This is a genomic window from uncultured Kluyvera sp. (assembly GCF_902485085.1).
Lineage (GTDB): Bacteria > Pseudomonadota > Gammaproteobacteria > Enterobacterales > Enterobacteriaceae > Kluyvera > Kluyvera ascorbata.
The window spans coordinates 1-57382 of record NZ_CABTJS010000072.1; the positions used below are offsets into that span (position 1 = coordinate 1).

General features: G+C 55.6%; 55 protein-coding genes and 1 pseudogene (1 of these 56 cut by a window edge). 25 read left to right on the plus strand and 31 right to left on the minus strand.

Translation table 11 applies throughout. From position 1 onward, the window contains the following. A partial coding sequence (locus RDN66_RS07955; protein ID WP_308537761.1) for a putative PEP-binding protein occupies positions 1–248 on the plus strand: 248 nt, incomplete at its 5' end. 40 nt (positions 249–288) lie between these two features. Next, on the plus strand, positions 289–798 hold the full coding sequence (crr, locus tag RDN66_RS07960; RefSeq protein WP_035896914.1) for a PTS glucose transporter subunit IIA: 510 nt from the start codon (positions 289–291) through the stop codon (positions 796–798). Positions 799–968: 170 nt separating this feature from the next. On the opposite strand, the gene RDN66_RS07965 is transcribed toward crr, so the two are convergent. Beyond that, entirely contained in the window at positions 969–1208 is a 240-nt protein-coding gene (locus RDN66_RS07965) for a cytoplasmic protein (RefSeq protein WP_115073804.1), read from the minus strand. Beyond that, complete coding sequence (pdxK, locus tag RDN66_RS07970; protein ID WP_202217471.1) at positions 1205–2071, minus strand: pyridoxine/pyridoxal/pyridoxamine kinase; 867 nt, start codon at positions 2069–2071, stop codon at positions 1205–1207. Before pdxK ends, RDN66_RS07965 begins: the two co-directional genes overlap by 4 nt. Before the next feature lie 84 nt (positions 2072–2155). On the opposite strand from pdxK, the gene ptsJ reads away from it, so the two are divergent. The 3 genes from ptsJ to RDN66_RS07985 all read left to right on the plus strand — a co-directional run bounded on the left by ptsJ (position 2156) and on the right by RDN66_RS07985 (position 4661). Continuing rightward, a complete protein-coding gene (gene ptsJ / locus RDN66_RS07975) occupies positions 2156–3451 on the plus strand; it encodes a transcriptional regulator PtsJ (RefSeq protein ID WP_202217470.1) in 1296 nt (431 codons plus the stop codon). A gap of 13 nt (positions 3452–3464) precedes the next feature. Then, a complete protein-coding gene (locus tag RDN66_RS07980) occupies positions 3465–4169 on the plus strand; it encodes a type 1 glutamine amidotransferase (RefSeq protein ID WP_202217469.1) in 705 nt (234 codons plus the stop codon). A 90-nt stretch (positions 4170–4259) separates the two neighbouring features. Continuing rightward, on the plus strand, positions 4260–4661 hold the full coding sequence (locus tag RDN66_RS07985; protein WP_202217468.1) for an SgcJ/EcaC family oxidoreductase: 402 nt from the start codon (positions 4260–4262) through the stop codon (positions 4659–4661). Here the strand turns inward: RDN66_RS07985 and cysM are convergent. The 5 genes from cysM to RDN66_RS08010 all read right to left on the minus strand — a co-directional run bounded on the left by cysM (position 4658) and on the right by RDN66_RS08010 (position 9491). Continuing rightward, positions 4658–5569: a cysteine synthase CysM gene (cysM, locus tag RDN66_RS07990; protein ID WP_202217467.1), complete on the minus strand. Its 912-nt coding sequence runs from the start codon at positions 5567–5569 to the stop codon at positions 4658–4660. The two genes, RDN66_RS07985 and cysM, sit on opposite strands and share 4 nt — an antisense overlap. A gap of 113 nt (positions 5570–5682) precedes the next feature. Then, the gene (gene cysA / locus RDN66_RS07995; protein WP_123650232.1) at positions 5683–6777 is read right to left on the minus strand and encodes a sulfate/thiosulfate ABC transporter ATP-binding protein CysA; all 1095 of its coding nucleotides are present in this window, start codon (positions 6775–6777) and stop codon (positions 5683–5685) included. Then, complete coding sequence (gene cysW, locus RDN66_RS08000) at positions 6767–7642, minus strand: sulfate/thiosulfate ABC transporter permease CysW (RefSeq protein WP_123650233.1); 876 nt, start codon at positions 7640–7642, stop codon at positions 6767–6769. Before cysW ends, cysA begins: the two co-directional genes overlap by 11 nt. Continuing rightward, the gene (cysT, locus tag RDN66_RS08005) at positions 7642–8475 is read right to left on the minus strand and encodes a sulfate/thiosulfate ABC transporter permease CysT (RefSeq protein WP_035897290.1); all 834 of its coding nucleotides are present in this window, start codon (positions 8473–8475) and stop codon (positions 7642–7644) included. The genes cysW and cysT overlap by 1 nt, the downstream gene beginning before the upstream one ends. Then, positions 8475–9491 (minus strand): sulfate ABC transporter substrate-binding protein, encoded by a 1017-nt coding sequence (locus tag RDN66_RS08010; RefSeq protein WP_308537762.1) that lies wholly within the window; start codon positions 9489–9491, stop codon positions 8475–8477. Before RDN66_RS08010 ends, cysT begins: the two co-directional genes overlap by 1 nt. A 246-nt stretch (positions 9492–9737) precedes the next feature. On the opposite strand from RDN66_RS08010, the gene yefM reads away from it, so the two are divergent. Continuing rightward, complete coding sequence (gene yefM / locus RDN66_RS08015; protein ID WP_202217465.1) at positions 9738–9989, plus strand: YoeB-YefM toxin-antitoxin system antitoxin YefM; 252 nt, start codon at positions 9738–9740, stop codon at positions 9987–9989. Next, positions 9986–10237, plus strand: a pseudogene (locus RDN66_RS08020) (Txe/YoeB family addiction module toxin); the annotation flags it as partial. The gene yefM and the pseudogene RDN66_RS08020, both read left to right, overlap by 4 nt. A gap of 38 nt (positions 10238–10275) precedes the next feature. On the opposite strand, the gene RDN66_RS08025 reads toward RDN66_RS08020, so the two are convergent. The 4 genes from RDN66_RS08025 to RDN66_RS08040 all read right to left on the minus strand — a co-directional run bounded on the left by RDN66_RS08025 (position 10276) and on the right by RDN66_RS08040 (position 12771). Then, a complete protein-coding gene (locus tag RDN66_RS08025) occupies positions 10276–11175 on the minus strand; it encodes a Dyp-type peroxidase (RefSeq protein ID WP_123650237.1) in 900 nt (299 codons plus the stop codon). Between the two features lie 97 nt (positions 11176–11272). Beyond that, positions 11273–11848, minus strand: a complete 576-nt coding sequence (locus RDN66_RS08030; RefSeq protein ID WP_202217463.1) for an RpoE-regulated lipoprotein — start codon at positions 11846–11848, stop codon at positions 11273–11275. 61 nt (positions 11849–11909) lie between these two features. Further along, positions 11910–12359, minus strand: a complete 450-nt coding sequence (locus RDN66_RS08035) for a DUF2919 domain-containing protein (protein WP_035891510.1) — start codon at positions 12357–12359, stop codon at positions 11910–11912. Beyond that, positions 12346–12771, minus strand: coding sequence for a GNAT family acetyltransferase (locus RDN66_RS08040; protein WP_035891508.1), 426 nt, complete (start codon positions 12769–12771; stop codon positions 12346–12348). Before RDN66_RS08040 ends, RDN66_RS08035 begins: the two co-directional genes overlap by 14 nt. 213 nt (positions 12772–12984) lie before the next feature. On the opposite strand from RDN66_RS08040, the gene amiA reads away from it, so the two are divergent. Continuing rightward, positions 12985–13854, plus strand: coding sequence for an N-acetylmuramoyl-L-alanine amidase AmiA (amiA, locus tag RDN66_RS08045; protein WP_202217462.1), 870 nt, complete (start codon positions 12985–12987; stop codon positions 13852–13854). After that, positions 13854–14756 (plus strand): oxygen-dependent coproporphyrinogen oxidase, encoded by a 903-nt coding sequence (gene hemF / locus RDN66_RS08050; protein ID WP_202217461.1) that lies wholly within the window; start codon positions 13854–13856, stop codon positions 14754–14756. Before amiA ends, hemF begins: the two co-directional genes overlap by 1 nt. Positions 14757–14835: 79 nt before the next feature. Here hemF and maeB read toward each other — a convergent pair whose 3' ends face one another. After that, positions 14836–17115, minus strand: coding sequence for an NADP-dependent oxaloacetate-decarboxylating malate dehydrogenase (gene maeB, locus RDN66_RS08055; protein WP_308537763.1), 2280 nt, complete (start codon positions 17113–17115; stop codon positions 14836–14838). A 245-nt stretch (positions 17116–17360) separates the two neighbouring features. Next, positions 17361–18272: a LysR substrate-binding domain-containing protein gene (locus tag RDN66_RS08060; RefSeq protein ID WP_202217460.1), complete on the minus strand. Its 912-nt coding sequence runs from the start codon at positions 18270–18272 to the stop codon at positions 17361–17363. Between the two features lie 214 nt (positions 18273–18486). On the opposite strand from RDN66_RS08060, the gene RDN66_RS08065 reads away from it, so the two are divergent. Then, entirely contained in the window at positions 18487–18813 is a 327-nt protein-coding gene (locus RDN66_RS08065) for an EthD family reductase (RefSeq protein WP_123650244.1), read from the plus strand. On the opposite strand, the gene RDN66_RS08070 is transcribed toward RDN66_RS08065, so the two are convergent. The 3 genes from RDN66_RS08070 to aegA form a co-directional block, all read right to left on the minus strand. Beyond that, complete coding sequence (locus tag RDN66_RS08070) at positions 18810–19859, minus strand: DUF1176 domain-containing protein (protein ID WP_308537764.1); 1050 nt, start codon at positions 19857–19859, stop codon at positions 18810–18812. The two genes, RDN66_RS08065 and RDN66_RS08070, sit on opposite strands and share 4 nt — an antisense overlap. Before the next feature lie 103 nt (positions 19860–19962). Next, positions 19963–20541 (minus strand): GDP-mannose pyrophosphatase NudK, encoded by a 579-nt coding sequence (nudK, locus tag RDN66_RS08075; protein WP_035891494.1) that lies wholly within the window; start codon positions 20539–20541, stop codon positions 19963–19965. A gap of 57 nt (positions 20542–20598) precedes the next feature. Beyond that, the gene (gene aegA / locus RDN66_RS08080) at positions 20599–22581 is read right to left on the minus strand and encodes a formate-dependent uric acid utilization protein AegA (RefSeq protein WP_035891492.1); all 1983 of its coding nucleotides are present in this window, start codon (positions 22579–22581) and stop codon (positions 20599–20601) included. Positions 22582–22908: 327 nt separating this feature from the next. Here aegA and acrD point away from each other — a divergent pair, with 327 nt between their 5' ends. Continuing rightward, the gene (gene acrD / locus RDN66_RS08085) at positions 22909–26022 is read left to right on the plus strand and encodes a multidrug efflux RND transporter permease AcrD (RefSeq protein ID WP_035891490.1); all 3114 of its coding nucleotides are present in this window, start codon (positions 22909–22911) and stop codon (positions 26020–26022) included. Positions 26023–26198: 176 nt separating this feature from the next. Here the strand turns inward: acrD and ypfM are convergent, their stop codons facing one another. Next, positions 26199–26258, minus strand: coding sequence for a protein YpfM (gene ypfM / locus RDN66_RS08090; RefSeq protein WP_001386977.1), 60 nt, complete (start codon positions 26256–26258; stop codon positions 26199–26201). A gap of 357 nt (positions 26259–26615) precedes the next feature. Here ypfM and RDN66_RS08095 point away from each other — a divergent pair, with 357 nt between their 5' ends. Genes RDN66_RS08095 through RDN66_RS08105 form a run of 3 tightly spaced genes read left to right on the plus strand, consistent with a single transcriptional unit; the run spans position 26616 to position 28384 of the window. Further along, on the plus strand, positions 26616–26975 hold the full coding sequence (locus tag RDN66_RS08095) for an ArsC family reductase (RefSeq protein ID WP_035891488.1): 360 nt from the start codon (positions 26616–26618) through the stop codon (positions 26973–26975). A gap of 55 nt (positions 26976–27030) precedes the next feature. Continuing rightward, the gene (dapE, locus tag RDN66_RS08100; RefSeq protein WP_035891487.1) at positions 27031–28158 is read left to right on the plus strand and encodes a succinyl-diaminopimelate desuccinylase; all 1128 of its coding nucleotides are present in this window, start codon (positions 27031–27033) and stop codon (positions 28156–28158) included. A gap of 25 nt (positions 28159–28183) precedes the next feature. Then, entirely contained in the window at positions 28184–28384 is a 201-nt protein-coding gene (locus RDN66_RS08105; protein WP_035891485.1) for a YpfN family protein, read from the plus strand. Positions 28385–28520: 136 nt separating this feature from the next. Here the strand turns inward: RDN66_RS08105 and ypfH are convergent, their stop codons facing one another. The 6 genes from ypfH to dapA form a co-directional block, all read right to left on the minus strand. Next, positions 28521–29219, minus strand: a complete 699-nt coding sequence (gene ypfH, locus RDN66_RS08110; RefSeq protein ID WP_202217458.1) for an esterase — start codon at positions 29217–29219, stop codon at positions 28521–28523. Between the two features lie 76 nt (positions 29220–29295). Then, positions 29296–31296: a tRNA(Met) cytidine acetyltransferase TmcA gene (locus tag RDN66_RS08115; RefSeq protein WP_202218075.1), complete on the minus strand. Its 2001-nt coding sequence runs from the start codon at positions 31294–31296 to the stop codon at positions 29296–29298. Positions 31297–31312: 16 nt separating this feature from the next. Then, on the minus strand, positions 31313–32185 hold the full coding sequence (locus tag RDN66_RS08120; RefSeq protein WP_123650249.1) for a neutral zinc metallopeptidase: 873 nt from the start codon (positions 32183–32185) through the stop codon (positions 31313–31315). A gap of 212 nt (positions 32186–32397) precedes the next feature. Continuing rightward, complete coding sequence (gene purC / locus RDN66_RS08125; protein WP_035891480.1) at positions 32398–33111, minus strand: phosphoribosylaminoimidazolesuccinocarboxamide synthase; 714 nt, start codon at positions 33109–33111, stop codon at positions 32398–32400. Between the two features lie 109 nt (positions 33112–33220). Next, positions 33221–34255 carry an outer membrane protein assembly factor BamC gene (gene bamC / locus RDN66_RS08130; RefSeq protein ID WP_035891476.1) on the minus strand — a complete coding sequence of 345 codons (1035 nt, stop codon included), beginning with the start codon at positions 34253–34255 and terminating at the stop codon, positions 33221–33223. A gap of 16 nt (positions 34256–34271) precedes the next feature. Beyond that, positions 34272–35150, minus strand: coding sequence for a 4-hydroxy-tetrahydrodipicolinate synthase (gene dapA, locus RDN66_RS08135; protein ID WP_035891474.1), 879 nt, complete (start codon positions 35148–35150; stop codon positions 34272–34274). A gap of 154 nt (positions 35151–35304) precedes the next feature. Between dapA and RDN66_RS08140 the strand changes: the two genes are divergently transcribed. Continuing rightward, positions 35305–35877, plus strand: coding sequence for a glycine cleavage system transcriptional repressor (locus RDN66_RS08140; RefSeq protein WP_035891472.1), 573 nt, complete (start codon positions 35305–35307; stop codon positions 35875–35877). After that, on the plus strand, positions 35877–36347 hold the full coding sequence (gene bcp / locus RDN66_RS08145; RefSeq protein ID WP_185668932.1) for a thioredoxin-dependent thiol peroxidase: 471 nt from the start codon (positions 35877–35879) through the stop codon (positions 36345–36347). Before RDN66_RS08140 ends, bcp begins: the two co-directional genes overlap by 1 nt. A gap of 80 nt (positions 36348–36427) precedes the next feature. Here bcp and RDN66_RS08150 read toward each other — a convergent pair whose 3' ends face one another. Further along, positions 36428–37501, minus strand: a complete 1074-nt coding sequence (locus tag RDN66_RS08150; protein WP_035891470.1) for an AI-2E family transporter — start codon at positions 37499–37501, stop codon at positions 36428–36430. 216 nt (positions 37502–37717) lie between these two features. On the opposite strand from RDN66_RS08150, the gene bepA reads away from it, so the two are divergent. Both bepA and arsC read left to right on the plus strand, forming a co-directional pair. Beyond that, positions 37718–39181 carry a beta-barrel assembly-enhancing protease gene (gene bepA, locus RDN66_RS08155; RefSeq protein WP_035891468.1) on the plus strand — a complete coding sequence of 488 codons (1464 nt, stop codon included), beginning with the start codon at positions 37718–37720 and terminating at the stop codon, positions 39179–39181. 11 nt (positions 39182–39192) lie between these two features. Further along, a complete protein-coding gene (gene arsC / locus RDN66_RS08160) occupies positions 39193–39552 on the plus strand; it encodes an arsenate reductase (glutaredoxin) (RefSeq protein WP_035891466.1) in 360 nt (119 codons plus the stop codon). Between the two features lie 6 nt (positions 39553–39558). Here arsC and RDN66_RS08165 read toward each other — a convergent pair whose 3' ends face one another. After that, the gene (locus RDN66_RS08165) at positions 39559–40416 is read right to left on the minus strand and encodes an XRE family transcriptional regulator (protein WP_202217457.1); all 858 of its coding nucleotides are present in this window, start codon (positions 40414–40416) and stop codon (positions 39559–39561) included. A gap of 167 nt (positions 40417–40583) precedes the next feature. On the opposite strand from RDN66_RS08165, the gene celB reads away from it, so the two are divergent. From celB to RDN66_RS08180, 3 genes are read left to right on the plus strand one after another with little or no spacing between them, the layout of a single operon-like run. After that, positions 40584–41900 (plus strand): PTS cellobiose transporter subunit IIC, encoded by a 1317-nt coding sequence (gene celB, locus RDN66_RS08170; RefSeq protein WP_035891463.1) that lies wholly within the window; start codon positions 40584–40586, stop codon positions 41898–41900. A 7-nt stretch (positions 41901–41907) separates the two neighbouring features. Next, a complete protein-coding gene (locus RDN66_RS08175; RefSeq protein WP_202217456.1) occupies positions 41908–42861 on the plus strand; it encodes a N(4)-(beta-N-acetylglucosaminyl)-L-asparaginase in 954 nt (317 codons plus the stop codon). Positions 42862–42864: 3 nt separating this feature from the next. Then, positions 42865–44322 carry a M17 family metallopeptidase gene (locus RDN66_RS08180; RefSeq protein ID WP_202217455.1) on the plus strand — a complete coding sequence of 486 codons (1458 nt, stop codon included), beginning with the start codon at positions 42865–42867 and terminating at the stop codon, positions 44320–44322. Positions 44323–44396: 74 nt separating this feature from the next. On the opposite strand, the gene RDN66_RS08185 is transcribed toward RDN66_RS08180, so the two are convergent. From RDN66_RS08185 to bglK, 5 genes are all read right to left on the minus strand, one after another. Then, the gene (locus RDN66_RS08185; RefSeq protein WP_185668937.1) at positions 44397–45098 is read right to left on the minus strand and encodes a DnaA inactivator Hda; all 702 of its coding nucleotides are present in this window, start codon (positions 45096–45098) and stop codon (positions 44397–44399) included. Between the two features lie 95 nt (positions 45099–45193). Continuing rightward, positions 45194–46483 carry a uracil permease gene (gene uraA, locus RDN66_RS08190; RefSeq protein ID WP_035891455.1) on the minus strand — a complete coding sequence of 430 codons (1290 nt, stop codon included), beginning with the start codon at positions 46481–46483 and terminating at the stop codon, positions 45194–45196. A gap of 84 nt (positions 46484–46567) precedes the next feature. After that, a complete protein-coding gene (gene upp, locus RDN66_RS08195; protein ID WP_035891452.1) occupies positions 46568–47194 on the minus strand; it encodes a uracil phosphoribosyltransferase in 627 nt (208 codons plus the stop codon). Positions 47195–47380: 186 nt separating this feature from the next. Continuing rightward, on the minus strand, positions 47381–48811 hold the full coding sequence (locus RDN66_RS08200; RefSeq protein WP_202217454.1) for a 6-phospho-beta-glucosidase: 1431 nt from the start codon (positions 48809–48811) through the stop codon (positions 47381–47383). Between the two features lie 12 nt (positions 48812–48823). Beyond that, entirely contained in the window at positions 48824–49714 is an 891-nt protein-coding gene (gene bglK / locus RDN66_RS08205; protein WP_308537765.1) for a beta-glucoside kinase BglK, read from the minus strand. Between the two features lie 287 nt (positions 49715–50001). On the opposite strand from bglK, the gene purM reads away from it, so the two are divergent. The 4 genes from purM (at position 50002) to ppx (ending at position 55521) form a co-directional block, all read left to right on the plus strand. Next, positions 50002–51039, plus strand: coding sequence for a phosphoribosylformylglycinamidine cyclo-ligase (gene purM, locus RDN66_RS08210; RefSeq protein ID WP_035891446.1), 1038 nt, complete (start codon positions 50002–50004; stop codon positions 51037–51039). Beyond that, positions 51040–51678: a phosphoribosylglycinamide formyltransferase gene (gene purN, locus RDN66_RS08215; RefSeq protein ID WP_035891444.1), complete on the plus strand. Its 639-nt coding sequence runs from the start codon at positions 51040–51042 to the stop codon at positions 51676–51678. Between the two features lie 231 nt (positions 51679–51909). Continuing rightward, positions 51910–53970 (plus strand): polyphosphate kinase 1, encoded by a 2061-nt coding sequence (gene ppk1, locus RDN66_RS08220; protein ID WP_035891442.1) that lies wholly within the window; start codon positions 51910–51912, stop codon positions 53968–53970. Positions 53971–53973: 3 nt separating this feature from the next. Further along, entirely contained in the window at positions 53974–55521 is a 1548-nt protein-coding gene (gene ppx / locus RDN66_RS08225) for an exopolyphosphatase (protein WP_035891441.1), read from the plus strand. Here the strand turns inward: ppx and RDN66_RS08230 are convergent. Next, positions 55474–57382, minus strand: partial view of an EAL domain-containing protein gene (locus tag RDN66_RS08230; protein ID WP_202217452.1) — the 3' portion only. It continues 374 nt past the right edge of the window; 1909 of the gene's 2283 nt are visible here — the last part of the coding sequence; its start codon lies beyond the right edge, outside the window; it ends in the stop codon at positions 55474–55476. The two genes, ppx and RDN66_RS08230, sit on opposite strands and share 48 nt — an antisense overlap.

The following is a 57382-nucleotide window of genomic DNA, read 5'->3' on the forward strand; positions in this document are numbered from 1 at the left end:
CTGAAGGCAAATGGACTGGCATGTGTGGTGAGCTTGCAGGCGACGAACGTGCTACACTTCTGTTGCTGGGGATGGGTCTGGACGAATTCTCTATGAGCGCCATTTCTATCCCGCGCATTAAGAAGATTATCCGTAACACGAACTTCGAAGATGCGAAGGTATTAGCAGAGCAAGCGCTTGCTCAACCGACCACAGACGAACTGCTGGCGTTGGTGAACAAGTTCATTGAAGAAAAAACAATCTGCTAATCCACGAGACGCGGCCCAAATTACTGCTTAGGAGAAGATCATGGGTTTGTTCGATAAACTGAAATCTCTGGTTTCTGATGATAAAAAAGACACCGGAACCATTGAGATCATTGCACCGCTCTCTGGCGAAATCGTCAACATCGAAGACGTGCCGGATGTAGTGTTTGCTGAGAAGATTGTTGGCGATGGCATTGCTATCAAACCAACCGGTAACAAAATGGTTGCACCGGTTGACGGCACCATCGGTAAAATTTTTGAAACCAACCACGCTTTCTCTATCGAATCCGATAGCGGCATCGAGCTGTTCGTTCACTTCGGTATCGATACCGTTGAACTGAAAGGCGAAGGTTTCACTCGCATCGCGGAAGAAGGCCAGCGCGTTAAAGTTGGCGACACCGTGATTGAGTTCGATCTGGCCCTGCTGGAAGAAAAAGCCAAGTCTACCCTGACTCCGGTGGTTATCTCCAACATGGACGAGATCAAAGAACTGACCAAACTGTCCGGTAGCGTGACAGTGGGTGAGACCCCGGTTATTCGCATTAAAAAATAATGCTTAACCGCATATAAAAATGGCGCCGAATGGCGCCATTTTTTTGCCTGTAGTATGTAGGCCGGATAAGGCGCTTGCGCCGCCATCCGGCGATGGAGCTGCGCACTGCCTGATGGCGCTACGCTTATCAGGCCTACAATATTGCGAACATTTCAGCGCCAACTTACGGGTTACAGCTGTGACGTCACCGGACGAAAACACGGTTCGCGCATCAGAACTTTCATTCCTTCCGGCCCGCTTTCCAGCATCCGGCGCTCGGAATCGGACACCAGCAGTTCACACTGATAGCCACCGGTAACGCCAAACATTGCCCGCGCGACGCAGGCATCCTCAAGGGCATCCTGCCCGCTGGTATCAAAATGCCCTACCAGACGGCCATTATGCCGAATAACCAGACGATAACACTTCATCGCACCTCCCCTGCCGGCGGCAGTATTAGCTCATCACAACCGCATTTCTGCGTCCAACTCATCACTGCCAGCACCCGTTCTGCCGCCGCATGTGCCGCGGCGGCGAGCGGCTGTTGCTGTACGATGCCGCTAATCAGCTCAGCGCAAAACAGATCGCCGGTGCCTTTTAAGTCCGTTTCCAGACGCGGGTGTTCAATCACCTCTACCGCTTCCGGTGTCACAACGGCGACGGTAATGTTGTTTTCCGTCCGCCCAGGCGCGCTGGTGATCACCACCCACTTCAGCGTATCGCTGAGTAAAGATTTTGCCGCCAGAACCGCTTCATCCAGCGTACGGCACGGCTTGCCGCTCAGCATTTCCAGCTCGAACACGTTCGGCGTTAGCCCCTGCGCCAGCGGCAATAAATGGGTACGATAGGCTTGCGGAATTTCCGCCTTCACGTAGATACCGCTATCGACATCGCCAATGACCGGGTCGACCAGAATGCAGATATCCGGGTGCGATACCTGTACCGTTTTCAGCCACTCGGCCAGTAGCGCAATTTGCTCCGCGCTGCCCATATAGCCGGTGGTGACCGCCTTCAGTTCACGCAGCGCATCACGCTCATTCAGTGCCTTCAGATAGCCGCCGAACCACTCACCGGGAATGACGCCGCCGTAGAACGTCTCGTAGTGCGGCGTGTTGCTGAACAGCACCGTCGGCACGGCAGTCACCCGCAGGCCGTGGGATTTTATCGCGGGTACCGCAATGCTGTTACCTACGCTGCCGTAGACCACCAGCGACTGAACGGCCACGATGTCCGTCTGTAATGCCCGGTGCGTATCGTTGAAGAGCACCGACTGTATTTCACTATCCTGCCCCATCTACTTCTCCTCTGACTCTGGACAGCGGGCTAACGCCTCACTATTATCGTCATATGCTAAAATTCATTTTGTCATAGGTCAATAATGATCGACGGAAAAAGCGCCAACGAAATCTTTGACAGTATTCGTCAGCATATCACCCGCGGGACATTAGCGAAGGGAGAAACGCTGCCGCCGGTGCGTGAACTGGCTACCCAGCTTGGCGTGAACCGCAACACGGTGGCGTCCGCCTATAAGCGGCTGGTGACCTCCGGGCTGGCGCTGAGCCTGGGTCGTAACGGCACCGTGGTTAAAGAGACCGCCGCTCCGGTGGCGCTGGAAGGCGGTAATCCGCATACGCCGCTTACCGATCTCTCCAGCGGTAATCCCGCAACGAAACGACTGCCAAACCTGGCGCAGTACCTCTCACGCATCAGCAGCACGCCGCGTCTGTACGGCGATACGCCGGTATCACCAGCGCTGGCCGATTGGGCGGCGCAGTGGATGCAGGATGTTATGCCCGTAGCTGGAGAAATCGACCTTACCAGCGGGGCGATTGATGCTATTGAGCGCCTGCTGAGCGCCCACCTTCTGCCAGGCGACACCGTTGCCGTCGAAGACCCCTGCTTTCTGAGCAGCATCAGCATGCTACGCTACAGCGGCTTTAACGCCAGCCCGGTCAGCATTGACCGTGAAGGGATGCAGCCAGAACAGTTGGAGCAGGCGTTGAGTAAAGGCGCTCGTGCCGTGATCCTGACGCCACGCGCCCATAACCCCACCGGGTGCAGCCTGAGCGCCGCCCGCGCCGCTGCATTACAGCAGGTGCTGAGCCGCTACCCGCAAACGCTAGTGATAATAGACGACCACTTTGCCCTACTCGCCGAAGCGCCCTGGCACCCGGTGATTGCACCGCAAACACAGCACTGGGCGGTGGTTCGTTCAGTGTCGAAAACGTTAGGCCCGGATCTGCGGCTAGCTTTTGTCGCCAGCGATACCGCTACCTCGGCGAAGCTGAGATTGCGGCTTAACGCCGGTAGTCAATGGGTCAGCCATCTGTTGCAGGATCTGGTCTACGCCTGCTTAAGCGACACAGATTTCCAGCAATCCCTCGAGCAGACCCGACAGTTTTATGCCGGGCAGCAACAAAAAATGGCGCAGGCGCTACGTGCGCAAGGGATAACCCATATTGCCCCCGGCGATGGCCTGAACTTCTGGCTACCGCTTACGGACTCCAGCCAGGACATGGCTTTTACGCTCGCCAAATCCGGCTGGCTGGTACGCGAAGGCGATGCTTTTGGCGTGCAGTCTCCGGCGCAGGGCCTGCGCATTACGCTTTCAACACTCAACGACAACGACATCAACCGGCTGGCTGGCGATATTCGTCAGGCGCTAAGCCGCTAACAGGAGAACTTCCGTGCGCGTCCATTTTGTTATCCACGAATCATTTGAATCTGCGGGAGCCTACCTGCCCTGGGCTGCTACGCGTGGCCATAATGTGAGCGAGACCCACGTTTACGCCGGTAACACGGTGCCGGAGAACGCCGACGGGTTTGATATGCTGGTGGTCTTTGGCGGCCCGCAGTCACCGCGCACCACCCTTGCCGAGTGCCCCTATTTTGATTCGAAAGCCGAGCAGCGGCTGATTCGCCAGGCGATTGACGCTGGGCGTATCGTGGTAGGGATTTGTCTTGGCTCGCAGCTGATTGGTGAAGCGCTGGGCGCAGAGGTACAGCAGAGCCCAAATAAAGAAATCGGCCACTACCCGATTACGCTTACCCCAGCCGGGCTCGAACACCCGCTATTCAGCCATTTTGGCTCACCGTTAACCGTAGGCCACTGGCACAACGATATGCCAGGTCTGACGGCAGACACGGTAATCCTGGCCGAAAGCGCTGGCTGCCCGCGCCAAATCGTTCAGTATCGCGATAAGGTTTATGGTTTCCAGTGCCATATGGAATTTACCGCTGACGCCGTCGAAGGGTTGATTCAGCATTCCGAGCAGGAACTGGCGGAGGCCAAAGGCAAACCGTTTATCCGCTCGGTGGAGGAGATGCGCGCGCACGATTATCGCGAAATGAACCAGAAGTTATGGGCATTCCTTGATAAGCTGACCCAGTAGTTCCCCGGAGTCGGCTTCGCCTCGTCCGGGCTACGATAGCCCGGCCAAGCGCAGCGCCGCCGGGGAAGTCCCCCTAGCCAAGGAGAATCCATGCCAGCATCATCGCTTAAAGCCGTTATCGAAGCCTGCGACCGCGCCATCTCGCAGGAGGACTACGCCACGCTGATGGAATATTATGCCGACGACGCCACCCTGGTGGTCAAACCTGGCATGGTCGTTAGCGGCAAAGAGAATATTCGCAAAGCGTTTATTGCCATCGCCGACTATTTTCAGCATCGACTGGTGGTGACGCAGGGGCGAATGGAGATTATTGAAGGCGGTGATAACGCGCTGGTGATTATGGAAACCCGGTTGGATATTCCGTTAGCGGAGGGAGAGTCAACGCAGGTTACGCGCCGCGCTACCTACGTTTTTCAAAAGTTCGCAGGCCGCTGGCTCTGCACCGTAGATAACTCCTACGGCACAGACCTGCTGGATAATCCGGAAGTTTAAATCCCCGCGCCCTGGCTGAAGTGCTCTTCGCCAAACACGCCGGTTGAAAGGTAGCGATCGCCGCGATCGCAGATGATCGCCACCACCACTGCTCCTGGGTTTTGTTCGGCCACGCGAATGGCCCCGGCTACCGCGCCGCCGGAACTCACGCCACAGAACACACCTTCTTTCACCGCCAGCGCACGCATGGTGTTTTCCGCGTCGTTCTGGTGAATATCCAACACCTGGTCAACCAAACTGGCGTTAAAAATGCCCGGCATATATTCCGCAGGCCAACGGCGAATCCCTGGAATACTACTGCCTTCTTCCGGCTGCAGGCCAACGATAGTCACCGCGTTGTCCTGCTCGCGTAAGAAGCGCGACACGCCGGTAATCGTCCCGGTGGTGCCCATACTGGAGACGAAATGGGTAATGCGCCCCGCCGTCTGCTGCCAGATTTCCGGGCCGGTTGTAGTGTAGTGCGCGTACGGGTTATCCGGATTGTTGAACTGATCCAACAGCTTGCCTTCGCCGCGCTGGGCCATTTCAAGGGCTAAATCACGTGCCCCTTCCATCCCCTGTTCTTTAGTGACCAGAATCAGCTCGGCACCGTAGGCGCGCATTGCCGCACGGCGTTCCTGGCTCATGTTGTCGGGCATCAGCAGCTTCATGCGATAGCCCTTGAGCGCCGCAATCATCGCCAGCGCAATGCCGGTATTACCGCTGGTCGCTTCAATCAGCACATCGCCCGGCTTTATTTCACCGCGTTTTTCGGCTTCGACAATCATCGACAGCGCCGCACGGTCTTTGACCGACCCCGCTGGGTTGTTGCCTTCCAGCTTGATCCAGATTTCACTGCCGTTATCCGGCCCCAGACGTTGTAATTTGACCAGCGGCGTGTTGCCGATCGTTTGTTCTAATGTATTCACTTCTGCTGTCCAATAAAAAGCCCGGCTGCGTTTCGCTTACCGGGCCTGTCAGTATTGTTTTGTAGGCCGGGTAAGCGTAGCGCCACCCGGCAAAACCACGTGCGATTAAGCTATCAGGCCGTTTCTGCCAGAGCAAGCGTCTCATGGGACTCAATACGCTGGTCGCCGTGATAGAGGCGTGCATTCTGCAAGCCCACAAACAGACGATCGCCACGCAGCGGCGCGTCGTCCCCTCGCATCACCACCGTTAACGGCTCGTGATACCACCCCAGAGGCTGGACAACTAATTGGGTGTAGTGACCTTTAGGGCTAGCTTCCAGCACCTGAACCGGCAGCGGGGAATCGAGACTGGTACGGCGGCTCACGTCCACTTCCCACGGACGCAGGAACAGATCCACCGGCCCCTGATAGGACGGCGTATAGCCCAGCGGCCAGCGGTGCGCGCCAACGTGGAACTGCCCGCCGCGAATGGTGCCCTGCAGACGATTCACTTCCCCCATAAACTCCAGTACGAAGCGGGTGGCGGGCTCGCGCCATACCTGATCCGGTTCATCGGCCTGTTCGATATTACCCTGGCTCATCACCACCACGCGGTTAGCGACTTCCATCGCTTCTTCCTGATCGTGGGTGACGAAAACACTGGTGAATTTCAGCTCTTCATGTAGCTGTCTCAGCCAGCGACGCAGCTCTTTACGTACCTGCGCATCCAGCGCGCCGAACGGTTCGTCGAGCAGTAAAATCTGTGGCTCCACCGCCAGCGCACGAGCCAACGCCACGCGCTGTTTTTGTCCGCCAGAAAGCTGTGCCGGGTAGCGGTCTGCCAGATGGGCGAGCTGCACCATCTCCAGCAGTTTGGTGACTTTTGCTTTAATGGTTGCGGCGTTTGGGCGCTCGCGACGAGGCAGCACCGTCAGGCCAAAGGCGATGTTGTCGAACACCGTCATATGGCGGAACAGCGCGTAGTGCTGGAACACAAATCCCACTTTACGTTCACGCGCGTGCAGGCGGCTGACGTCAGTGCCGTGGAAGCGAATATGCCCGCTGGTCTGGTGCTCCAGCCCGGCGATAATACGCAGCAGCGTGGTTTTCCCGGAGCCGGACGGCCCCAGCAGCGCGACCATCTGGCCGGAAGGGATATCCAGAGAGATATCATTCAGCACCTGGGTGCGACCAAAAGACTTCTTAATATTGGCAATCTCAATGCTCATGATTTCCCTCCTGTTGCGCGCGTTTTTCTTGATTATGCAAACGCCACTGCAACGCACTCTTTAAGAACAAGGTCAAAATAGCCATCAGGGTCAGCAACGCGGCGGCGGTAAAGGAACCGACGGTGTTGTAGTCCTGCTCCAGCAGTTCAATCTGTAACGGTAGCGACAGGGTCTCCCCGCGAATCGAGCCGGAGACCACCGACACCGCGCCAAACTCACCGATTGCGCGGGCGTTAGTCAGCACCACGCCGTACAGCAGCGCCCAGCGAATATTTGGCAACGTGACGCGTTTAAACATCTGCCAGCCGGAAGCGCCAAGCAGCACCGCCGCTTCGTCTTCCTGGCTGCCCTGGCTCAGCATTACCGGTACCAATTCACGAACCACGAACGGGCAGGTCACAAAGATGGTGACCAGCACCATACCCGGCCAGGCAAACATAATTTGCAGGTTATGCGCTTCCAGCCAGCCGCCGAGTGGGCCGTTGGAACCGTAAAACAGCAGATAAACCAAACCCGCGACGACCGGCGAGACGGCAAACGGGATATCCAGCAGCGTCAGCAGCAGCTGACGACCCGGGAAGTTAAAGCGCGTCACCAGCCATGCCAGCAGCACGCCGAACACCAGGTTCACCGGCACGGTAATCAGCGCAATCATCACCGTCAGCCAGATGGCGTGCAGCATGTCCGGGTCGGCCAGGTTATGCAGCACCGGCATCAACCCTTTGCTGAAAGCCTGGACGAAGATGTAGATCATCGGTACCAGCAGGATAAAGGCCGAAACCAGCATCCCGGTACCAATCAGAAACCATTTACCCCAGTTGATGCGGGGTGCGTCATAGCGCTTCAATTGAGTAACTTCCGCCATTAGTGACCTACCACACGTCGACCAAAGCGACTTTGCAAGGTATTGATGGAAAACAGCAGCAGCAGAGAGGCCGCGAGGATAACTGATGCAATCGCGCTCGCCGCTGGATAATCAAACTCCTGCAGGCGAATAAAGATCATCAGCGAGGTCACTTCCGTCTTCCAGGCAATGTTCCCGGCGATGAAAATCACCGCGCCAAACTCGCCAAGGCTGCGGGTGAACGACAGCGCGACGCCCGCCACCAGCGCCGGGGAAAGTTCCGGCAGCACCACTTTACGGAAGCTCTGCCAGCGCGTAGCGCCCAGCGTTTCCGCCGCTTCTTCATATTCAGGGCCTAACTCTTCCAGCACCGGCTGAACGGTACGTACCACAAACGGGATGCTGGTGAACGCCATCGCAACCGCGATGCCGAGCCAGGTGTAGGTCACCTTAATATCAAACTTCGCCAGCCACTCACCGTAGAAGCCGTTCACCGAGAACAGCGACGCCAGCGTCAGGCCCGCCACCGCCGTTGGCAGCGCAAACGGCAGATCCATCAACGCGTCCAGCAGCGTACGGCCCGGGAAACGGTAGCGGGTTAACACCCACGCCATCAGCAGGCCAAACACGCCGTTAAAAATCGAAGCCACAAACGCCGACAGCAGCGTCACTTTGTAGGCTGCCACCACCTGCGGGTTGGTAATCACATCCCAGTACTGCGACCAGCTCATCTGCGCCAGTTGCATGACCAACGCGCTCAGCGGCAGCAGCAGAATTAAACAAACAAACAGCAGACTGGTGCCGAGGCTCAGGGTAAAGCCCGGCAGCACACGTCTGGAAGAAACAGCAAACATTACTTACGCCCCGCCGCTAACAGCTTGTCTAACTCACCACCGCTGGCGAAATGCGTTTTCATCACTTCAGGCCAGGCGCCAAATTTGTCTTCCACGCGGAACAGTTCAGTCTGCGGGAATTTGTCTTTCAGCTTGTCCATCACCTGCGGGTTGTTCACGCGGTAGTAGTAGTCGGTGATGATGGTCTGCGCCTGCGGGCTATACAGATAGTTCAGGTAGGCTTTCGCCGCCTTCTCGGTACCGTTAGCCTTGACGTTTTTGTCGACCCACGCGACCGGGAACTCCGCCAGAATGTTGACCTTCGGCACCACAACTTCGAAGCCCTGATCTTCATACTGCTTACGGATATTGTTCACTTCAGACTCGAAGGTGATCAGCACATCGCCCAGACCGCGCTCCACGAAAGTGGTGGTCGCGCCACGGCCGCCGGTATCAAACACTTCGACGTTTTTCAGGAACTGGGTCATAAACTGCTGAGTTTTAGCTTTATCATCGCCGTCAGCCTGGTCCGCGGCGCCCCACGCTGCCAGATAGGTATAGCGCGCGTTGCCGGAGGTTTTCGGATTCGGGAAAATCAGCTTCACGTCCGGACGCACCAGGTCATTCCAGCTCTCGATATGCTTCGGGTTGCCCTTACGCACCAGGAACGCCATGGTCGAGTAGAACGGCGAGCTGTTATTTGGCAAACGAGACTGCCAATTGGCCGGGATCAGGTTGCCTTTGTCGTGCAGAATCTGCACATCGGTCACCTGGTTATAAGTTACAACGTCAGCTTTTAAGCCCTGCAAAATAGCCAGCGCCTGCTTGGAAGAACCGGCGTGAGACTGCTTAATCGTCAGCTTGTCACCCGCGTTGTCCTTCGCCCATTGCTGTTCAAACGGCGTATTCAGGGCGGCGAACAGCTCACGGGAGACGTCATAAGAGCTGTTTAACAGCTCCGTCGCCTGTGCTTGCGCCACCAGCAGCATTGAAGCGGCCAGCGCCAGGTATCTTTTTTTCAGTAACGTCATAGCCATTGCGCACCCTATCGTTTGAAGACTCTCTGAGCACCAGTGTATTTATAACGGAGACGAAAGGAGTAACGGTTTTATATACCGTTTGGTGATTTGGAAGTTGAAAAGAGAATAAGGATTTTTAACATGCCAGGAATATCTGGATAACGCCTCGCAAAAGCATTATCAACGGCTTGTTCGGGCTGTTAATCCAGGGTCAAATATCCGCACACATACAATGGATATGTATGACATCATCTGGAGAGTGCAATGAGAATAATCAGCGATAGCGAAGCCCAGCAAAACCTATCCACAACGTTACGGCAAGCGACGGAAGAGCGCGCCCCTATTATCATCACCCAACAAAACGGTAAGGCATGCGTGCTGATGTCGCTTGAGGAATACAGTTCGCTGGAAGAAACCGCTTATCTGATGCAATCACCCGCAAATGCCGGACGACTCATGGATGCGATTGAGGAGCTAAAGACTGGAAAAGGTATCCAAAGGGATCTGATGGAGTGAAACTTATCTGGTCAGCACAGGCATGGGACGATTATCTGTACTGGCAAGATACGGATAAGAGCATGATAAAAAAGATAAACGAACTTATCAGGGAGATTAAACGCACGCCCTTTGTCGGCAAAGGTAAGCCAGAACCGCTGAAATTTGATCTGGCGGGATTCTGGTCCCGCCGGATCACATTAGAGCATCGACTTGTCTACAAACTTGATAACGATGCTCTACTGATTGCGGCATGCCGGTATCACTATCAGACGACCCGTTTTATGGCATCTGAAGAGAGTGCACCTTACAACGCCACTAACTTATCCAGCGAAGGCGCAAAGTAATACCCACCGGTCACCGGCTTAGTAAAGCGCAGCATCGCATCGCGCTTACCGTCGGTGTCGCCAAACATGCTCAGCAGTTGCTGTTCAATGTTATGCAGACGCGCACAGTACGCGCAGAAGTACAGGCCGTGGGTACCGCTCGCGGTGCCATAAGGCAGACTCTGACGCACAATTTTCAGCCCTTTGCCGTCTTCTTTCAGGTCAACGCGGGTCAGGTGAGAGGTTTCCGGGCGATCGTCGCCGTCGATCTCTTCGTTGGCTTCTTTGGTACGGCCAATCATCATTTCCTGATCCGGTACGCTCATGCGGTTAAGCTGCTTGAGGTTGTGCTCCCAGCGCTGAACAAAGACGTAGCTGCCGCCCGCATCAACACCGTCTTTAATTACGGCAACTTCACGGCGCGTTTCTTCACCCGCCGGGTTCTCGGTGCCATCAACGAAACCACTCAGGTCACGCTCTTCAACCCAGCGGAAACCGTGCACTTCTTCCTGCACGTCCAGGGCATCACCGAACGCCGCCAGTGCAGCCTGAGCAACGGAGAAGTTTACGTCGTGGCGCAGCGACAGAATGTGGATCAACACATCAAACTGCGTGGAGGGTGCAAGTCCTTTACCGTACGGAGGGAAGTCTTTCAGCTCTTCTGCACCTACGCCGCCGCTCAGCTCGCGCCAGGTGTCGTGACCAAACGCCACCACTGCGCCTAAATGCGCATCCGGGAATTTATCCTGAAACGCCGCCAGCTTTTCGGCAAAAATTTTGCTACCGGCACGCAGGGCGTTAACGTCCCCTTTAACATTGGCTTCAATCCAAATCGCCGCGCGGCAATGTTCCGGCAAAATGCCGCTCTGAACCTGAGACATCGCTCCTCCTGAAAATAAAATGCCACGACGTCGTGGCATATAAAAACCTCACACATTGTACCCGCTTTTGACATCTACGGGCTATCTGGCGTCAAATTTAGCGACGCCAGATGATTTTCTTCAGCGTCCAGTTTTTCAAGGTATCGTCCGGCGGCATCAAACCCTGCGGCCCCTGCCAGTCGCCCGAGAACTGGTAGCTGATGTGCTCGCTGCCTTTGGCCTTACACTCGACGACGTTGCTGTCGTCTCCCGTTGTCGCCTGACAATTGCCAAAGGCTTTATCGTAAATTTTATTGAACGGAGTGCCGACCTTCACGTCATCTGCGGCTTCAATACTGTCATCAAGAACATCAATGCGGCTGACGGTGCCGCTATCGCCGTTAATCACCAGCGCCAGCTTATCGCCGCGCAGCGCTTCAAAGTAATGAACGATGTTACCGTCGTGCGCTTTCATCCCGCTACGCAGACGATAGCTGCTACCAAGCGCATCGCTAATCGCCTGTTCGTTCAGCGCGGTGGACCCATTAAGTCCGCCCACGCCCTGCTCCGTCACACCGGCGGAGGAACCAAACCAGTTCCACGGATAGGCGGCAGACCAGTTCACCGACGACAACGTTGAACAGCCGGTCAGCGCCAGAGGGAGGGCACACAAGAGTAAACGCAGCGATTTCATTGATACTTCCTATATATTCAAGTCAGGCCTATTGGAGTCCAGTAAACACAAAAAGTGCCGTCTATTCTGCGACATCCGTAAAACAGGCGTGTAAACGTCGGTTGGTGATAAGCCACCATAAGGCAAAAATATCGAGTAAAAACAGGCTTAATCCCACGCCGGAAAGCGCTTCACCGCCCAGCCACATCCACGGCTGCCAGAGCAGTAAAATCAGTTGGGCGAGGATCAGGACCGGGCGGAGCCATTTCCATAGGCGCGGATAAAGATGCCGCCGCCCGCTTAGCAAAAAGGCCAGAACCGCCGGCACGCCGGGAAGCAGCCCAATCCAGAAAAGGCTATGGTCGGGATAAAACAGATTCAGCAGCGCATCGCCCTGATTGCGCGATGCGCCCGCCATCAGGAAAAGTACCCACGTCCGCGCCTGCAACAGTAGCAGACACCAGAACAGAAAAGGCAGGCGCAGACGGCCCTGCGGGTCGTAATCAGCGGGTGAAAACTCAGTACTCTTCATCTTCTATCAGGCGCTTACCTAAACTTTGTGCGTCGGCATGTTCGTAGCCTAAACGTTCGTACATACCAAGCACCACGTCGTTTTCTTCACGAACCATGATCTGGATTTTCGGGCAACCGCGGGCAATCAACTTTTTCTCCAGGCGATTCAGCAGCGCATTGGCGATGCCGCGACCACGGTATTCCGGGTGCACGCCCAGGTAGTACGCAGAGCCGCGGTGGCCATCGTAGCCGCCCATAATGGTGCCGACCACTTCACCGTTGACTTCCGCGACAAGAAACAGACTCACGTCATGGTTAACCTTGCGCTCGATGTCCATCTCCGGATCGTTCCACGGGCGCAACAGATCGCAGCGCTCCCACAGGGTGATGACTTCTTCAAAGTCCGACTGGCGAAAAACGCGTATCTCCATGGTATTGCCCGCCTTTTCAGGTTTAAAAACAGTGATTATGGCGTGAACGGGCAATTTAGCCAATATCTGACGCGGCACAGTGAAAAAAATGGCATAATACGGTACAGACACGTATTGAAATGAAAAGTAAAACAATTCTCATCACGAACAGTCGTAACGAAATTCGCGATACGATATAACATATGGATTCTTGTTTTTACAACTCAGGCCGGAATGAGCACTTTTAAACCCTTAAAAATACTGACTTCGCGCCGCCAGGTGCTAAAAGCCGGACTGGCTGCACTCACGCTGTCGGGGATCGCCTCTCAGGCAGTCGCTAAAGAGACCAATTTAAAAACCAGCAACGGTCACAGCAAACCGGCGAAGAAATCGTCGGGCAGACGCTTAGTGATGCTGGACCCAGGCCACGGCGGTATTGATACCGGCGCCATTGGGCATAACGGTTCGAAAGAGAAACACGTGGTGCTGGCGATTGCCAAAAACGTCCGCGCAATTTTGCAGAAGAACGGTATCGATGCCAAATTGACCCGCTCGGGCGACACCTTTATTCCGCTTTACGACAGGGTCGAAATTGCCCATCAGCACGGCGCGGATCTGTTTATGTCGATTCACGCGGACGGCTTTACTAACCCTTCAGCGGCGGGCGCATCGGTGTTTGCCCTTTCTAACCGTGGGGCCAGTAGCGCCATGGCAAAATACCTGTCGGACAAAGAGAACGCCGCCGATGAGCTCGCCGGTAAAAAGGCCAAGGATAAAGACCACTTGCTCCAGCAGGTGCTGTTTGACCTTGTCCAGACCGACACCATTAAAAACAGCCTGACGCTCGGCTCGCACGTGCTGAAGAAAATTAAGCCGGTGCACAAGCTGCACAGTCGCAGTACAGAACAGGCCGCATTTGTGGTGCTGAAGTCGCCGTCCATTCCTTCAGTGCTGGTGGAAACCTCGTTTATCACCAACCCAGGAGAAGAGAAGCTGCTGGGTACCGTCGCGTTCAGGCAGAAAATTGCCGATGCGATTGCTTCCGGCATCATCAGCTACTTCCACTGGTTTGATAACCAGAAAGCCCACGCGAAGAGACGTTAATGACCATCAACGTACAGCAGGTGAAAGCCTTTCTGCTCAAGCTGCAGGACGATATCTGCCAGCAGCTTGAGCGCGTAGATGGCAGCACCTTTATTGAAGATAGCTGGCAGCGTGAAGCCGGCGGCGGCGGTCGCAGCCGAGTTCTGCGCGACGGCAGCGTCTTTGAACAGGCCGGGGTGAACTTCTCCCACGTCCATGGCGATGCGATGCCCGCATCAGCAACGGCACATCGCCCAGAACTTGCCGGGCGCAGCTTTGAAGCCATGGGCGTATCGCTGGTGGTACACCCGCGCAACCCATACGTGCCGACAAGCCACGCTAACGTCCGCTTCTTTATCGCCGAAAAACCGGGCGCTGAGCCGGTATGGTGGTTTGGCGGCGGCTTCGATTTAACGCCCTACTACGGTTTTCAGGAAGATGCGGTGCACTGGCACACTGTCGCCCGAGACCTGTGTCTGCCGTTTGGCGAGGATGTCTATCCGCGCTATAAAAAGTGGTGCGATGATTATTTTCATCTCAAGCACCGCAACGAGCAGCGCGGCATTGGCGGCTTGTTCTTTGACGACCTGAATACGCCTGATTTCGACCACTGCTTTGGCTTTATGCAAGCGGTAGGGAAAGGCTTCACCGATGCCTACCTGCCAATTGTTGAACGACGAAAAGCGATGGCGTACGGCGAACGTGAGCGCGATTTCCAACTCTATCGCCGCGGGCGCTACGTGGAGTTTAATCTGGTGTGGGACCGCGGCACGCTGTTCGGCCTACAGACCGGCGGGCGCACGGAGTCGATTTTGATGTCGATGCCGCCGCTGGTGCGCTGGGAGTATAACTACCAGCCGGAAGAAGGCAGCCCGGAAGCCGCCTTAAGCGAATTTATCAAAGTGAAAGACTGGCTCCTGTAGCCCGGCCAAGCGAAGTGCCGCCGGGATTAGCTCGGTGCCATTCCCGGGGTCGGCGTGAATGCCTCCCCGGGCTACATTGTTACAGCGGCTGGGTCTGCGCTTCGACTACCGCCAGCGCCACCATGTTAACGATGCGGCGGACGGAAGCAATCGGCGTCAGGATATGTACCGGCTTCGATACCCCCATCAGCACTGGCCCCACGGTTACCCCTTCAGAACTGGATACGCGCAGCAGGTTGTAGCTGATACGCGCCGCTTCCATATTTGGCATCACCAGGATATTCGCAGAGCCTTTCAGCGGGCTGTCCGGCATACGGTCATTACGAATGCTTTCCACCAGCGCGGCATCGCCGTGCATCTCACCGTCAATCATCAGCTCAGGCGCACGTGCCTTCACCAGTTCCAGCGCATCGCGCATTTTGCTGGCTGATGGGCAATCGGACGAGCCAAAGTTAGAGTGTGACAGCAGCGCCACGCGCGGTTCAATACCAAAACGACGCACGCTTTCCGCCGCCATCAGAGTGATTTCAGCAATCTGCTCCGGCGTTGGGTCATTGTTGACGTAGGTATCGGCAATAAAGGTATTGCCGCTTGGCAGCAGCAGCGCATTCATTGCGCCCGCGGTGTGAACGCCGTCGCGGTAGCCAAACAGCGGCTGTACGGCGCTGAAGTGCTCATGGTAGTCACCGATGGTGCCGCAGATCATGCCGTCAGCTTCGCCGCGCAGCACCATAATGGAGCCAATTGCAGTGGTGTTGCTGCGCATTTCACGCTGCGCCTGCTCCTGGGTAATCCCACGGCGCTTCATCAAGCTATAGTATTCCTGCCAGTACTCTTTAAAGCGCGGGTCGGACTCGTTGTTGACGATTTCAAAGTCCACGCCGGCTTTAATTTGCAGGCCCAGTTTCTGCAAACGCATTTCAATGACGCTTGGGCGGCCAATCAGAATCGGCTTCGCCAGACCGAGCGTAATCAGCTCCTGCGTCGCGTGCAGCACGCGATTGTCTTCCCCTTCCGCCAGTACAATGCGCTTCGGCTCTTTACGGGCCTGTGAGAAAATCGGCTTCATGAACAGGTTGGTTTTGTAGACGAACTCGCTCAGTTTTTCGATATACGCATCGAAATCGGCAATCGGGCGTTTCGCCACGCCGGAATCCATCGCCGCTTTCGCTACCGCAGGAGCGATCTTAACGATCAGACGCGGATCGAACGGCTTAGGAATAATATATTCTGGGCCAAAGCTCAGGTCCTGGTCACCGTAGGCGGAGGCTACCACTTCGCTCTGCTCGGCGTGCGCCAGTTCCGCAATCGCGTGGACTGCCGCCAGCTTCATCTCTTCGTTAATCGCCGTTGCGCCAACGTCCAGCGCGCCGCGGAAGATGAACGGGAAGCACAGCACGTTGTTCACCTGGTTCGGGTAGTCAGAACGGCCGGTACAGATAATGGCATCCGGACGCACTTCTTTCGCCAGCGGCGGCAGAATTTCTGGCTCAGGGTTAGCCAGCGCCAGAATCATCGGCGCGCGTGCCATCTTTTTGACCATCTCCTGGGTCAGCACTTTCGGGCCGGAGCAGCCAAGGAAGATATCCGCATCAGCAATCACGTCGTCGAGACTGCGTTTACCGTCATCCTTCACCGCGTAAGCGGCTTTGGTTTCCGCCATATTGGGCTCGCGGCCTTCGTAAATCACGCCCTTCGAGTCGCAGACCACGATATTGTGTTTCTGCATCCCCAGCGCCACCAGCAGGTTCATACAGGCAATCGCCGCCGCGCCCGCGCCGGAAACCACCATGCGCACGTCGGAGATATTTTTCTCTACCACGCGCAGGCCGTTGAGGATAGCCGCGGTGCTGATGATAGCCGTACCGTGCTGATCGTCATGGAACACAGGAATGTTCATACGCTCGCGCAGTTTCTGCTCAATGTAGAAACATTCCGGTGCTTTGATATCTTCCAGGTTGATGCCGCCGAAAGTCGGCTCCAGCGCAGCAACCACGTCGATAAATTTATCAGGGTTGGTTTCGTCCACCTCGATGTCGAAAACATCAATACCGGCGAACTTCTTGAACAAAATGCCCTTGCCTTCCATCACCGGTTTACCGGCAAGCGCGCCGATATTCCCCAACCCGAGTACCGCGGTGCCGTTTGACACCACCGCGACCAGGTTGCCGCGCGCCGTATATTTGTACGCCGCCAGCGGGTCTTTTTCGATTTCCAGGCACGGGGCCGCTACGCCCGGAGAGTAGGCCAGCGCAAGGTCGCGCTGCGTTGCCAGCGGCTTAGTCGGAGAGACTTGAATTTTTCCTGGGATAGGGAATTCATGGAAATCGAGGGCACTTTGTTTTAATTGGTCGTCCATTTGGGGTTCCTTTCACGTATCGAACTAAAAGGGTGAAGCGCAATTACGTTCCTGATGCACTCCCGAAGGAAGCGCCTAGTATCGCCTTTGACAGCCCGGTAAACTTTGAAGGCCGCCATACTCTTGCGAACACGCCTTGATTTGTTATTGATTTATTGCCTATATGTTACCAATTATCGATAGCAAGATCATGATATCCATCTATGCTTTTTCGTTATGCCAGCTATAACCAAAAAGTTATGGTTTTAATCCAGCCGCCCTTCAAGCCCCGCCTTTATCAGCTCGTCCACCGCATAACGAATTTTTGGCAGCATCTGACGGTTTTTTGGCCAGATGGCGCTGATAGGCATTTCGCCACCGGCGGTTTCGGCCAGGACTTCTACCAGCGCCCCTGACGCCAATGATTCCGCCACCAGCCAGCGTGGAAGCTGCGATAGCCCACAGCCCGCAAGCGTTGCGACAAGCATCGCGTCGCCGTCGGCCATCTCAAAAGTGGGCGGCGGCGTGAAACGCGTTATCTTTCCGTCCGCCGATTTGATAAGCCAGGATAGAGGTTGATTACGCCGAAAACCGACTACGCAGCGATGACGAGCGAGAGCATCGACACACTGTGGCTCCCCGAACGCCTTGAGATACGCGGGAGCCGCACAGATAACCAGCTTCTGCGTCGTGAGTCTTCTGGCCACCAGCCCGCTGCTGTCAGCCAGCTCACCGATCCGCACCACCAAATCGATCCCCTCTTCAATCAGATCGACAAAGCGTTCGCTAAAGGTCACCGTCAGCGACAGTTCAGGGTAGCGCTGGGTAATCGCCAGCAGGATGGGGAGAATACGTTGCCGACCGAAGGCCGACGGCAGGTCAACCCGAAGCCTGCCCGCCGGGTGAATGACGTGGGCGGTGAGCTCCGCTTCTGCCTGTTCAAGGATATCAATGGCCTGCTGGCAGCGGGAGAGGAAGGCTTCCCCGTCCGGCGTCAGGCTCAAACGCCGGGTGGAACGCAGGAACAACGTCAGCCCCAGGCGTGCTTCCAGACGGCTCACGCTCTTGCCTACGGCCGATTTAGTCAGCCCCAGCAGCTCTGCGGCGGCGGTAAAGCTTCCCTGCTGCGCGGTCGTTACAAAAGCAGTAATACCGCCAAGATTATCGGTTTTTCGCATCGTTGTTCATCCATTGGGTTGCCATCGCTATGCTTTAGCGTATTGGAGAATTTATGTCTACAAAGAAGCAACTCAATCCCTATTTATCGCTCAAATAAAATCAATCATAGTATGCAGCGTGATGACGAACCACCATCATGTGGCAAAGCAGGCCTGTTAAGCCATCATCCTAAATAGTTAAATTAATCATTGAGTTGATAGGCTGGAGAACACGATGACAACGGCAAACGGTTTTAAGCACGTCGGTCTGCTGACGAAAAAAACAACGCAGAGTTTTGAAGAGTTTGTGGCCCACTGGCAGGCGGTACACAGCAAAATTGCCCTCGAGCTGCCGGGGCTACGTGGCTATGTGTTGAATCCTATCGACCGCCGGGTCTACCCCGACTCGCCGATCGACGGATTTTCTGAACTGTGGTTTGATTCACTAGAGGATGCGATGGCTGCCTTTGCTTCTCCGGTAGGCCAGAAGGCGTTTGACGACGTACCCAACTTTGCCGCCAACGTGGCCGTTACCTATATTACGGAAATCAGAAAACGTTAACCGGAGACCCACTGCGTCGCCCACGCGTCGGCGCTTTGCCAGTTATCGCATTCTGGCTGCGCGGCGTAGCGCACCAGGCGGAAACGCTGGCCGTCAAAACGCCAGCGCGTCTGCACGCCGCAGTCGCCCAGCCCGCGGGCCTTATCCAACGTCACCAGTTCCCGCGAGTTCTCATTGAAAGTCAGATTGACCAACTCGATATCGCGGCTGTCGCTGCCAGCGGGCAGGAACGGCAGACGAAGACGAATGGGCGTGGTGATAAAGGGTTTCTTGCGCGACACCAGCCAGCCGAGATAGATGGTGTTATAAGCACCTGATTCGCAGCTGGTCATTATCAATGCTTTATCATCGCTTAACGCCGTCACCCAGACTTCACGGCGGCCAGGATCCAGTGAGCACTGATTATTGTTCATACGCCAGGTGCCGAAATCGAGCAGGTCGTTGTACTCGTCGTGGCTGAGCGGCGTCGGAGCAGGAATCGCTTTCACCGCCGACTTCAACGCCGGTGCGGGCGGTACGCTCATCGGCGGCTCATCCCCTTTGCGCACCCATGCCGTTTCGTTGCCTACGCGTTTTTGCTGGGCATCGATAAACAGCAGCGCTGCCTTCAGCCCTTTTAGCGACATCACCTGAACGCCCTTCACCAGCGTGATGGCATCGGCATCCTGAATTTGCTGTAAGAAGGCATCAATGGTGACGCTATCGCCGGTGGTCAGTAGCTTAGGCTGCACCTTCCAGTGCTCGCCGGTCAGCTTAAGCGGTTGACCATCAAGCAGCAGCCGCGGCTCTATCGCCGGTACGGCCGCTACCGGGTTGACCAGGCCACCCAGCTCAATACGGAGCTGGGCATCGGTGTGCGCCCCGGCGCTGCGACTGAGCGTCATGACCAGACCATGGTGTAACCCCACGTTGCGCGTTACGCAGAAATTCTGGTTATTACAGGTGACTAACCAATCAGAGAAAAGCTGCTGCGCCGGGGCCGCCCACGTCAACGACGTCGGGAGCAACCCGATGCAGAAGAAAAAGAGGAGAACGTGGTAACGCATGGACGGTACAACCCCAGAAGAAAAAAACATCAATATACTGGGGGGTATCTTCACTAGCGAAGCGGCGAGTCTCAATCAGAATTATCGGATTGAGCATTGTCTTTTATTGCGCCATAAGGCCTGAGCTTTGCAGATACTGAAGTAAAATCACCGTCTTACCGTCGCAAATTTCGCCACTACGAATCATCTCAATTGCCTGAGCGAACGGCAATTCCAGCACATCAATGTCTTCATCCTCCACCCCGCCACCGTTATTTTGTCGCAGACGCTCATCGTATTCGGCAATGAAGAAGTGAACTATCTCGGTAACGCCTCCCGGTGACATATAAAGCTGGAAGACCTTACGCACGTTGCTCACCTGGTAGCCGGTCTCTTCAATCGCCTCTTTGCGGATGCAGGCTTCCGGCTCATCATCGTCCAGCAGCCCCGCGCAGGTTTCGATTAGCATCCCGTCGAGGTTGCCGTTAACCCAGGTGGCGACACGGAATTGACGCACCAGTACCACGCTCTGTTTCTGGCGGTTATACAGCAACACCGTCGCGCCGTTGCCACGGTCATAGACTTCACGTTTGTGCTGGACCACATCGCCGTTTCGCTGGGTTAAATCGTAGGTGATATTGCGCAGGATAAAGTAGTTATCTGAGAGGATTTTATCTTTGATGACGGTAATATTCAGGGACATGCGGGCTCCACGGCGTAATACGGATAAGACATATTACGCCGCCGAGCCCGGCTATCGTCAATGCGCTGGAGTGATTTTTACCCCAAGCCAGTCGAGAATACCCTGCGCGGCGTGCCGCCCTTCCGCCATCGCCGTCACCACCAAATCCGCGCCACGCACAGCGTCACCGCCGGCGAAAATCTGTGGATTGCTGGTCTGGTAGCGGTAAGGCGAATTGACGTTGGCGCGGATACGCCCCCAGTCATCCACATCGACACCCTTGGCATTGAGCCACGGCATACTGTGCGGATGGAAGCCAAAGGCCATGATCACCGCATCCGCGGGCATCACAAACTCGCTGCCTGGTATTGGCATTGGACGTCGGCGGCCCTGAGCATCCGGCTCGCCAAGCTGGGTACGCAGCAGGCGAATACCACACACGTGGCCTTTCTCATCCAGTTCAAGGGTCACCGGCTGAACGTTAAATTCAAACTCGGCCCCCTCTTCTTTGGCATTTTTGACCTCTTTTTTCGACCCCGGCATGTTGGCTTCGTCACGTCGATAGGCACAGGTCACTTTTTGCGCGCCGTGGCGCAGTGCGGTGCGCACGCAGTCCATCGCCGTGTCGCCGCCACCGAGCACCACCACGTTCAACCCTTTGGTATTGATATAGGGTTCGTCAGGTAGCTCACTGATGCCCATCACGTTTTTGGTGTTGGCTATCAGGAACGGCAAGGCGTCGTAAACGCCCGGCGCGTCTTCATTCGGCAGGTCGGCCTTCATCGAGCGATAGGTCCCAACGCCGACAAACACCGCGTCGTAATCAGCAAGCAGCGTCTCCAGGGCGATATCTTTACCCACCTCGCAGTTCAGCTCAAAGCGAATGCCCATCTCAGTGAAAATTTCACGCCGACGCGCCATCAGCGATTTATCCAGCTTGAAGGAAGGAATGCCGAAGGTCAGCAGGCCGCCAATTTCCGGGTGGCGGTCAAACACTACCGCCTCTACCCCCTGACGCACCAGAATATCGGCGCACGCCAGCCCCGCCGGGCCAGCACCGATAATCGCCACTCGTTTGCCGCTGCTGGCAACGTTACCGACGGTAGGCCGCCAGCCTTTAGCCAGCGCGCGATCAGAGATATAGCGTTCGATATTGCCGATAGTCACCGCACCATGTTCATCACGAATGGTGCAGGCTCCTTCGCAGAGTCGATCCTGCGGGCAGACGCGGCCGGTGATTTCCGGCAGTGGGTTAGTCTGATGCGACAGTTCTACCGCCGCGTCGATATCACCAGCGTTCACCCGTTCAATCCATTGCGGAATATGGTTGTGCAGCGGGCAGGTCCATTCGCAGATGCTGTGCTCGCCGCACGTCAGGCAGCGTGAGGAAGCCTGCTGCGCCTGCGCTTCTTTTAGCGGCAGATAGATTTCCGCAAAGCCGGTTTTGCGGGCCTCAATGTTGAGCTTATCGGCCTCACCACGTGTCGGCGTTTGTGCCATCTGCTCGACTTTACTGCGCTTCACTTCCGGCGCAACGGCGCGGCTGTCGCTATGCCACGGCTGCGCTTCCCGGCACGCGGTCTGTAGGCGACGATTTTTAGCAATATCGGTAAGCTGCTGACTGGTCATCAGTTGAAGTGCATCCGCCGGGCAGTTTTCCACGCACGCCGGACCCGCCGCGCGCTCATGGCACAGATCGCATTTGTGGGCGCTCGCTTTAACGCGCCCCTCTGCAGTTGGCGTCAGCACTATCTGCATGGTGCCAAACGGGCAGGCAACGACGCAGGATTTGCAGCCGATACATTTCGCCTGATCGACCAGAATGGCATCATCACTCTGACGAATCGCGCCGTTCGGGCAGCTACGAGCGCAAGGGGCATCCTCACAGTGATGGCAGGTTGCCGCCCCTCGCTGATTATTCATCTTCACGGTGGTAATACGCGGAATAAACTGAGCAGGGGTTAACACATGCTGTTCATTGTTATGCGACATCACGCAGGCTACTTCACACGCCTTGCATCCAATGCATTTTTGGCTATCTACCCTAATAAAACGGTTCATACATTCTCAGCCTATGGTCCAAATTAACCTTATATTTATAAGTCCTATTTATTAGCCGAGTACTTATCCCCCAGGCAATGTCCATTTGCCCAGAAACGGGGACTATTTATCAGTATGATGTGGCAGATCAAAAAATTTCAGCTTCAATGAAATTACGTTTCAGGTCGTGAGGCCAATAGCGTAAGGATGTGCAAACCGTTTCAGAAAAGCGGAATGATAATTTACATTATCTCCTTTTTTTCTCCACGATTGCTGAGAGCCTTACGGCTACAGTGTTTCACGCAATTCAGTACATAAAAAAATGAACAACATGAGGTTCTGATCCTGATGGCGAATTTCTTTATTGATCGCCCCATTTTTGCTTGGGTGCTGGCAATCCTTTTGTGCCTCACAGGGGCCCTGGCGATATTTTCATTACCCGTTGAGCAATACCCTGACCTGGCACCGCCTAACGTGCGTGTGACCGCTAACTATCCTGGTGCCTCCGCGCAAACGCTGGAGAACACCGTCACGCAGGTTATCGAGCAGAATATGACCGGTATCGATAACCTGATGTACATGTCTTCCCAAAGCAGCGCCACCGGGCAGGCGACGATTACCTTAAGCTTCGTCGCCGGGACCGATCCTGATGAAGCGGTGCAGCAGGTGCAAAACCAGCTACAAACCGCCATGAACAAGCTGCCGCAGGCGGTGCAAACCCAGGGTGTTACGGTGCGAAAAACCGGGGATACCAACATCCTGACCATCGCCTTCGTCTCCACCGACGGCAGCATGGATAAGCAGGATATCTCCGACTACGTCGCCAGTAACGTTCAGGACCCTATCAGCCGCGTTGATGGCGTGGGTGATATCGACGCCTACGGCTCGCAGTATTCGATGCGTATCTGGCTGGATCCGGCCAAACTGAACAGCTATCAGATGACCACCGCGGACGTGACGAATGCCATTAAATCGCAGAACGCCCAGATTGCGGTCGGCCAGCTTGGCGGCACACCGTCTATCGACAAGCAGGCGCTGAACGCCACGATTAACGCCCAATCTTTGCTGCAAACGCCACAACAGTTCCGCGACATTACGCTTCGCGTCAACCAGGACGGTTCAGAGGTGACGTTGGGCGATGTCGCCACCGTGGAAATGGGTGCCGAAAAGTATGACTACCTCAGCCGTTATAACCGCAACCCGGCCTCCGGCTTAGGGATTAAACTCGCCTCCGGTGCCAACGAAATGGCCACCGCCGAGCGAGTTATCCAGCGTCTGGACGAATTGAAACAGTACTTCCCGCACGGGCTGGAATATAAAGTCGCCTACGAGACCACTTCGTTCGTGAAAGCCTCCATCAAGGATGTGGTAAAAACGCTGCTCGAAGCCATCCTGCTGGTGTTCCTGGTGATGTACCTGTTCCTGCAGAACTTCCGCGCCACGCTGATTCCCACTATTGCCGTGCCGGTCGTATTGATGGGCACCTTCGCCATTCTCTACGCCTGCGGATACAGCATAAATACCCTGACGATGTTCGCGATGGTGCTCGCCATCGGCCTGCTGGTGGATGATGCCATCGTGGTGGTTGAGAACGTCGAGCGAATAATGAGTACCGAAGGGCTCACGCCGCGGCAGGCGACGCGCAAATCGATGGGGCAAATTCAGGGCGCGCTGGTGGGTATCGCCATGGTGCTGTCGGCGGTCTTTATTCCGATGGCCTTCTTCGGCGGCACCACCGGGGCAATCTATCGCCAGTTCTCCATTACCATTGTTTCGGCGATGGTGCTGTCGGTGCTGGTGGCGATGATTCTGACCCCGGCGCTATGCGCGACGATCCTCAAGCCTATTCATAAAGGGGAAGTGCACGGCACTAAAGGCTTCTTCGGCTGGTTCAACCGCCACTTTGATGCCAGCGCCCGCCGCTATGAGTCGGGCGTGGCCAGAATTCTCCATCGCAGCGTGCGCTGGATGCTGATTTACGTGCTGCTGCTGGGCGGTATGGTGTTCCTGTTCCTGCGCCTGCCTTCGTCATTCCTGCCGCTGGAAGACCGCGGTATGTTCACCACCTCGGTACAGCTGCCGAGCGGTTCAACCCAACAGCAGACGCTGAAGGTAGTTGAACAAGTTGAAGATTATTTCTTCAAAAACGAGAAAGACAACGTCACGTCCATCTTTGCCACCATCGGCTCCGGCCCCGGCGGTAACGGTCAAAACGTCGCACGTATGTTCGTGCGCCTGAAAGACTGGGACGAACGTGACAGCAAAACCGGCACCGCGTTTGCCATTATCGAACGCGCCACCAAAGCGCTGAATAAAATCAAAGAGGCCCGTGTCTACGCCAGCAGCCCGCCGGCCATTAGCGGCCTCGGGAGCTCTGCCGGTTTCGATATGGAGCTCCAGGATCACGCCGGTGCCGGACACGATGCGCTGATGGCTGCCCGTGACAAACTGCTGGAGCTGGCGGGCAACAATCCAGAGTTGACGCGCGTACGCCACAACGGTCTGGACGATAGCCCACAGCTGCAGGTCGATATCGATCAGCGTAAAGCACAGGCGCTGGGCGTTTCTATCGATGATATCAACGACACGCTGCAAACCGCGTGGGGTTCAAGCTACGTGAACGACTTTATGGATCGCGGTCGCGTGAAGAAAGTGTACGTTCAGGCCGCCGCAAAATACCGCATGCTGCCGGAAGATATGAACCTGTGGTACGTGCGCAATAATTCCGGGCAGATGGTGCCGTTCTCCGCCTTTGCCACTTCACGCTGGGAGACTGGTTCCCCGCGTCTGGAGCGCTACAACGGTTACTCGGCGGTTGAAATTATTGGTGAAGCCGCGCCGGGCGTCAGTACCGGTACCGCCATGGACGTGATGCAAAACCTGGTGCAGCAGTTGCCAACCGGTTTCGGCCTTGAGTGGACGGCAATGTCCTATCAGGAACGGCTGTCGGGCGCACAGGCTCCGGCGCTGTATGCTATCTCGCTGCTGGTTGTCTTCCTCTGTCTGGCAGCGTTGTATGAAAGCTGGTCCGTGCCGTTCTCGGTCATGCTGGTGGTTCCGCTGGGGGTTATCGGTGCGCTGCTGGCGACCTGGATGCGCGGACTGGAAAATGACGTGTACTTCCAGGTGGGTCTGCTGACGGTCATCGGGCTATCGGCGAAAAACGCTATTCTGATCGTCGAGTTTGCCAACGATCTGAACCAGAAAGGGGAAGATCTGATGACTGCGACGCTTGAAGCCTGCCGTCAGCGTCTGCGCCCGATCTTAATGACCTCACTGGCCTTTATCTTCGGCGTGCTGCCAATGGCCCTCACCACCGGTGCAGGCTCCGGCGGCCAGCATGCCGTGGGCACCGGCGTGGTTGGCGGGATGATTTCGGCAACCATTCTGGCCATTTTCTTCGTACCGCTGTTCTTTGTACTGGTACGTCGACGCTTCCCGCTGAAAGAAAAGCCAGAGTAAATTGCTACAAAATCGTTCAGGCTGTTTCAGCCAGCCTGAACGCGAAAACCAGAAACAGAAAAGGCGACATTTAAATGTCGCCTTTTTACCTTTATGTGATGCAACTACTCTGTACTGCAAACAACACCATCATGGTAATTGAAAGAACACAGCGCTTTTAATCACATTGCTGAAAATTATTTACGAAGCATCACTTCAATAAAATCTTTCCAGTTCCCCAGTTCACGTTCGATCATAACTACCTCTCTTATTATTATGCGTATTTTACGTACAAATGTATGACCTGTGAATACGGTTAATCCGATTACTTTGATTGCCGCTGCCAACCTTTCTTTACTGCTTGAGGTCACTATGGGCCGGAATTTTGACATTTAATGTGACGTACAGCAACATTCTGAAATAGTTATCAGAATGTGAATCATATGATACAAATTTACCCTACGACAAAGCAATAAAACTACGTAAAAGCGCGTAGCCAGCATGATAAACTGTACGATTTTCAGCCACTTTGGCCGAATGAAATTAAAACGGGCAGCGGACTGAATTACGTGTATATTCGAGTCCCCTAAAACCTGCAGATATAAAGGCGGAACATGACCACTCTCTACGGAATAAAGAACTGCGACACCATCAAGAAAGCCCGCCGCTGGCTGGATGAGCACCAGGTTGAATATCGCTTTCACGATTATCGCGTTGATGGCCTGACGCCCGAGCTGCTGGCATCCTTTATTAATGAGCTGGGATGGGAAGCGCTGCTGAATACCCGTGGCACCACCTGGCGTAAGCTGGATGAGCAGGTCCGCGCCGGAATCAACAACGCCGACGCCGCTGCCGCGCTGATGCTGGAAATGCCCGCTATCATCAAACGACCATTGCTCTGCGCGCCCGCACAGCCTATGCTGCTGGGTTTTAGTGATACCAGTTATAGCCAATGGGTCGCCAAAGCGCGCTAACGCCGTTGGCCCTGTTCTACCGTTTTCAGATAACGAAAATAACGAGGTCTAGTTTATGTCTTGCCCAGTCATTGAGCTGGCTCAGCAGCTTATTCGCCGCCCTTCTCTTAGCCCGGACGATGCGGGCTGTCAGGCGTTAATGATTGAACGCCTGCGTGCAGCAGGTTTTACCATTGAGCCGATGGACTTTGGCGATACCCAGAACTTCTGGGCATGGCGCGGCAAAGGAGAAACGCTGGCGTTCGCAGGCCACACCGACGTAGTGCCTGCTGGCGATGCTGACCGCTGGATTAACCCACCGTTTGAACCGACAATCCGCGACGGCATGCTGTTTGGCCGCGGCGCTGCCGACATGAAAGGCTCGCTGGCGGCGATGGTTGTGGCAGCAGAACGTTTCGTCGCCCAGCACCCGAATCATAAAGGTCGCCTGGCGTTCCTGATCACTTCCGATGAAGAAGCCAGCGCTACTCACGGTACGGTAAAAGTGGTTGAAGCGCTGATGGCGCGCAATGAGCGCCTGGACTACTGCCTGGTGGGCGAGCCGTCCAGCACGGAAGTGGTGGGTGACGTGGTTAAAAACGGTCGCCGTGGCTCAATGACCTGCAACCTGACCATTCACGGCGTTCAGGGGCACGTGGCGTATCCACACCTCGCCGATAACCCGGTTCACCGCGCCGCGCCGTGGATGAATGAACTGGTATCGATCGAGTGGGATCAGGGCAACGAATTCTTCCCGCCGACCAGCATGCAGATTGCCAACATTCAGGCCGGTACTGGCAGCAACAACGTGATCCCAGGCGATCTGTTCGTGCAGTTCAACTTCCGCTTCAGCACCGAACTGACCGACGAGATGATCAAATCGCGCGTTATCGCCCTGCTGGATAAATATCAGCTCCGTTATAGCGTTGACTGGTGGATTTCCGGACAGCCGTTCCTGACCGCACGCGGTAAACTGGTCGACGCGGTAGTGAACGCTATCGCGCACTATAATGAAATAGAACCACAACTGCTGACCACCGGCGGGACGTCAGATGGTCGCTTTATCGCCCAGATGGGCGCGCAGGTTGTTGAGCTGGGTCCGGTGAATGCCACCATTCATAAAATTAATGAGTGTGTGAACGCCGCAGACCTGCAGATGCTGGCGCGGATGTACCAGCGCATCATGGAACAACTTGTCGCCTGACGGCACAACATAAGGGGTAATGCGCATGGATTGGCTGACAAAATACTGGTGGATTCTGGTACTGGTGTTTCTGGTAGGGGTCATTATCAACGTGATCAAAGATCTGAATCGCGTCGATCACAAAAAATTCCTCGCCGATAAACCGGAGCTGCCTCCGCACCGTGATTTTAACGACAAATGGGACGATGACGACGACTGGCCGAAGAAGGACCAGCCGAAGAAATAAATCGCTTCATCAGTCGGCCGCTCTCATGTAGGCCTGATAAGCGCAGCGCCATCAGGTATCGCCGCCATGAATTGCCGGATGGCGGCTTTGCCTTATCCGGCCTACAGGTTCCCGGCAAGCCGGGAACCCACAAGACTTATATCATCTCGATAAGATCGTCATTTTTCGGCGTGCTGCCGCCCAACGCTTCATCGAAATAGTGCTTCGGCACGGTATAACGCAGGTGATCCAGCGCGAACTGCATGCTGCGATCGTCGATCGCGTGGCCTAAATCCTCAACGATATCCAGCGTCACATCGCCGCCTGCGGCCTGTAGCGCCTCCTGACCTTTCACCGCCCAGGCAAGATCGATAACCCGATCTTCTCCGCCGTGAATCAGGTGGATGGTCGTGGCGGTGTCCGCTTTTTCCGGCATCGTCGCGTAGCGGCCGTTAAAGGCAATCACCCGTGATGCCAGCCCCGGCTCCGCTTTAATCCCCTCGAGCGACATAATTGCCCCCTGAGAAAAGCCAATTAATGCCGTCGCTTGAGGGCTCACGCCGCTCTGTTTCTGCCAGTAGCGCACGGTTTCAATAAAGGTCGGCATGATGGCATCAATGCGTGCCTGACGGTTTTCTTCCGTCACGCCCGCCACGGAGAACCACTGGCGGCCTGGTGCCGGACCACAGGGCTCCGCCCCCCCTACGCTAACGATAAGCGCATCAGGAAACAGCGGCGCAAACCAGCTGCCGATCTGTCCCATTGCCACCGGATTATCGCCCACGCCATGAAACAACAGCAGCAGCTGTTGAGCGGGCTTCGCGGGGCTTTGAACAACAAAGTGATCGTGTGTCATGGCTGTCTCCTTGGTTTTGACGGTCAGTTTACGCCGCACCAAAATAATGACCATGCCATTTAACTGAATGAGTCAGTTAAAAAAATTGCAGTTGTTGGACACGTTTGGCGAGTTGATTTGTTCGTTCACCGTCAAGACTCAGCATAGCCTGTGCTGCTTCATCACGCAGGCGCACCAACAGCGCTTTTCGCCCGTGCAGCCGCAGGCAAGTGCAAAGAGCGGGTTCGCTCTCACCGGAAAGCCGCCCGCGCAGCGCTGGCAGCGAAAGCGTGCTGGCTTCACACAGCTTATGCAAGCTCCCGAGTGCTGCCAGCATCGGGCGATGCGCAAAAGCAAACCCGGCCAGATCCCACCAGTCATCATCTGTAAGGATAGTCTCGGTTATTTCCGCGAGCGGCACTTTTTCATCGACCCACTGGGAAAGCCAACGCCACTCACGACACAACCGACGGTGCTCGCGCTGCGTCAGCGCCTCTCCAGCCGAGGTGAGCGGGCGCAGCGCCATCGCAGCGTAGCAGCCGCTGCTCGCCTCTCGTTGAGTGCCGATACGCACCAGCGTAAAACCACAGCGCTGCCAGAACCGCCACAGCGCCTCGGTATAACCAAAACTCACCGAGAGATAGTCACATCCCGCCGCCCTCGCCCACGCCCGCGCTATCAACTGTTGTCCGATACCCCCGCGCTGACGCTGTGGGTGGACCGCAACCCGGCTAATACGCCGCCCGATAAGCGTCGCGGCCAGCGGGCTGCCACCATGAGCCGCCAGTGACTGTGCTACCAGATTCCCTCGGGGACGACGAAAGCCCGCCCATACGGCCTGACTCAGTTCCGGGGATAATCCGCCTTCATCAACCAACCACAGCGCACCGGCTGGTCCCTGCGACGTTTCCGCGCTGATAAAATGCTGACCCGGCGCATCCATCATCCGCCGGAGGTCGAGCGGTGAGGTGCGGTAATGGGCGCCGGAAAGAAGCTGGTACAGCGCGGTAGGTTGTTCAGGGCTGGACCGCCAGGCGGATTGCGAAACGGGCACCAGCGTCACCTCACCGGTTGGCGATGTCGTGAACGCCTCATCGTGAAAAATCAGCGCATCGTTAACCAGCGCTTCCAGCGGGCACCCTGCCGCCCAGCGAATAGGCTGGTTGAGGGTGAAAACGTGACGTTCTGGAAACGCAGCGCAGAGTTTAAGTAAAAAGCCGCGTCCGGTGCCCTCGTAACCCTGCACGGTGGTGGTCAGCAGCGTACGGGGAAAGCGAGCGATAAGTTTCTGGAGTAGTGGTGCGGGGATAGCAGCGGCTTCATCAACCACCAGCCAGTCGGCGCGTTCATCCGACGCCAGCAGCGCATCAGGAGCCATAAAGCGAAAACGATCGCCAGCAAAGGCGGCAATGACCTCCGCAGCAGCACGGGAAGGCGCGGTGACGATAGCCTCACCGGGCAGACGCTGGATGTGCATACCCGCCAGCGCTGACTTTCCACGCCCGCGTTCTGCCGTTATTACCGACACCGGTGCACTCGCGTTCGCCAACGCCGCTAAAATCGTCTGCTGCTCGCGTGCGGGCTCGCCGTTAGCGCGATGCCAGTCAGCTCTTACGGAGAACGTAAGGAACGGCAACGGCACGCCCTGTCGCCAGACTAACGTCTCGGGATGTCGGGAGAGCGACCGGCAAAAATGGTCGACAAAGTTCGGCGTAGCGATAGGTTCCGGCGTGTCGCTCCAGCGCAGCGAATCCACATCGGCCTGATGGGACCATTGGCCCCATTCCGGCACCAGCAGTATCAGCCAGCTTCCGGCCCGCAGCGTGCCACCCAGTGCGGCAAAAGCGGAGACATCAAAGCCATCGCGGGCGTCGAAGATAGCGTGCTGGAACTCACGCCCCAGCAGCGTCACCAGCTTAGATGACGGGCAAAAGGGCTCGGAGACCGGGCTTAGGCCGACCCAGAGCACATCATCACCCGCCGTGGTGCGAAACGCTGCGGCCTGCTGCTCGCTCCATGCGCGTTCGCCGCTTATCACCAGCAGGCGGCGAATTCCTTCCTGTGCCATGCGCTCAGCGTGCGCCAGCAGTTCATCCATGACCTTCGGCATGTCGTCAGAGCGATTTGCTAAAGGTATTGCACTGCGCCGGGTCGCCGCTATCAAAGCCGCGTTTCAGCCAGGTATAGCGCTGCTGTGAGGTGCCATGCGTAAAGCTATCCGGCACCACACGCCCCTGACCCTGCTGCTGCAAACGGTCATCGCCAATGGCCTGGGCGGCGTTCAGCGCCTCTTCCAGGTCACCGGCTTCCAGAATACCCTGCTTCTGCATATTATGGCCCCAGACACCGGCAAAGCAGTCCGCCTGCAGCTCCATACGCACGGACAGACGGTTCACCTCCGCCTGCGACGCACCCTGCTGCATTTGGCGCACCTTAGGCTCGATACCCAGCAGCTTTTGTACGTGGTGGCCGACTTCATGCGCAATGACATAGCCCTGCGCAAAATCGCCGCCCGCGCCAAGTTTGTTTTTCATGTCGTCGTAGAATGAGAGGTCGATATAGACCGTGCTGTCGGTCGGGCAGTAGAACGGCCCCATTACCGATTGCCCGGTGCCGCAACCGGTACGGGTCGCACCGCGGTACATCACCAGACGCGGCGGCTGATAGGTTTTACCCATCGCCTTAAACTCCTGCGCCCAGGTGTCTTCCGTAGTGGCAAGGATAACTGAGGTAAATTTCGCCGCCTCATCATCTTTCGGGCCGCTCACCCGCTGAGAGGTTTGCTGCTGGCCTACAGGTTCACCGGTCATGAGGCCCGTGAGGTCCACGCCATAGTAACCGGCCACCAGCACGATAATCAGCAGAACAATGCCGCCTTTACCGCTCGGGATGCGAAAACCAGGGCCGCGCCCTCCCATCATCGGGGATTCCGAACTGTTCCGCCGGTCTTCTACATTGTCGCTTTCGCGACGACCTTGCCAACGCATAACTACCTCAGTCTTATTCTCAGAAATACTGATACGATCGTAGGCGGTTACGGGGGGGATTACCACTGGAAATGTTGTGCGGGGATTCCCGACGGTGAGGATGTAGGCCTGATAAGCGTAGCTCCATCAGGCAAGCAACCCACACCTTGCCGGATGGCGGCGTAAACGCCTTATCCGGCCTACGCGCAGGGCGAGGCCGGGGAGTGCATCACTTAGTCGAGCTTAACGCCTAAACGATGTGCCACTTCTTCGTACGCTTCAATCAGGCCACCCAGGCTCTGACGGAAACGGTCTTTGTCCATTTTGTCCATGGTCTTTTTGTCCCACAGACGGCTGCCGTCCGGCGAGAACTCATCGCCCAGCACCACTTCGCCTTTAAACAGACCGAACTCTAGTTTGAAATCGACCAGGATCAGGCCCGCATCGTCAAACAGCTTTTTCAGCACGTCGTTCGCTTTGAAGGTCAGTTCCTGCATACGCGCCAGGTTCTCTTTGCTCACCCAGCCGAAGGTTTCACAGTAGGATTCGTTAACCATCGGGTCGTGCATCGCATCGTTTTTCAGGAACAGGTCAAACAGCGGTGGATTGAGCTCGATACCTTCTTCAATCCCTAAGCGTTTCACCAACGATCCTGCAGCACGGTTACGCACAACGCATTCCACCGGCACCATATCCAGCTTTTTCACCAGGCATTCGGTATCAGACAACAGCGCTTCCATTTGGGTTGGGATCCCCGCTTCTGCCAGTTTGCTCATAATGAAATGGTTGAACTTGTTGTTCACCATGCCTTTACGATCGAACTGCTCAATGCGAGCACCATCCCCTGCTGACGTATCGTTACGGAATTCGAGTACCAACAGATCCGGGTTTTCGGTGCTGTATACGGTTTTCGCTTTACCACGATACAACTCAGCTAGCTTTTGCATCTTTGTCACTCCAGTGATGATTACGATAAATATTTGTGCATTTTCTGCCGACGCACACGATTGCGTCACTATACAGAAAAAAGGGCCGGATTGCTCCAGCCCTCTTTAATTACTTCGTAAATGCTGCCTGGAATGCTGCTACCAGGGCGTCATTCTGAGACTGCGTCAACGGATGGCCTTTCGGATCGATGAACTGCAGGCTACTACGGTTGTCCAGGTCACCGACCTGAAGTTTGTAGTCACCGGATACCATGCCCGGATCGCTTGCGCCCAGATCTCTCCAGCTGCTGTCGGACAGCGGTTTGTAAGTCACCGCGATGCTGCCCTGAGAGCGGGTGCTATCGGTCACTTTCATGCCCACTTTTTCCAGCGCTGCTGGCAGACGCTGCCACACCTGGTTGAACGGACCACGGACGACCAGCATTGGCAGACCGGTATCATCAGCGGCGCTCTGAACGTCGAAGGTTGCACCGGCAGAGCCTCTGGCGTTGTTCGCGGCATCCGTAGCGTTCTTATCCAGGCCCGCAGAGATAACGTTCAGCATTTCAGCGCTATAACGCTGCAGGGAAGCACGGTCAGCAACCGGCTTGCCAGCCTGTTCGAGGTTAATCAGCTTCACGTTTACAGCCTGCTGATAACCCTGAGGCTGTACGGAGATCTGATAGCGACCACGGTACTGCTGGTCTTCATCAAGACGGTTCCACTCAACCCAGTCCGTCGTCAGCGTCTGACTAGCATCATCACGTTTGGTGATGGTGTAGTTTTTCGCCTGAACGATGCTGACAACCTGCGGCCACAGAGAACCGCTACGGCTATTTTCTACCAGCAGCGTGGCGGTATCACCCGTAAACTGGGTACGCGCACCGGAAACCAGCGCCAGCGGCTGTGCCGGCGGACGGATATCCAGCGCTTTGCCGACGGCACCGCTGCCGTTGGCGACTGGAATGTTGTAGTCGCCATTTTCAACCGGCAGAATCATGCCCGCAGGGGCGTGAAGTTCACTTAACGGTGTTGCTTGCAGGTAGGATTCATCACCGCTCACCTGGCGCTTATAGCGCGAGTCGGAACTACAGGCCGCAAGCAGTAAAACCAGCGATACCCCCGCAACCTTCGCCAGGCGCGACTTCTGTACTGAGTAAGCCATCAAATCTCCCTAAACTTTACAGCAAACCGGCATGCTTCAATGCAGATGCCACAACATCACGACCGTGGTCGGTGATAGGTGTCATCGGCAAACGCATGGTGTCGGTCGCCACAAGTCCCAATTCCTTACATGCCCATTTCACTGGGATCGGATTGGGTTCGACAAATAATTTATTGTGCAGCGGCATCAGACGCTGGTTAATGATACGCGCTTTATCAAACTGGCCATCAGCTGCCAGTTTGCACATTTCCGCCATATCACGCGCCGCAACGTTCGCCGTCACTGAAATAACGCCCTGACCGCCGAGCTGCATGAAGTCCAGACCCGTTGCATCATCACCGCTCAGCAGGATGAAGTCATCTGAAACCAGCTCTTTGATCTGATGAACACGGCTTAAGTTCCCCGTGGCTTCCTTAATCGCGATAATATTTTTAATCTTCGCCAGGCGACCTACGGTTTCCGGCAGCATATCGCAACCGGTACGGGACGGCACATTATACAGAATTTGCGGCAGGTCAGTATGCTCAGCGATCGTTTTGAAGTGCTGGAACAAACCTTCCTGGGTCGGACGGTTATAATACGGGGTAACGGTAAGACAACCTACCACGCCGCTATTATTAAAACGCTGGGTCAGGCTGATCGCCTCTGCGGTTGCATTTGCCCCCGTTCCCGCGATAACCGGAATGCGGCCGTCGGCCAGCTCCAGCGTGGTCATCACGACATCGCCATGCTCTTCGTGGCTGAGCGTTGCTGATTCGCCGGTAGTCCCTACCGAGACAATCGCCGAGGTTCCGCTGGCGACATGGTAATCAATCAGTTTTTTCAGGCTTGAACGGTCGACATTACCTTTTTCATCCATCGGCGTGACAAGCGCTACAATACTTCCCGTGAACATGGGCCATCCTCTGTGCTGACGTGCGGACATGAATCTCAATGGTACGTTTGGTCTTGTAATAAAAGCAAGAGACTGAAGCCCTTCAGAATGTTGTATGCCGGTTTTTTTTATGCTTTCCTAAGGAATACCGCACCTTTTTAAAGGAAGAACAGGTTTGACAGCCTCATTACAACACTATCTGGTCATTACAGCCCTGGGCGCGGATCGCCCTGGCATCGTCAATACGATTACCCGTCACGTGAGCAGCTGCGGCTGTAATATCGAAGACAGTCGCTTGGCCATGCTGGGGGATGAGTTCACTTTTATTATGCTGCTTTCCGGTTCCTGGAATGCGATTACGCTGATTGAGTCCACCTTGCCGCTAAAAGGCGCAGAGCTGGATCTGCTTATCGTGATGAAACGTACCACCGCGCGTCCACGTCCGGCGATGCCGGCAACGGTCTGGGTGCAGGTCGAGGTGCCTGATTCGCCGCATATTATTGAGCGCTTTACCGCGCTGTTTGATAGCTGGGAGATGAACATTGCCGAGCTGGTGTCACGCACGCAGCCGGGCGATAACGAAGGCGTCGCGCAGCTGTTCATCCAGATTACGGCCCACAGTCCCGCTACGAAAAATGCATCAAATATTGAGCAAGCGTTCAAAGCCCTATGTACAGAACTCAATGCACAAGGCAGTATAAACGTGATCAATTATTCACAGCATGACGAACAGGATGGAGCTGAGTAATGAACCCACTGAAAGCCGGTGATATCGCACCGAAATTTAGTTTGCCCGATCAAGACGGCGAGCAGGTAAATTTAACCGACTTCCAGGGACAACGTGTTCTGGTCTATTTCTACCCGAAAGCAATGACCCCTGGCTGCACCGTGCAGGCCTGCGGCCTTCGCGACAATATGGATGAGCTGAAAAAAGTGGGCGTTGAAGTGCTGGGCATCAGCACCGATAAGCCTGAAAAGCTCTCCCGCTTTGCCGAAAAAGAGCTGCTGAACTTCACGCTGCTCTCCGATGAAGATCACCAGGTTTGCGAGCAGTTTGGCATCTGGGGTGAAAAAACCTTTATGGGCAAAACCTATGACGGCATTCACCGCACCAGCTTCCTGATTGACGCAGATGGTAAAGTCGAGCACGTCTTTGACGACTTCAAGACCACCAACCACCACGACATCGTGCTGGGCTGGCTGCAGGCAAACGCTTAACCCAATAACGTAGCCCGGCCGAGCGCAGCGACGCCGGGATTTCCCCGGGGTCGGCGTAAACGCCTCGCCCGGGCTACACGTCAATTCGACACATCTTCTTCCGTCACCAGCCCATCCGGCCAGGCGTGCACCACCGCTTTAATCAGCGTGGCCAGCGGAATCGCAAAGAACACGCCCCAGAAGCCCCACAGCCCGCCGAAAATCACCACCGAAAGAATAATCACCAGCGGGTGAAGGTTCACGGCTTCGGAGAACAACACCGGTACCAGCAGGTTTCCGTCCAGCCCCTGAATAATCAGATAGACCGCAAACAGGCTCCAGAACTCGGTGCCCAGGCCAAACTGGAACAGCGCCACGCAGACCACCGGAATGGTGACCACAAATGCGCCGATATAAGGAATAAGTACCGACAGCCCAACCAGCACGGCAAGCAGCAGCGAGTAGTTAAGACCAAACATCAGGAAGCCAAGCCACGTAGCAACCCCAACGACGATCATCTCCAGCACCTTACCGCGGATATAGTTGGTAATCTGCTGATTCATCTCTTTCCACACCTGCCCCGCCAGGCCCCGGTTGCGCGGCAGCACGCGGCGCACGGCGTTCAGCATTTGCTCTTTATCCTTCACCAGGAAGAAGACCATCAGCGGCACCAGCACCAGATAGACCGCGAGCGTCAGCAGCCCGACCAGCGAAGCGACGGAATATTTGACCACCGAATCGCCCAGCGTCAGCATGCGCGTACGCATGTTTTCAGCCATCGCATCAATAATGCCCGCATCCATCAATGCAGGGTAACGACGCGGCAGCGTGGCGGCAAAATCGGAGAGTTTATTCAGCATGCCGGGCATATCGTGGATAAGGTTAATCCCCTGCTGCCAGGCAATCGGCATTACCACAAAGGCCATCAGCAGCAGAATGCCGATAAACAGCACCATCACCGCGGTAGTAGCCCAGGTACGAGACCAGCCCAGCCGCTCCAGACGGACGGTCGGCCACTCCAGCAGGTAGGCCAGCACTAGCGCAACCAGCAGCGGCGCCAACAGGCCGCTGAAGAAGAACAAAATGCAAAAACCTGCCACCAGAATAACCAGCAGCGCGATCGCCTCCGGGTCACTAAATCGGCGGCGGTACCACTGCATCAACATCTCGAGCATAAATCGATTCCCTGAACGTGTTGCTTTCACACAGAAGATGAATTGTATCGAAGTGTCACAAAAAAGACTCCGCTTTTTATATTTATCCCAACAATCACGCGATTATCATTTTCAACCCGTGAGCAGATAGATACACTCCCAAAGCAGCACATAATGGAACGTAACATTAGGCTGTTGGTCAAAACAGGCACATCCCCACATTACAGGACAGAGGTTATGTTCAGGCAGTTGAAAAAAACGCTGTTGGCATCCCTTATTGCAACGCTTGCGCTCGGGCAAATTGCTCCCGCCTTTGCAGATTCTGCGGACAACCTCCCGGATATGGGCACCTCCGCAGGAAGCACGCTCTCCATTGGTCAGGAGATGCAGATGGGGGATTATTACGTACGCCAGCTGCGCGGAAGCGCGCCGCTGATTAACGACCCGCTGTTGGTCCAGTACATCAACTCACTCGGCATGCGTCTGGTCTCGCACGCGTTTTCCGTGCGGACACCGTTCCACTTTTATCTGATTAATAACGACGATATCAACGCCTTCGCCTTCTTCGGCGGTAACGTGGTGCTGCACTCGGCGTTGTTCCGCTATTCTGACACCGAGAGCCAGCTGGCTTCGGTTATGGCGCACGAAATCTCCCACGTGACGCAGCGCCACCTTGCGCGCGCAATGGAAGACCAAAAGCGCAACGCTCCGCTGACCTGGGTCGGCGCGCTCGGCTCAATTCTGCTGGCTATGGCCAGCCCACAGGCGGGTATGGCCGCATTAAGCGGTACGCTGGCGGGCACCCAACAGGGCATCATCAGCTTTACCCGACAGAATGAAGAAGAAGCTGACCGTATTGGTATTCAGGTACTGCAACGTTCAGGCTTCGACCCACAGGCCATGCCGGCCTTTATGGAAAAGCTGCTCGACCAGTCGCGTTACTCATCGCGACCACCGGAAATGCTGCTGACTCACCCCCTGCCGGAAAGCCGTCTGGCCGATGCGCGTAACCGTGCAAACCAGATGCGCCCGGTGGTCGTGCAATCTTCCGCGGATTTCTACTTTGCCAAAGCACGTACGCTGGGCATGTACAACTCCGGGCAAAACCAGCTCGGCAGCGACCTGCTTGACGGTTGGTCGAAGGGCAATATTCGCGAACAGCATGCCGCCCAGTACGGACGTGCGCTGCTGGCAATGGAAGCCAAGAACTACGCCGAAGCAAGCAAACAGCTTCAGCCGTTGCTGAGTGCCGATCCGCAAAACGCCTGGTATCTTGACCTGGCAACGGATATCGATCTCGGGCAGAAGAAAACCAACGAGGCCATTACTCGTCTGAAGAATGCCCGTGAACTGCGCACGAACCCGGTACTACAGCTCAACCTAGCTAACGCCCTGCTTGAAGGCGGGCAGCCAGCGGAAGCGGCAACCATTCTTAATCGCTACACCTTTAACAATAAAGACGACACCAACGGCTGGGATTTGCTCGCCCAGGCGGAAGCCGCACTGGGTAACCGAGACCAGGAGCTGGCCGCTCGCGCCGAGAATATGGCGTTGGTGGGAAGGCTCGACCAGGCAATTTCCATGCTCAGCGCGGCCAGCGCGCAGGTGAAATTGCGCAGTCTGCAGCAGGCTCGTTACGATGCCCGTATCGATCAGCTGCGTCAGCTGCAGGAACGCTTCCGCCCTTATCAGAAAATGTAATAGGAGAGACGATGACGGATTCGGTCACGATTTATCACAACCCGCGCTGCTCAAAGAGCCGCGAGACCTTAAGCCTGCTGAAGGATAACGGTATCGACCCTGAGGTCGTGCTTTACCTCGACACGCCACCGGATGCCGACACGATCGGCAAGCTGATCAAGATGCTGGGGCTTGGCAGCGCACGCGAACTGATGCGCCAGAAAGAAGATCTCTACAAGTCGCTGAACCTTGCCGATAGCCAGCTTAGCGAAAAACAGCTTATTCAGGCGATGGTAGAGAACCCGAAACTGATTGAGCGCCCTATCGTGGTCCACAACGGGCAGGCACGCATTGGCCGCCCACCGGAGCAGGTCCTGGAAATCGTCCGCTGATTCCCCCTAAGGCCGCAGCGCTTCCAGAAAAGCCTGCGGCGTCATATTCCCCAGTTTTTTCTGTTCCTTGCCGCCGTTAAATAACGCGCACAGCTTCACGACGAGTTCATCCGACGTACAAGCGCGCAGCGCGGGGATAATCGCCACCAGCGGTACGGTGACCGCCACCGCCTGATGCTTCCGTTCCGTCGTCGTTACGCTGACGTTTATCTCGCGCTCGGCCAGATGCTGACTTAGCGCGGTAATATACGTTTCGCTTAACCACTCATCACTTTTAATCTCAACAGATTGGATATCACCCGGAAACTGTTCCAGCACCGCATCCAGCCAGTGGATAACCAGCGGCGATGACATACCCGAGTAGATGCGCGCCGCACACCAGCCGCTTACGGGCTCCTGCGCCCACAGCAGGTGATGGTCACCGTCATCGTCCATATGCAGCGACAAAAAGCGGTAATGCAGCGCCAGCGTTTGTGGCCGAATGCCCGCTTTAAGCGCCTTCTTACCTTGCAGTATGGCCTCACCATTTTTCGGATAAGACGGCGTCAGGTAACGGCTGAGCGTCGCGCGGGACAGCGGAATGCCTAGCCCTTCCTGCACCATAAACAGCAGATCGTCTAACGGCGCGCGGAGAATTTCGCGCAGCGCATTAATCAACACAATCTGCTCTTGTCTCATCACTTTGTGTATCACCACAGGCGTCGTGCTTTTATCCGCCGTCTGCTCACGCTTACGCCAGCGCCGTACTGTCGTGACGGAAATACCCAGTTCCAGCGCCAGTTCACGGTCACTTTTGTCCGATTCCTGGAGGTATTTGCGAATACGCGGTGTCGTTGTCGCGTTAGCATGCAGCTTAATTTCCATGGCTTTCCTTGAGGTATTTATAACTAATCATATGAGATTTATATGAATCAAGTCGATGCATTGTGACCCGTTTCACCTTTCCGGGCCAGGCTTTCTCCCATAATCCCTTTCGTCGTTTTCTATTACATAACACACACAATGTCCGTTAATCTTATACGGAGTTCACAATGAACAATGTTCTGGGATTTTTAGAAGAGAAATTGATGCCGATTGCGGCGAAAACCGCGCAGCAACGTCATCTTGGCGCCATCCGCGGTGCCTATGTTTCCTTTATGCCGTTTATTATCGTCGGCTCCATTCTGTTGGTTATCTCGTCGTTCCCGAATCAGGGCTATCAGCAGTTTATGTCCAGCACCTTCGGCGCAAGCTGGAGCGCCATTATCGAGATCCCGTTTAACGCGGTCTTCTCTACCATGTCGCTGTTTATCAGCTTCCTTGTCGCCTACCGACTCGCAGAGCACTACGGCGATGACCGCATCTCCAGCGGCATTCTGGCGCTGGTCTGCTTCCTGATCCTGACACCGTTTATTAAGGTTGCCGAAAACGGCGGCATTACCGTGATGCCGGTTGAATGGATTGGCACCAAAGGTCTGTTCGTCGCCATGATTGGCTCACTGCTGTGGACCGAGCTGTTCTGCTGGCTGAAGCGCAAAAAACTGGTCATCAAAATGCCGGAAGGGGTACCACCTGCGGTACAGGAATCTTTCGCTGCACTGATTCCGGCACTGGTGGTGATGATTCTGGTGCTGGCAATTCGCATCGGCTTTGAGAACACCCACTACAGCACCATTCACCAGTTCATTTATGACGTCGTCGCCACCCCGGTTCGCCACTTCGGCACCTCCTATTTTGGCGCACTGATGACCGTATTCAGCATCACCATTCTGTGGTCAGTGGGGATTAACTCGGGTTCGATGGTCAACGGCATCATCCGTCCGCTGTGGATGGAAAACCAGACCGACAACATTGCAGCCATTCAGGCAGGCGTCACACCGCCGCACATTATTACCGAACAATTTTTCGACATGATCTGGATGGGTGGTGCAGGGGCCACGCTGTCGCTGGTCATCGCCATGCTGATTTTCGCACGCAGTAAAAACATGCGCGAAGTGGCGCGACTGGGCGCGGGGGCATCCATCTTCAACATCAACGAACCGGTGCTTTTCGGCCTGCCGGTGATTATGAACCCCATCATGCTTATCCCGTTCAACCTGGTACCACTGGTGCTGGTGACTATCCAGTATCTGGCGATGAAAGTGGGTGCCGTCGCCGTGACCACCGGGGTGTTTATCCCGTGGACGCTGCCGCCGGTGATCAGCGGATTTATCGTTACCGGGCATATTTCCGGCAGCGTGATGCAAATCATTAACCTGCTGATTGGCGCGATGCTGTACCTGCCGTTTATGCGCATCGTCGATAAGCAGTACCGTAATGCGGAGATCAGTACCGTTGAGGAATCCAGCACGCTAGCAAAACAGGAGTAACAAAAAGATGTGGGGAATTATTGCAACCTGGCGTATGGCGCTGGAAGGCGTAGAGGAGTCGGCGTCCGCGCTGGCAGCAGGCAGTGCAGCAGCAACGTCCGTGGTGGATGCCGTGGTCGCAGTAGAAGATTTTCCGTTCTACAAATCGGTAGGCTATGGCGGCCTGCCAACCGAGAACGGCGAGGTAGAACTGGACGCCGCCTGGATGGACGGCGATACGCTGGCCTTTGGCGCGGTGGGTAATCTGGTCGACATCGCTAACCCGGTGAAAGTAGCGCAGGCGCTGGGTCGCCAGCGCTATAACTCGCTGCTGGTTGGCCAGGGCGCGCGCGAATGGGCGCTGAGCCAGGGCTTTACCGAGAAAAAAATGCTCACCGAACGCGCGATGCAGCACTACCGTAAACGCTGCCGAGAGACGCTGGACAAAGGGCTAAGCCCCTACGACGGTCACGACACCGTCGGCGTTATCGCTCTCGACAAAAAGGGCTCGATGAGCGTGGCCACCTCCACCAGCGGCCTGTTTATGAAAAAACGCGGACGAATTGGCGACTCACCGATTATCGGTTCCGGCTTCTACTGCGACAGCCTTATCGGCGCGGCTACCGCCACCGGCGTGGGCGAAGATTTAATGAAAGGCTGCACCAGCTACGAAATCGTCCGCCGAATGGAACAGGGTATGACCCCACAGCAGGCGGCGGATTCGGTGGTGTACGAACTGGAAGATAAGCTGATGTCGCGCTTTGGCCGTGCGGGGGATCTCTCCGTGGTTTGCATGAACCGCAAAGGCGAGTTCGGCGCGGCAACCAACATCAAAACCTTCTCGTTTGTGGTGGCCACCGCCACTCAGCCGCTGACGGTGTTCCGCGCCGAGCGCGTTAAAGAGAAAACCCATTATCAGCCGGTAGACGACGCCTGGATGCAGGCCTATGCCGACCGCATTCGCGCCCCTATCGAGGAATAAACGATGATTAACTACCGCTTAGTGACGACGCTCGGAAGCGAGCAAGAACAGAGCCATCTCATCACCTGGCCCGACAGCCCTTTGCTCCAGCAGGATGTGCTGCGCAATAACCCGCTGATTGCCGAGATGACGGCGCGCGCAGCCCAGGGAAAGCTGGCGGACACCGGTTTCGGCTGTGGGCCATTCGCCCGTATCACCATCGTGCCGCAAAACGCCTGGCAGGACAGCCTGACCGACTCGCTGCTCACCTTCCTGCGTCCGCTGTTTGCCACGCCGATATGCAGCAACGTGCTGCTCGACTGTACGTACATTCACAATACGGCCCTGACTAAAACGTTGCGTTTCCTGTTTAACCAGGCCCACACCTTGACGGACCTCGGGCTGAAAACGTCCGCACGAAGCGATGTACGCCTGACGCATATTGATGCTTTCTGTTCCGACGCTGAACAGGCACGTCTTGAAACCCTGTTCAGCCAACAGCAGGCGATAGCCAACGGCATGATTGCCGCCCGCCGCCTGGCGGATACCCCTTCCGAGCAGTGCACGCCGCAGTATGTGGTGGAAGAAGCCCAGCGTCTGTGCGCCCCCTTCCCTACCCTGCGTTGTGAAGTGCTGGATGAAAAGGCCATTGTCGAACAAGGCCTTGGCCTGCTGCATGCGGTAGGCAAGGGTGCCAGCCGCCCACCGCGCCTGCTGGCCATTCATTACGAAGGGGCGAGCCATGGCCCGGTGCGCAGCTATGTCGGCAAGGGCGTGACTTTCGACACTGGCGGCCTGTGGCTGAAAGAAGGCGCGGGCATGTACACCATGAAGTATGACATGTGCGGTGCGGCCAACGTCCTTGGGCTGATGCTTTGCATCGCTGAGCTTAAATTACCGGTGCGGGTGATGGGCGTACTGGCGCTGGCGGAAAACGCCATCGGCCCCGACGCCATGCAGCCGGGCAGCGTGGCCCGCGCCTGTAACGGCATGACGGTGGAAATTAATAATACCGACGCCGAAGGCCGCCTGGTGCTCTCCGACGCTATCGCCTGGGCCAGCCAGCGTCATGCGCAAACGCAGTATATTATCGACCTCGCCACGCTAACCGGTGCGGTGGTTAAAGCGCTGGGCTATGAGCTGAGCGGGCTGATGACCCAAGATAACGCGTTGCGTTCAGCCTTAACCACCGCCGGGGAACAGAGTGGCGATGAAGTCTGGTCGCTGCCGCTGGATGCCAGGTTGAAAAAGCAAACGGAGAGCGCCATTGCCGATCTATGCAATACGCCGACCAACAACGCAGCGATCAGCGCCTCTGCGGCCTGGCTGCTTCACCACTTCTGCCCGGCAGATATTCCGTGGGCGCATCTGGATGTCAGCGGTACGGCGCTGTGGCGCGAAGGGGGGAAAAGCGTGGCATCAGGCAGGCCAATTCCGCTGCTGATGCAGCATTTGCTTAACGATCTGGATATTAGAGAGTAAACCCGGCGTCACTGTGTTCGGCTGGGCTACTGCTTCGTGTAGCCCGGCCAAGCGAAGCGCCGCCGGGAAATGTACTACAGCTTCAGAATCTCTTTCACAAACGGAATGGTTAGCTTGCGCTGAGCGGTAATGGAGGCATGATCGAGCTGATCCAGCGTCTGGAACAGCGTGCGCATTTCGCGATCCAGGCGTTTAAGCATGAAGCGACACACATCGTCCGGCATTTCAAAGCCGCGCAGACGAGCACGTAATTGCAAGGCCTGTAATTTATCTTCATCAGACAGCGGCTGGAGCTTGTAGATTTGCCCCCAGTCGAGGCGCGAAGCAAGATCCGGCAGACCCAAATTCAACTGACGCGGCGGGCGATCGCCGGTGATCAGCAAGCGGGTGTTGCCCGACTCTAAGATCCGATTATAGAGATTAAAAATCGCCATTTCCCACAATTCGTCTCCCGCCACGCACTCGATGTTATCGATGCAAACCAGCGAAAGCTGCTCCATCCCTTCCAGCACTTCCGGCACAAACCAGGTGCGTTTATCCAGCGGAACGTAGCCCACAGCATCGCCGCGCTGGGAGAGTTCGGCACAGGCCGCGTGCAGCAAATGGCTGCGCCCGGCGCCTTCGCGCGCCCAGATATAGATGTATCCGCTGTGTTCCTGCCGCAGCACGTTTTGCAGTGCAGCAAGTAAAGAAGGGTTATCGCCTGGGAAGAAACTCGCAAAGGTTTCATCATCAGGAAGATAAAGTGGCAAAGAAAGCTGTGCCGGTGCGTTCAGAGGAGACCTCAACATGGGCTTACGAAAAAACGGGAAGAGTTTAACACAGAAATAGCTGGGGAGAGAACCGGGCGGCGATCCGCCCGGCTTTAGGATCACGACTTAGAGGTTTCACTGTCTTCCGCGTCCAGCACCACTTCTTCCGGGCGTAGGACGCTGATCAGTTTGAAGACCAGACTCAGACAAATACCCACGATCGTCGCCAGCGCCATGCCTTTCAGCTCAGCCGCGCCGATGTGCACTTTCGCGCCGCTCACGCCGATGATCAGGATAACGGAGGTCAGGATCAGGTTCTGCGCTTTGCTGTAGTCCACTTTGGATTCGATCAGCACGCGGATACCGGAAGCCCCGATGACCCCGTACAGCAGCAGAGAAACACCGCCCATGACCGGCAGTGGGATAATCTGAATCGCCGCCGCCAGCTTACCAACGCAGGAGAGCAGAATCGCAATGATTGCCGCACCGCCGATAACCCAGGTGCTGTACACGCGAGTAATCGCCATCACGCCGATGTTTTCGCCGTAGGTGGTGTTCGGGGTAGAGCCAAAGAAACCGGAGATCACGGTGGAGAGACCGTTCGCAAACATCGAGCGGTGCAGGCCAGGGTCACGAATCAGGTCTTTCTTGACGATGTTCGCCGTCACCACCAGGTGGCCGACGTGTTCGGCAATAACCACCAGCGCCGCTGGCAGGATAGTGAAGATGGCAAACCACTCAAAGCGTGGGGTATAGAAGGTTGGCAGCGCGAACCAGTGCGCCTCGGCAATCGGGGTGGTGTCCACGACGCCCATCACGAAGGAGAGCGCATAGCCCACCAGCACGCCGATAAGAATCGGGATAATGGCCAGGAAGCCACGGAACAGCACCGAGCCAAACACGGTTACACCTAGCGTCACCAGGGAGATGATGATGGTTTTAGTATCCGCAGACTGACCGTCCGGCGGCAGCAGCCCCGCCATGTTAGCCGCAACGCCCGCCAGTTCCAGGCCAATAACGGCAACGATTGCGCCCATCGCCGCAGGAGGGAACATCACGTCAAGCCAGCCGGTGCCCGCTTTTTTCACGATGAAGGAGACCAGGCAGAACAGCACGCCGCACATAATAAAGCCGCCCAGCGCCACTTCGTAGCCTAACGGCAGCAGCAGCAGTACCGGGGAGATAAAGGCAAAGCTGGAGCCCAGATAAGCCGGGATTTTGCCTTTACAGATGAAGAGATACAGCAGCGTTCCGAGACCGTTGAACAGCAGGACGGTGGCCGGGTTGATGTGAAACAGGACTGGCACCAGCACGGTTGCGCCAAACATGGCGAATAAATGCTGCAAGCTAAGCGGGATGGTCTGTAACAACGGTGGTCTTTCGCTTACCCCAATTGCACGGCGCGTCATTGTGTTTTCCTCTGTGTTATTAGTCTGAGTTTTTTTATTCAAAAAAAAGCCGACTATCAAAGTCGGCTCTTTTTATTTTTTCGTTTACTTAGTACCAAAAATCTTATCGCCGGCATCGCCGAGGCCCGGAATAATGTATCCGTGCTCGTTCAGGCCCTGGTCAATCGACGCGGTGTACAGCTCGATGTCCGGATGCGCTTTTTCCAGCGCCGCGATACCTTCCGGCGCAGCTACCAGCACCAGCACCTTAATGCTGGAGCAGCCCGCTTTTTTCAGCAGGTCGATGGTAGCGATAACGGAGCCGCCGGTTGCCAGCATCGGGTCAACGATCAGCGCCATACGCTCATCGATATTAGAGACCAGCTTCTGGAAGTAAGGAACCGGCTCCAGCGTCTCTTCGTCGCGGTACATACCGACCACGCTGATACGCGCGCTTGGTACGTTTTCCAGTACGCCGTCCATCATGCCCAGGCCTGCACGCAGGATTGGCACAACGGTAATTTTCTTACCTTTGATCTGGTCGATTTCTACCGGACCATTCCAGCCTTCGATGGTCACTTTCTCGGTTTCCAGACCGGCGGTAGCTTCATAAGTCAGCAGGCTGCCGACTTCGGAGGCGAGTTCACGGAAGCGTTTGGTGCTGATGTCGTTCTCGCGCATCAGGCCCAGCTTGTGTTTGACGAGTGGGTGTTTAACTTCCACAATCTTCATTCTCTTTCTCCTTTAGATGGGGCAGCCACAAAAAAAATCGCGGGATTATACCGCTTTTTTCCGATTGCGCCATACCTATGATGATTGACCAGGATCAAGCAAAGCGGCGAATGGGTCCTCAGAGAGTATAAGACAGGATAAAAATAAACCCCGACTCGCGGGGTTTTATATTACGTATTCAGCGAGTTAGAGCTCGCTACCGTTGGTCGCAATCACCTTCTGATACCAGGCAAAAGATTTTTTACGGCTGCGCGCCAGCGTGCCGTTGCCTTCGTTGTCTTTATCGACATAAATAAAGCCGTAGCGTTTCTTCATTTCGCCGGTACCGGCGGAAACCAGGTCGATGCAGCCCCACGGGGTGTAGCCCATCAGATCCACGCCATCTTCCACGACCGCTTTTTTCATTTCAGCAATATGCGCAGCAAGATAGTCGATGCGGTACTGGTCGTTCACCGTGCCGTCGCTCTCCAGCACGTCAATCGCCCCAAAGCCGTTCTCCACGATAAACAGCGGCAGCTGATAGTGGTCATAGAACCAGTTCAGGGAGTAGCGCAGACCCACTGGGTCAATCTGCCAGCCCCAGTCAGATTTCTGTACGTACGGGTTGGAAACCAGACTGGTGGTTTCGTCGTAGTCGAGCTGCGGGTTATCGTCGGTGGCTTTGGTGGCAAACGACATATAGTAGCTAAAGCCGATGTAGTCGACGCAGCCCTCAGTCAGCGCCTGGCGGTCTTCATCGGTGATATCGAGTTCAAAACCACGACGCTCGAAGTAGTTCAGCAGATGCTGCGGATACTTGCCGCGCACGTGCACGTCGGTGAACCAGTAGCGACGGTGCATGGCGTTCATCGCCATCATCATGTCATTCGGCGCGCAGCTCAGCGGGTAGATTGGGCACATGGCAATCATGCAGCCAATTTGCAGCGCAGGGTTGATTTCATGCCCGACTTTCACCGCCAGCGCGCTCGCCACCAGCTCATAGTGTGCGGCCTGATACATCACCGGCTCGCGGTCTTCACCCGGCTGATACTTCAGGCCAGAGTTGGTGAACGGCGCAAAATCTTCGTGGAAGTTCGCCTGGTTGTTGATTTCGTTGAACGTCATCCAGTACTTCACTTTGTGCTGGTAACGGGTAAACACCACTTTGGCAAAGCGAACGAAGAATTCAATCAGCTTACGGTTGCGCCAGCCGCCGTACTCGGTGACCAGGTGATACGGCATCTCGAAGTGCGACAGGGTAATGACCGGCTCGATGCCGAGCTTCAGGCATTCGTCGAACAGGTCATCATAGAACTGCAGGCCCGCTTCGTTCGGCGTCAGCTCGTCGCCGTTAGGGAAAATACGCGTCCAGGCAATAGAGGTACGGAAGCACTTGTAGCCCATTTCGGCGAACAGCTTCAGATCGTCTTTATAACGGTGGTAAAAGTCGATGGCTTCGTGGTTTGGATAATTTTTTCCTGGCAGGACGCCGTTGGTAATTTCGCGCGGCACGCCGTGCGCCCCGGCGGTCATCACGTCCGCCACGCTCACGCCCTTCCCGCCTTCCTGCCAACCGCCTTCAAGTTGGTGTGCGGCTACCGCGCCGCCCCAGAGAAACCCAGCTTTAAATCCAGACATATCTTTCCCTCGTTAAACAGTAAGTTGTCGCTGCGAATAGTGCTGATTGAAATGGTAAACCGCGCCGATAAGCCCGGCGTCGTTGCCGTGGCTGACGGTATCGATATATTCAGCGATGCCGAACCAGGCCAAATATTCGCGCATCAGCGCCAGGAAGCCAGGCCGCTCCACGATGCCGCCACCGATGAAAATGGTCTGCGGGTCAAACAGGTTCACCAGGTTATAAAGGCCGGTGCCGATATCATTGAGAAACTCCGACACCAGTCGCTGACAGACGGCATCCCCCGCCTCAAAGCGGTCAAAAATTTCCTCGCCCGTCACCTCGTCCTGCGTTTTGCCGATATGCTGCGCGTAGCGATAGCGCAGCACGCGCAACGTGCAGTTTTCATTCATAGAGTAGCGACGGACGTCGCGAGCGCCGGGACGGGTGGTTTGCATATAACCGAATTCGCCAGCGCGAAAACGGGCGCCGTGCACCAGTTGGTTGTTACAGAAGATAGCGCCGCCGATGCCGGTGCCGATGGTCATCACCAGGCAGTTAGCCATGTCGCGAGCCTTGCCCTGCCAGCGCTCGGCCAACAGCACACAGTTCGCATCGTTCTCAATAGCGACCGGAAGCCCGGTTCGTTCTTCCAGCCACGCGTTAATGGCAAAGTTATCGAATTTACGAATGGCACCGCCCATTTCGATATAACCGGTATGGGGGTTAACGTAGCCCGGCGCGCTGATAGCGATACCGGTGCATTCAGGATGGGCCGCAATCCAACTTTCCATTGCCGCCAGAATCTGGTCGCCATCGCTGTCGCTGATGGGCTGTTTTCCTTTTTCGAGCAGTTCACCGCTTACGGCAACAACGCCCATCTTTAACGCCGTACCTCCAATATCAAAGGCAGCAATCTTCATTCCGTTCATCCCTTGTGGCCGTTTTCACATCTGCTATTGGCTCTGCTGAAACAAAAACAGAAACCGGTTTCAGTGACATGATGTGGATTCGCCGTAATGGATGCAAGAACAAGGGTGTACCCGGTTTCATTTTCGTGAGCAGTATCATATTTGACCGATATATTGATGGAAACGATGGAAAAACCGGGCCACGAAAATTGGGATCAGAATAGGCTCGCAAACGTTTGCCTGGACTGATAGAATTGCGCCGATTTTTCTTGCTATCGCAAACGCGTGGAGACTTAGCAGTGACCGACAAAACCTCTCTCAGCTATAAAGATGCCGGTGTTGATATTGACGCAGGAAACGCTCTGGTTGACCGTATCAAAGGGGTGGTGAAGAAAACTCGCCGTCCAGAAGTGATGGGTGGATTAGGCGGTTTCGGCGCACTGTGCGCGCTGCCACAAAAATATCGCGAACCGGTGCTGGTTTCCGGCACTGACGGCGTTGGTACCAAATTGCGTTTAGCGATGGATTTAAAACGTCACGACACCATCGGGATCGATCTCGTGGCGATGTGCGTAAACGACCTGGTGGTCCAGGGCGCTGAGCCACTGTTCTTCCTCGACTACTATGCGACCGGTAAGCTCGACGTCGATACCGCAGCCAGCGTTATCAACGGCATCGCTGAAGGCTGCCTGCAGTCTGGCTGTGCGCTGGTTGGCGGCGAAACCGCTGAAATGCCGGGCATGTACCACGGTGAAGATTACGATGTGGCCGGTTTCTGCGTTGGCGTCGTTGAGAAATCAGAAATCATTGATGGCAGCAAAGTGACCGACGGTGACGTGCTGATTGCCCTCGGCTCCAGCGGCCCGCACTCCAACGGCTATTCGCTGGTGCGTAAAATTGTTGAAGTCAGCGGCTGCAACCCGGACACCACCCAGCTTGAAGGCAAAACCCTGGCTGACCATCTGCTGGCTCCGACCCGCATCTATGTGAAATCTATCCTGGAACTGATCGCCAGCGTTGATGTTCACGCCATTGCGCACCTGACAGGTGGCGGCTTCTGGGAAAATATCCCGCGCGTGCTGCCAGACAATACCCAAGCCGTTATTGATGAATCCTCCTGGCAGTGGCCAGCAGTATTCAACTGGCTACAGGATGCCGGTAACGTAAGTCAGCATGAAATGTACCGTACCTTCAACTGCGGCGTGGGCATGGTTATCGCGCTGGCGGCTGACCAGGCTGACAAAGCCATTGCGCTGATGAACGAAAAAGGTGAAAACGCGTGGAAAATCGGCTATATCAAAGCCTCTGATTCCGAACAGCGTGTGGTCATCGAATAAATGAAAAATATCGTGGTGCTGATTTCCGGCAGCGGCAGCAACTTACAGGCGCTAATTGACGCCTGCGAGCAGAAAAGGATTCCTGGCACCATTCGAGCGGTATTTAGCAATAAGGCCGATGCGTTCGGCCTTGAGCGGGCGCGCGAGGCGGGCATTCCCCAGCACGCACTGGCGGCAAGTCAGTTTGCCAGCCGCGAAGCCTTTGACCGCGAGCTGATGCATGAAATTGACGCCTATGCGCCCGATGTCGTAGTGCTGGCGGGCTACATGCGCATTCTGAGCGCTGAGTTCGTTCAGCACTATCAGGGCAAACTGCTCAACATCCACCCTTCCCTGCTGCCGAAATACCCAGGGCTGAATACCCATCGTCAGGCGCTCGATAACGGCGATACGGAACACGGCACCTCGGTACACTTTGTTACCGAAGAACTGGACGGCGGACCGGTCATTTTGCAGGCCAAGGTACCGGTTTTCGACGGCGATGATGAAGAGGAAATCACCTCTCGCGTTCAGGCGCAGGAGCACGCTATCTATCCTCTGGTGGTGGGTTGGTTCCTCAATGGTCGTCTGAAGATGCAGGATAACCATGCCTGGCTGGATGACGTGAAGCTGCCACCGGAAGGCCATGCAGCAGAATAAATCCTGTAGCCCGGACGAGACGCGTCAGCGTCGACTCCGGGGTATCTCCCCGGCGTCACTTCGTTCGGCCGGGCTACCTTACTAAGAGGGCCTTATGGCCCTCTTTTTTATGCAAATCAGGATAACTGTCATACTTAGATGACACAGTTGGACATAGCCCGGCAAAGCTAGCAATATAAACAGTGAGACGACTTTGCCGCGTCCCGTGAACAAACCGGAGTGTAAGTAGTAATGGGTCAGGAAAAACTGTACATCGAAAAAGAACTGAGCTGGTTGTCATTCAACGAGCGCGTCCTCCAGGAAGCGGCAGACAAAAGTAACCCGCTGATTGAGCGCATGCGTTTTCTGGGGATCTACTCCAACAACCTCGACGAATTCTATAAGGTCCGCTTTGCAGAGCTGAAGCGCCGCATCATCATTAGTGAAGAACAGGGCGTGACCACGCATTCCCGTCACCTGCTGAGCCGTATTCAGGCTCGGGTGCTGAAAGCCGATCAAGAGTTTGATGGCCTGTACAACGAACTCTTGCTGGAGATGGCCCGCAACCAAATCTTCCTGATTAACGAACGTCAGCTTTCCGTTAATCAACAGGGTTGGCTTCGTCACTACTTTAAACAGCATCTGCGCCAGCATATCACCCCGATTCTGCTGAACCGGGAGACCGACCTGGTCCAGTTCCTGAAAGACGATTACACCTATCTGGCGGTAGAAATCATCCGCGGCGATGAGATCAACTACGCGCTGCTGGAGATCCCGTCAGATAAAGTGCCGCGCTTCGTTAACCTGCCACCCGAAACGCCGCGCCGTCGTAAACCGATGATCCTGCTCGATAACATCCTTCGCTACTGTCTGGATGACATCTTCAAAGGCTTCTTCGACTACGATGCCCTCAACGCCTACTCCATGAAAATGACCCGTGATGCCGAGTACGATCTGGTACACGAGATGGAGTCGAGCCTGATGGAGCTGATGTCCTCAAGCCTGAAGCAGCGTCTCACCGCTGAGCCGGTACGCTTTGTGTATCAGCGCGATATGCCGGACGCCATGGTAGAAATGTTGCGTAAAAAGCTGACCATTTCCCGCTACGACTCCATCGTGCCGGGCGGTCGCTATCATAACTTTAAAGACTTTATTGGCTTCCCGAACGTCGGCAAAGCCAACCTGGTCAACAAGCCGATGCCGCGCCTGCGCCACGTCTGGTTTGATAAGTTCCGCAACGGCTTCGATGCCATTCGCGAACGCGATGTGCTGCTCTACTACCCGTACCACACCTTTGAGCACGTGCTCGAGCTGCTGCGTCAGGCATCGTTTGACCCGAGCGTGCTGGCCATTAAGATCAACATCTACCGCGTGGCGAAAGACTCACGCATTATTGATGCAATGATCCATGCCGCCCACAACGGTAAAAAAGTCACCGTGGTCGTGGAGCTGCAGGCGCGCTTTGATGAAGAGGCCAACATCCATTGGGCGAAGCGCCTGACCGAAGCGGGCGTTCACGTTATCTTCTCCGCACCGGGGCTGAAAATTCACGCCAAGCTGTTCCTTATCTCCCGTAAAGAGGGCGATGACGTGGTGCGCTACGCGCACATTGGTACCGGCAACTTTAACGAGAAAACGGCGCGAATCTACACCGACTACTCGTTAATCACCGCCGATGCCCGTATCACCAATGAAGTGCGTCGGGTGTTCAACTTTATTGAGAACCCGTACCGCCCGGTCACCTTCGACTACCTGCTGGTATCGCCGCAGAACTCCCGTCGTCTGCTTTACGAGATGATCGACCGTGAAATTGCCAATGCGCAAAACGGCCAGGCCGCGGGGATCACCCTGAAGCTGAACAACCTGGTCGATAAAGGGCTGGTCGATCGCCTGTATGCGGCCTCCAGTTCTGGTGTGCAGGTTAATCTGCTCATCCGCGGCATGTGTTCTCTGATTCCAGAATTGGAAGGGATCAGCGATAATATTCGCGTAATTAGTATCGTTGACCGTTTCCTTGAGCACGATCGCATCTATATTTTTGAGAACGGCGGCGATAAACGCGTTTATCTCTCCTCCGCTGACTGGATGACCCGAAATATCGACTACCGTATCGAAGTAGCCACACCGCTGCTCGACCCGCGTCTTAAACAGCGGATCCTCGATATTATCGATATTCTGTTCAGTGATACGGTGAAGGCCCGCTTTATTGATAAAGAACTGAGTAATCGCTATGTGCCACGCGGAAACCGACGCAAGGTCCGCGCGCAGCAGGCGATTTACGATTACCTCAAATTACTTGAACAACCTGACTAACCTATGCCAATAAAAAGCAAAGCACCCCGGCCGCAGGAGTTTGCGGCGGTTGATCTCGGTTCGAACAGTTTTCATATGGTTATCGCGCGCGTTGTCGACGGCGCGATGCAGATTATCGGCCGTCTGAAGCAGCGCGTTCATCTGGCCGATGGGCTGGATGAAAACAACATGCTGAGCGAAGAGGCGATTGAACGCGGGCTGAGCTGCCTGTCACTGTTTGCTGAACGCCTACAGGGGTTCTCCCCTTCCAGCGTTTGCATCGTGGGCACTCACACCCTGCGTCAGGCGGCTAACGCCACCGAGTTTCTGACGCGTGCAGAAAAAGTGATCCCTTACCCCATTGAGATCATCTCCGGGAACGAAGAAGCCCGTCTGATTTTTATGGGCGTAGAGCACACCCAGCCTGAAAAAGGCCGCAAGCTGGTTATCGATATCGGCGGCGGCTCTACTGAGCTGGTGATCGGTGAAGACTTTGAACCTCGCCTGGTTGAAAGCCGTCGCATGGGCTGCGTGAGTTTTGCGCAACAGTTCTTCCTCGCCGGGACCATCAACCGTGAGAACTTCCAGCGTGCCCGCCTTGCAGCGGTGCAGAAGCTGGAGACGCTGGCATGGCAGTACCGTATTCAGGGCTGGAATTTTGCCATGGGCGCGTCAGGCACCATCAAAGCGGCGCATGAAGTGCTGGTCGAGATGGGCGAAAAGGATGGGTTTATCACCCCAGAGCGACTCGAGATGCTGGTTGAAGAGGTGCTGAAGTATAAGAACTTCAATAGCCTCAGTCTGCCGGGCCTGTCGGAAGAACGTAAAGGCGTGTTCGTTCCCGGGCTGGCGATTCTCTGCGGCGTGTTTGATTCGCTGGCGATTAAAGAGCTTCGTCTTTCCGACGGCGCGCTGCGTGAAGGCGTGCTGTATGAAATGGAAGGCCGCTTCCGTCACCAGGATGTACGCAGCCGCACCGCGCAAAGCCTGGCAAATCAGTACAACATCGACCGTGAACAGGCGCAGCGCGTACTGGAAACGACCATGCAAATGTACGATCAGTGGCTGGAGCAGAACCCTAAACTGGGCAATCCGCAGCTGACCGCACTGCTGAAATGGGCATCGATGCTGCATGAAGTCGGGCTGAATATTAACCACAGCGGTATGCATCGCCACTCTGCCTATATTCTGCAAAACAGCGACCTGCCGGGCTTCAACCAGGAGCAGCAGTACCTGATGTCGACGCTGGTTCGTTTCCACCGTAAGGCGATTAAGCTCGATGAGCTACCGCGCTTTACGTTGTTCAAAAAGAAACAGTTCCTGCCGATGATTCAGCTACTGCGCCTTGGCGTGCTGCTGAATAATCAGCGACAGGCAACGACAACGCCGCCGACGCTGAAGCTGACGACGGAAGCGAACCACTGGACGCTCTGCTTCCCGCACGACTGGTTTACCCAGAACGCGCTGGTGCTGCTCGATTTGGAAAAAGAGCAGCAGTATTGGGAAAGCGTCACCGGCTGGTTGTTAAAAATCACTGAGGAGCGGGAGCCCGACGAAGTCGTCGCCGCCTGATTCACACGCCGCTGTTTCCGCTACCGCCAGCTCCTCCAGGGGAGCTGGCTTGCCAATACCGTACCCCTGCAAATAATCAATCCCCAGCGCAATTGCCGCCGTGCGAATCTCTTCGTTCTCGACGTATTCCGCCACTACCCGCATTTTCTTCATCCGCGCCAGATGGCAGATAGACGAGACAATCTGGTAATCCAGGCTGCTGGTCGCAATATTGCGGATAAAGCTGCCGTCGATTTTCAGAATATCGGCGCTAATATGCTTGAGACGCGCGTAGCTGGCATAGCCGGTACCGAAGTCGTCAATTGCCACCCGACAGCCCAGATCCTGAAGTTCATGCAGCGTTCGCCGCGCCTGATCGGCGTTAACCAGCGAATGGCTCTCGGTAATTTCAAAGACCAGCTGCCAGGCCTCAATACTGTACTCTGCCAGAAGGTCTTTAACCTGCTGAGAAAACCCGGTTCCGCTCGCGGTTGATGGCGAGAGATTCAACGCCAGACGCATACCCGGATTGCTCTTCCGACGACTCGCCATAAAGCGCAGCGTATTTTCCAGCACCCAAAGATCGATACGCGACGCCATGCCAAACTCATAGGCAACGGGCAAGAACAGCAGCGGTGAAATCAGCTCGCCATCGTCACCCAGCATACGCAGCAGGACTTCGTGATAGTCATCGCCACGCACGCCGACAATCGGCTGCGCCATCAGGCGGAAACCATTGTTTTCCAGCGCCTGCTGCACCCTTACCATCATCGCAATCTTATCTTTCAGCTCCTGCTGCAGATACTGCGCGCCACGGCGCTGCAGGTTTTCCGGCCGATTGGTGACCAAAGAGAGCTCTGCCACCGTATTCAGCTCGCCTAGCATTAAAGAGAGATGAGAGATCGGCGAATGAATATAGCAGTAGCTGACCCCAACCTGCGGCTGGAGCGGCATCCCATTCCAGCTGTAGCGGAATTGCTGTATATGGGCATACAGGTCGTCAAGGCGATCTTTGTAGGATTCGGTATGCAACAGCATCGCCAAATCGCTACCGGTGAGCTGGTACACGTCCTCGCCGGGGCGAAGTACATCGCAGATATATTTAGCCAGATTCTGCTTGTAGTTAATGCGCAGCATAATGCCGTAGTGGCGCGTCAGTACTTCGAGGTCCGGCATCCGCAAAAAACAGAGTACCGACCAGGGAGTATGGTTAATCGCTCGGCTCAGCGCACGCATATTGGGCAAGCTGACAACCGGGTCGATAAACGCAATACGGCGTACGCGCTCATGAATCGCCCGCTGACGGCTGGAGAGCATCGCCATGTACGCGATAATAAACGAGAAAATAAGAAAGCTGGATGACGTAATCGCCATCTGCACGCTGTAGCCCGCGCTTCGAGGAACAAAGTGGTAATGATAGTGGATAGCCACAATCAGCATCATCGTCCAGACCACCGAGATAAAGCGGTAGCCAAAACGCATTGCGCCCCAGAGCATCACCGGCAGCAGCAAAGATATCGTGTAGTTCGTACTAAAAATCGAGCTCGCTTTCGTCAGCGGAGACATCAGCATCGAAAAGATGCCGGCAACCATTACCGCCCAGACCAGCATCTCCAGCCCTGTCACCTTAGGATCGAAATCGCGTCGAACCTGCGATAAAAAGCTGCGGAAGTAGTTAGGATTACGGATTAAGCGAATCAGCAAATAGCACAGCGGTACCCCCGTGAGATACCCCATCAGCAGCGACTGATAGTTAATTAAATTACGCTGGGTCAGCGGCGAGGCCCACGCCGTATTCCTCTGGCTCGGGTAGAGCCCCAGGTATAAGGTAAACTGCAGCAAAAGCAGGAAAATCGTCGCCGGGATGAACATCTGCCAGAAC

Bases quoted from the DNA above. Each gene is read 5' to 3' on its own strand.
- crr (WP_035896914.1), top strand. From the start codon at position 289: ATGGGTTTGTTCGATAAACTGAAATCTCTGGTTTCTGATGATAAAAAA.
- RDN66_RS07965 (WP_115073804.1), bottom strand. From the start codon at position 1,208: ATGAAGTGTTATCGTCTGGTTATTCGGCATAATGGCCGTCTGGTAGGG.
- pdxK (WP_202217471.1), bottom strand. From the start codon at position 2,071: ATGGGGCAGGATAGTGAAATACAGTCGGTGCTCTTCAACGATACGCAC.
- ptsJ (WP_202217470.1), top strand. From the start codon at position 2,156: ATGATCGACGGAAAAAGCGCCAACGAAATCTTTGACAGTATTCGTCAG.
- RDN66_RS07985 (WP_202217468.1), top strand. From the start codon at position 4,260: ATGCCAGCATCATCGCTTAAAGCCGTTATCGAAGCCTGCGACCGCGCC.
- cysA (WP_123650232.1), bottom strand. From the start codon at position 6,777: ATGAGCATTGAGATTGCCAATATTAAGAAGTCTTTTGGTCGCACCCAG.
- cysW (WP_123650233.1), bottom strand. From the start codon at position 7,642: ATGGCGGAAGTTACTCAATTGAAGCGCTATGACGCACCCCGCATCAAC.
- cysT (WP_035897290.1), bottom strand. From the start codon at position 8,475: ATGTTTGCTGTTTCTTCCAGACGTGTGCTGCCGGGCTTTACCCTGAGC.
- RDN66_RS08010 (WP_308537762.1), bottom strand. From the start codon at position 9,491: ATGGCTATGACGTTACTGAAAAAAAGATACCTGGCGCTGGCCGCTTCA.
- yefM (WP_202217465.1), top strand. From the start codon at position 9,738: ATGAGAATAATCAGCGATAGCGAAGCCCAGCAAAACCTATCCACAACG.
- RDN66_RS08025 (WP_123650237.1), bottom strand. From the start codon at position 11,175: ATGTCTCAGGTTCAGAGCGGCATTTTGCCGGAACATTGCCGCGCGGCG.
- RDN66_RS08030 (WP_202217463.1), bottom strand. From the start codon at position 11,848: ATGAAATCGCTGCGTTTACTCTTGTGTGCCCTCCCTCTGGCGCTGACC.
- RDN66_RS08035 (WP_035891510.1), bottom strand. From the start codon at position 12,359: ATGAAGAGTACTGAGTTTTCACCCGCTGATTACGACCCGCAGGGCCGT.
- RDN66_RS08040 (WP_035891508.1), bottom strand. From the start codon at position 12,771: ATGGAGATACGCGTTTTTCGCCAGTCGGACTTTGAAGAAGTCATCACC.
- amiA (WP_202217462.1), top strand. From the start codon at position 12,985: ATGAGCACTTTTAAACCCTTAAAAATACTGACTTCGCGCCGCCAGGTG.
- hemF (WP_202217461.1), top strand. From the start codon at position 13,854: ATGACCATCAACGTACAGCAGGTGAAAGCCTTTCTGCTCAAGCTGCAG.
- maeB (WP_308537763.1), bottom strand. From the start codon at position 17,115: ATGGACGACCAATTAAAACAAAGTGCCCTCGATTTCCATGAATTCCCT.
- RDN66_RS08060 (WP_202217460.1), bottom strand. From the start codon at position 18,272: ATGCGAAAAACCGATAATCTTGGCGGTATTACTGCTTTTGTAACGACC.
- RDN66_RS08065 (WP_123650244.1), top strand. From the start codon at position 18,487: ATGACAACGGCAAACGGTTTTAAGCACGTCGGTCTGCTGACGAAAAAA.
- RDN66_RS08070 (WP_308537764.1), bottom strand. From the start codon at position 19,859: ATGCGTTACCACGTTCTCCTCTTTTTCTTCTGCATCGGGTTGCTCCCG.
- nudK (WP_035891494.1), bottom strand. From the start codon at position 20,541: ATGTCCCTGAATATTACCGTCATCAAAGATAAAATCCTCTCAGATAAC.
- aegA (WP_035891492.1), bottom strand. From the start codon at position 22,581: ATGAACCGTTTTATTAGGGTAGATAGCCAAAAATGCATTGGATGCAAG.
- acrD (WP_035891490.1), top strand. From the start codon at position 22,909: ATGGCGAATTTCTTTATTGATCGCCCCATTTTTGCTTGGGTGCTGGCA.
- RDN66_RS08095 (WP_035891488.1), top strand. From the start codon at position 26,616: ATGACCACTCTCTACGGAATAAAGAACTGCGACACCATCAAGAAAGCC.
- dapE (WP_035891487.1), top strand. From the start codon at position 27,031: ATGTCTTGCCCAGTCATTGAGCTGGCTCAGCAGCTTATTCGCCGCCCT.
- RDN66_RS08105 (WP_035891485.1), top strand. From the start codon at position 28,184: ATGGATTGGCTGACAAAATACTGGTGGATTCTGGTACTGGTGTTTCTG.
- ypfH (WP_202217458.1), bottom strand. From the start codon at position 29,219: ATGACACACGATCACTTTGTTGTTCAAAGCCCCGCGAAGCCCGCTCAA.
- RDN66_RS08115 (WP_202218075.1), bottom strand. From the start codon at position 31,296: ATGGATGAACTGCTGGCGCACGCTGAGCGCATGGCACAGGAAGGAATT.
- RDN66_RS08120 (WP_123650249.1), bottom strand. From the start codon at position 32,185: ATGCGTTGGCAAGGTCGTCGCGAAAGCGACAATGTAGAAGACCGGCGG.
- purC (WP_035891480.1), bottom strand. From the start codon at position 33,111: ATGCAAAAGCTAGCTGAGTTGTATCGTGGTAAAGCGAAAACCGTATAC.
- bamC (WP_035891476.1), bottom strand. From the start codon at position 34,255: ATGGCTTACTCAGTACAGAAGTCGCGCCTGGCGAAGGTTGCGGGGGTA.
- dapA (WP_035891474.1), bottom strand. From the start codon at position 35,150: ATGTTCACGGGAAGTATTGTAGCGCTTGTCACGCCGATGGATGAAAAA.
- bcp (WP_185668932.1), top strand. From the start codon at position 35,877: ATGAACCCACTGAAAGCCGGTGATATCGCACCGAAATTTAGTTTGCCC.
- RDN66_RS08150 (WP_035891470.1), bottom strand. From the start codon at position 37,501: ATGCTCGAGATGTTGATGCAGTGGTACCGCCGCCGATTTAGTGACCCG.
- bepA (WP_035891468.1), top strand. From the start codon at position 37,718: ATGTTCAGGCAGTTGAAAAAAACGCTGTTGGCATCCCTTATTGCAACG.
- arsC (WP_035891466.1), top strand. From the start codon at position 39,193: ATGACGGATTCGGTCACGATTTATCACAACCCGCGCTGCTCAAAGAGC.
- RDN66_RS08165 (WP_202217457.1), bottom strand. From the start codon at position 40,416: ATGGAAATTAAGCTGCATGCTAACGCGACAACGACACCGCGTATTCGC.
- celB (WP_035891463.1), top strand. From the start codon at position 40,584: ATGAACAATGTTCTGGGATTTTTAGAAGAGAAATTGATGCCGATTGCG.
- RDN66_RS08175 (WP_202217456.1), top strand. From the start codon at position 41,908: ATGTGGGGAATTATTGCAACCTGGCGTATGGCGCTGGAAGGCGTAGAG.
- RDN66_RS08180 (WP_202217455.1), top strand. From the start codon at position 42,865: ATGATTAACTACCGCTTAGTGACGACGCTCGGAAGCGAGCAAGAACAG.
- uraA (WP_035891455.1), bottom strand. From the start codon at position 46,483: ATGACGCGCCGTGCAATTGGGGTAAGCGAAAGACCACCGTTGTTACAG.
- upp (WP_035891452.1), bottom strand. From the start codon at position 47,194: ATGAAGATTGTGGAAGTTAAACACCCACTCGTCAAACACAAGCTGGGC.
- RDN66_RS08200 (WP_202217454.1), bottom strand. From the start codon at position 48,811: ATGTCTGGATTTAAAGCTGGGTTTCTCTGGGGCGGCGCGGTAGCCGCA.
- bglK (WP_308537765.1), bottom strand. From the start codon at position 49,714: ATGAAGATTGCTGCCTTTGATATTGGAGGTACGGCGTTAAAGATGGGC.
- purN (WP_035891444.1), top strand. From the start codon at position 51,040: ATGAAAAATATCGTGGTGCTGATTTCCGGCAGCGGCAGCAACTTACAG.
- ppk1 (WP_035891442.1), top strand. From the start codon at position 51,910: ATGGGTCAGGAAAAACTGTACATCGAAAAAGAACTGAGCTGGTTGTCA.
- ppx (WP_035891441.1), top strand. From the start codon at position 53,974: ATGCCAATAAAAAGCAAAGCACCCCGGCCGCAGGAGTTTGCGGCGGTT.